This window comes from Variovorax sp. 10N412 (assembly GCF_056394985.1).
Genome location: NZ_JBFTIO010000007.1, coordinates 278,428 through 331,230, shown reverse-complemented (window position 1 = coordinate 331,230; position 52,803 = coordinate 278,428). Strand labels below are relative to the sequence as shown.

Below are 52,803 nucleotides of genomic sequence, written 5' to 3'. Positions count from 1 at the left end.
GCAGCCGGTCTTCCATGCGGCGGCCGATTTCCTCGTGCAGCCAGGGGGAGCCGTCGGCAGGCGCGAGACGACGCCAGCGGGCGGCCGCCGTGGCATCGATGGTCGGCGGTCGTCTTGTGGGGTCGGTGGCCATGGGGCCGTGAGTATATTGAGACATGCGCAGCCATCGGGCCCTGTGGCCTTTATTGCCTTCACGGCCTTTCACCTCCCTGCTTGCCCGGCTGCCCAGCCAGTGCGCGGTCTGCCGCGCCTGGCCTTCGCGGCCGGTCTGCGACGCCTGCGTGGCCCGCTTCGCACCGCCCGCCGCGCGGTGCAGTGGCTGTGCCTTGCCGGTGCCCGAAGGCGTGAACCGCTGCGGCGACTGCGTGAAGCACCCGCCGCCGCTGGACGCCTGCCTTGCCGCCTGCACCTACGCGTGGCCCTGGCCCGATGCCATTGCCAGCTTCAAGTTCCGAGGCGACGCGGGCTGGGCCGGCCCGTTCGCCACCCTGCTGCGCAGCGCGCCGTGGGTCGAGCCGGCGCTGGAACAGTGCGACATCGTGCTGCCCATGCCGCTGGCGCCCGCACGGCTGCGCGAGCGTGGTTTCAACCAGGCGCTCGAACTCGCCCGGCGGCTGTCGCCCGCCAAGACCGACCCCACCCTGCTGCTGCGCACCCGCGACACGCCCGCCCAGAGCGGCCTGCCACGCGCCGAGCGCCTGCGCAACCTGAGCGGTGCCTTCGCGGTCGAACCCCTGCGCGCGGGAAAGGTACGGGGCAAGCGCATCGTGCTGGTCGACGACGTGATGACCAGCGGCGCTTCGCTGTTCGTCGCGGCCGAGGCACTGCGGCTGGCCGGCGCGGCGCACATCACGGCCGTGGTGCTGGCCCGCACCGATCCGCCGCGCTGAACGGCTGGTGCGGCCCGCCGACAATGGGCGCATGTTCCATATCGTCCTGGTCCACCCCGAAATTCCGCCGAACACCGGCAACGTGATCCGCCTGGCGGCCAACACCGGTTGCACACTGCACCTGGTCGAGCCGCTGGGCTTTTCGATGGACGACCGCCTGCTGCGCCGCGCCGGGCTCGATTACCACGAGTACGCCGAAGTGAAGCGCCACGCCGACTGGCACGCCCTGCTCGCCGCCGAGCAGCCCGTGCCCGAGCGCATGTTCGCCCTTACCACGCGCGGCACACGCGCCGTGCACGACGTGCGCTTCCAGCCCGGCGACTGGCTGGTGTTCGGCTCGGAGACCAGCGGCCTGCCGCCCGCGGTGCGCGACGGTTTTGCCGACGCTCAGAAGCTGCGGCTGCCAATGCGCGAGGGCCAGCGCAGCCTGAATCTCTCCAATGCGGTGGCGGTCACCGTGTTCGAAGCCTGGCGGCAAAACGGCTTCGGCTGACACCTGGAAACAAAGTCGCATCCCGTGGGGAGGGTCGCAGCGCATCCGATCGGCGGCGCGCGCCGTATGAACAGACGTGCCGGCCGCAAAGCGAGCCGGCACCTCTGTTCAACGCTTTTCCACAGGAGTCTCACCATGAACGCCAAGTCGATTGCCTCTGCCGCCTTCGCTACGCTCGCCTTCGCCAGCGGCGCCCAGGCCTTCCAGGGAGAACAGAACCCGCTGCCGCCCCAGCCCTTCCAGTCGACGCTGTCGCGCGCGCAGGTTCAGGCCGATGCGCGCCAGCCCTTCAAGGTCAGCAACGGCGGCACCGGCGCGCTGCAGGCCCGGGACGGCAGCACCGATCGCGGCACCGTGCGCCAGAGCGCATTGAGCATCACCCGCCAGGGCGCGGCGACCTACGGTGAAGTGACCGACCGCCGGTTGTAAAACACGAAGACCGCCGCCTCAGCGGTAGCGGCGCGCCACCGACTCGGCCACGCAGGCCGGCTTGGCGGCGCCTTCGAGTTCGATGGTGGTCTCCCAGGTCATCTGGAATCCATCGTCGGCAATCGGCTCCGAGCTGAGCAGCTTCATGCGTGCGCGCAGCCGTTTGCCCACCGGCACCGGCGACATGAAGCGCACCCGGTTCATGCCGTAGTTCACGCCCATGCGCGACTCGACCACCTCGATCGCCACCTCGAACAACTTCGGCAGCAGCGACAGCGTGAGAAAGCCGTGCGCAATCGGCCCGCCGAAGGGTCCGGCCTTGGCACGCTCCACGTCGACGTGGATCCACTGGTGGTCGCCCGTCGCCTCGGCGAACTGGTTCACCTGCTCCTGCGTGATGGTGATCCAGTCGCTCACGGCGACTTCCTGGCCGACGCAGGCGGAGAGGTCCTGAAGGGTCTGGAATGTCTTTTTTGTCATGCGGGGCATTCTGGCGCGTGGCCTGTTCGACCGGCTGTCGGGCTCGCGACACGCCGGCTCAGGGAAAACGGGGGCACCTTCAGGCGTCGAGCCAGTTGCAGACGGGTTGCCACTGCGCCAGGTCGCGCTGCACGCGGCCGGGCGCAATGTCGAACACCGTGAGCCCGCGCGCCGCGAGCTGCACGTAGTTCTGCGTGTCGCGCAGCTCGCCGATCACCGGTACGCCCAGCCCCGCGATGAATTCGTGCAGCCGGTCGGCCGCCAGCGTGCGCGCGTTCACGCGCATGCCGACCAGGCCGATCTTCGTTTTCTCGGCGCGGCGGCTCTCCAGCAGCCGGTCGAGGAAGTCGCGCGTCGCGTAGATGTCGAAGATGCTCGGCTGCAGCGGCACGATCACCCGGTCGGCCAGCACCAGCACCTCCTTGAAGCGCCAGCCGTGCAGGCCGGCCGGCGTGTCGAGCACAGCATGCGTGGTGCCGCGCGGCGGCCGCACCACCGAACTGTCGCCAGAGGCCTCCCAGGTGGCGATGGGCCGGGCCTGCGGCGGACGCAGCCCCAGCCAGAGCCGCGAAGACTGCTGCCGGTCCACGTCGCCCAGCATCACGGCGTGGCCGCGGCTTGCGAAGTAGCCCGCAACGTTCGTTGCGATCGTCGACTTGCCTACGCCACCCTTGGGGTTGGCGACCAGAACCACCGGCATAGCGCTCTCCTCCAGAACTGGGAACGGGCTCCATGGTAGTGGCTGCCCCCCGTTTTGCCCGGCAAGGCCGCCGCGACTGCGCTATGTTCGCGGGATGACTACAACAACATCCATGGGAAACCCTGCCGCGCAAAGCAGCGGCGTCTACGTGCTCGCCGCCCACCCGCACTGGCGCGACTCCCGCGTCAACCGCCGCATGCTGGCCGCCGCCCGTGCCGTGCCGGGTGTGGACGTGAACGACCTGTACGGCAGCTACCCCGACTACGCCATCGACGTCGAGGCCGAGCAGGCCCGGCTGGCCAAGGCCAGCCTGGTGGTGCTGATGCACCCGATCCAGTGGTACTCGATGCCCGCGCTACAGAAGCTCTGGCTCGACGACGTGCTCGCCTACGGCTGGGCCTACGGCCCCGGCGGCAACGCGCTGCAGGGCAAGGACCTCTGGCTGGTCGCCACCACCGGCAGCCCCGAGGCCAGCTACCACCCGCAGAACTACCACCGCTATTTCTTCGACGCCTTCCTGCCGCCCTACGAGCAGACCGCCGCGCTGTGCGGCATGCGCTTCCTGCCGCCGCTCATGTTCCACGGCGCGCGCAGCGCGCCCGAGGCCGAGGTCGCCTCGCACGTCGAAACCTTCGCCCAGCGCCTGGGCAGCTACCCCGCATGGCCCGAGATCGAGGAGATCGACGCCTGCGTGGCCTGCCCCGTGCCCGAGAGCGACCGGCCGGCCGAGCCGGAGCACATCGACAAGATCGTCTCCAACGCCTTTCATGCGGCCATCACCCACGGGCTGGCCAGCGTTTCTGCAAGCAAGGCGGCCTGAATGGAACACGCACCCGCCTGGCTGACCAGCAGCCTGATCTACCTGGGCGCCGCCGTGCTGGTGGTGCCGCTGTCGAAGTTCCTCGGGCTCGGCTCCATCATCGGCTACCTCGTGGCCGGCATCGCCATCGGCCCCTGGGGCCTGGGACTCGTGTCCAGCGTGGAAGACGTGCTGCACTTCGCCGAGTTCGGCGTGGTGCTGATGCTGTTCCTCGTCGGCCTCGAGCTGGAGCCCAAGCGCCTGTGGAACCTGCGCCGGCCCATCTTCGGCTGGGGCGCCGCGCAGGTCTTGAGCTGCGCCGCCGTGCTGTTCGCCGCGGGCTATGCCGTGGGCGCCGAATGGCGCGTGGCGCTGGTGGCGGCGCTGGGCCTGGCGCTGTCGTCCACCGCCATCGCGCTGCAGGTGTTCGGCGAGCGCAACCTGCTGAAGACGCCCAGCGGCCAGGCGGGCTTCTCGATCCTGCTGTTCCAGGACGTGGCCGCGATCCCCATCCTGGCGCTGCTGCCGTTGCTGGCCGGCGCCACCGCGGCCGAGCAGGCCATCACCGGCCTGGACCGCGCGCTGGAGGCGGCCAAGATCGTCGGCGTGATCGGCGGCATCATCCTCGGCGGCCGGCTGCTGCTGCGCCCGGTGCTGCGCTGGATCGCGCGCAGCAACACGCCCGAGATCTTCACCGCCGCCGCCCTGCTGCTGGTGGTGGCCATTGCCGCCCTGATGCAGCTGGTCGGGCTGTCGATGGCGCTGGGCGCCTTCCTCGCCGGCGTGCTGCTGGCCGAAAGCGAGTACCGGCGCGAACTGGAGACCGACATCGAGCCCTTCAAGGGCCTGCTGCTGGGCCTGTTCTTCATTGCCGTGGGCATGTCGATCAACTTCGGCGTGCTCATCGCCAGCCCCTGGATCATGGCCGCGCTGGTGGTCGGCTTCATGGCCATCAAGCTGGTGGTGATCTACGCGCTCGCCAAGGCGATGGGCATCGCCTACCAGGAGCGCCCCGTGTTCACGCTGCTGCTGGCGCAGGGCGGCGAGTTCGCCTTCGTGGTGTTCCAGGCCGCGGGCCCGGACGTGCTGCCGCCCGAAATCACCTCGCTGCTGATCGGCGGGGTGGCGCTGTCGATGCTGCTGTCGCCGCTGCTGCTGGTGCTGCTCGACAAGTTCGTGCTGCCGCGCTACAGCCGCAACAACGGCCCGCAGCTGGAGGAAATCTCGGAGCAGCAGGACGCCAAGGTGCTCATCTGCGGCTTCGGCCGCTACGGCCAGATCGTCGGGCGCATGCTGATGTCGCAGGGCCTGCGCGTGACGGTGCTCGACCACGACGCCGACACCGTCGAAGGCCTGCGCCAGTTCGGCTTTCGCGTGTTCTACGGCGACGCCACGCGGCTCGATTTGCTGCGCACCGCGGGCGCGGGCTCGGCCAAGGCCATCGTGGTGGCGGTGGACGACATCGAGCAGTCGCTGGACATCGTCGACCTGGTGAAAGAGAACTTTCCGCAGGCCCGCATCATTGCGCGTGCGCGCAACGTGACGCACCTGTTCCAGTTGCGCGACCGCGGCGTGACGGATGTGGAGCGCGAGGTGTTCGAGTCGTCGCTGCGCAGCGCCCGCTCGGTGCTCGAGGCGCTGAACTGGCCGGCGCACGAGGCGCGCGAATCGACCATGCGCTTTCGCCTGCGCAACCTGAGGCTCACCGACGAGATCTATCCGCACTACAAGGACCGCGCCAAGCTCATCGCGGCCAACAAGGAAGGCCGCCAGCAGTTCGAGGAACAGATGGCGCGCGAGCGCGAGGAGCGCCAGAAGCGCTCGGGCCGCGACTGGGACCGGCTGGAAGAAGACGAGCCGTCGGCGGAGCAGAGGCCCTGACGGGCGCCGGCGCCTAGACCGCCACCGTCAGGTAGACGCCTTCGCGCCCGACCAGTGCGGCGCGCGTGGGCATGAAGATCGTGCAGTCGTCGCAGGGCGAGCGAATTTCCTGGCCCGCATCGACGGCGATCAGCTCGCCCTTCTGGAAGGTCTCGAAGCCGAGCACGGGCCGGGCGAAGGCAAAGCCCTCGGTCTTGACCATGTGCACTTCGAGCAGCCGGAAGCGGCGCGCGGGTGCCCTTGCCGGTGCGCCCGGCAATGCGTCGACCAAGCCCAGGTGCGCCAGGAAACGCAGCGTCACATCGGTGGCCAGGTCGGCCGCAGACTGGCTGAAATGCTGGCCGCACTCCACCACCAGCGCGCCGCCGTCGACGCCTGCTTCACCATGCCGGCCATACGCCGTCACACCCGTGCCCGGAGCGCCGCCCACGGGCATCACCAGGTGCACCAGCGGGTTGCCGATGGCCAGCGCCAGCCCCGCGTTGCGCTCGAACTCCGGGTACACCCAGAAGGGCTGCACCGGCGCGCGCGTCGAGTGGATGTCCAGGATGTAGTCGGCCGCGTCCAGCACGGGCCGCAGTTCGCGCGCGCGGCGCAGCTCGGGGCTTTGCTGCGCGCCGTCGAGCATGGCGGGCGACCAGATGCGGTTGAGGTTGTGCACCAGCTGCCGGTTCTCGTAGGGCCGCTCGATGTCGAAGGCCTCGTAGGCCTCGACGTTCGCGAAGCTCACGGTGAGCGTGCCTATCTTCGGGCGCACGCCCGCGTCCAGCAGGTACGTGGCCGCGACCATGCCGCAGATCTCGTTGCCGTGCGTCAGCGCGTTCACCAGCACGTGCGGTCCGGGCAAGCCCGATGCGAAGCGGTGCACGTAGTCGATGCCGGTGTTGCCCTGCCGGTAGGCGGAGATGTCGCGCGGCAGCACCTCCAGCGGCGCGGTGTCGGGAGCGAACGATGCGTCGGTCATGGCGTCACTCGCCCCGGATGCCGGCGCGCCGGACCATCTCGCCGTAGACCGCGAGCCGCTCCGACATCATGGCCGTGAACTGCGCGGGCGTCTGCACCTCGGGCGTGAGCGAGCCGCGCGACAGCAAAGCCTCGGCCATGGCCGGCTGGTCGGCCACCGAACGCACCGCCTTGTGCAGCGCGGCGATGACCTCGGGCGGCGTCTTCGCGGGCGCGGCCAGGCCGATCCACGAGGTGGTGTTCAGCACCGGGTAGCCCAGCTCGGCGAAAGTCGGCACGTCGGGCAGCGCCGCGACGCGCGTCGGCGACGCCACCGCCAGCGCGCGCAGCTTGCCGGCCTGGATGTGCGGCAGGAAGGGCGCAAGGTTGTCCAGGCCGAACTGCACTTCGTTCGAGATCAGCGCGGTCACCAGCGGACCGCCGCCGCGGTAGGGCACGTGCGTGGCATTGAGCTGCAGCTGCGACTTCATCAGTTCCACGTTGAGCTGGCCCATGCTGCCCGGCCCCGCGCTGCAGAAGTTGAGTTCGCCCGGGCGCGACTTCACCAGCGCGACGAACTCCTTGAAGCTCTTCGCCGGCACCGCGGGGTTCACCAGCAGCACGTTGATGGAGCGCGCCAGCTGGCTGATGGACGCGAAGTCCTTGATCGGGTCGTAGCCCGTGTTGGCCTGCGTGAGCGGGTTGGCCAGGTGCGAGCTTTGCGAGGACACCACCAGCGTGTAGCCGTCGGGCTTGGCGCGCGCCACCTGCGCGCTGGCAATGGAGCCACCCGCGCCGCCCCGGTTGTCGATGACCACCGGCGTGCCGAGCGCCTTCGACAGCGGATCGGCGTACAGCCGCGCGATCAGGTCCACCGAGCCGCCCGCCGGGAACGGCACCACCAGCGTGACGGGGCGCGACGGCCAGGCCTCGGCCCGCGCCGCCAGCGGCAGCAGGGCGGCAAGACCGGCGCCGAGCATCGTGCGGCGGCGCAGGGCGGGAACGGTGAAGGTGGAATTCATGAGGCGTCCTGATGCGGTGGGTCCGGTTTAAAAGTGCGCGCATTGTTGCAAGACGATTTCATTTTTGCAATAGATACTGCAAAATTGGGACTGGCCTCCCTTGGCATGCAGAATGCCCGCGACCATGAATCTGAACCAACGCATCTCGGGCTACGGCAAGAAGCTCACGAAAAGCGAGCGGCTCCTGATCGCGGAGCTGCAGGCGCAGCATCCGCAGGGCCTGCTCGAATCTGCAACGAGCCTTGCAAGAAAGGTCGGCACCAGCGCCTCCACCGTGGTGCGGCTGCTCGCCAAGCTGGGTTACGAGAGCTATGCGCAGGCGCAGATGGAAGCCCGCCTGGAAGTCACCGCGCTGCTGGCCTCGCCCGCCGCGCGCGCCGGCGCCGGCATCGAGGGGGACGCCTCCGTTCGCACCTGCCTGGACAACGCGCTGCTGCACGACCAGCACAACCTGGCCGCCACTTTCGCCGCGCTCGACGTGGGTGCGTTCGAAGGCGCGGTGCGGCTGCTCACGCAGCGCAAGGTGCGTGTGCACGTGCTCGGGCAGCGGCACGGCGCGCAGCTGGCCAACCATCTGGCCCTGCACCTGAACATGTGCCTGCCCGACGTGCGCTCGATGACCTCGGCGAGCCCGCTGCTGCTCGAAGACCAGCTGCTGTGGGTCGACGAACACGACGTGCTGCTCACGCCCACCTTCAGGCGCCACTCGCTGGCCATCGCGCGCACGGCCAAGTACTTTCGCGAGAAGGGCGCGAAGGTGATCGTGATGACCGACGGGCCGACGGCGCCGGCCGCCGCATCGGCCGACCACCTGCTGCTGGTGCGCACGTCGAGCGCATCGCCGTTCGACTCCTACACGGCGGCGCTCTCGGTCTGCAATGCGCTGATCACCGCGGTGGCGCAGCGCCGCAAGAAGGAGCTGGGCGTCTCGCTCCAACGCTACGAGGCCCTGACCGAACACCACTGGAACGACGCCGCCGACCCGGCGCGCCCCGCGGGTTCAGGGCGCTGAAGCCACGGGGGCAGCCGGTGCCGCCGGCTTGTCCAGCCCCAGCAGGCGCACCGCGTTGCCCTTCAGGATGCCCGGCATCACCTCGGGCTTGAAGCCCGCCACCTCGAAGTCGCGCATCCAGCGGTCGGGCGTGATCAGCGGGTAGTCGCTGCCGAACAGGATGCGGTCCTTCAGCAGCGTGTTGGCGTACTGCACCAGCTGCTTCGGAAAGTACTTGGGGCTCCAGCCCGACAGGTCGATCCACACGTTGGGCTTGTGCGTGGCCACGCTCAGCGCCTCGTCCTGCCAGGGAAAGCTGGGGTGGGCCATGACGATCTGCATGTCCGGGAAGTCGATGGCCACGTCGTCCAGGTGCATCGGGTTGCTGTACTCCAGCCGCAGGCCGCCGCCGCAGCGCATGCCCGAGCCGATGCCGCTGTGGCCGGTGTGGAAGATGGCCGGCAGGCCGTACTCGGCGATCACCTCGTAGATCGGCCAGGCCATCTTGTCGTAGGGGTGGTAGCCCTGCACCGTCGGGTGGAACTTGAAGCCCTTCACGCCGTGCTGCTCGATCAGCCGGCGCGCCTCGCGCGCGCCCATCTTTCCCTTGTGCGGATCGATGCTGGCGAAGGCGATCATCATGTCGCTGTTCTTCTGCGCGTGCTCCGCGATCTCCTCGTTCGGGATGCGCCGCCGTCCCATGTTCGACTCCGCGTCGACCATGAACATCACCAGCCCGATCTTTCTTTCACGGTAGTACGCCACGCTCTCCGCAATGGTGGGCCGGCCGCTGGAGCCGAAGTACTTGTCGGCGGCGCGGTCGTACTCCTCGCCGTAGTTGTCGAACGGGTTCCAGCAGCTCACTTCGGCGTGGGTGTGGATGTCGATCGCGATCAGGTTCTGATGGTCCATGTCGTTGTCTCCGGTACGGGTAAGTCCCTAGGGAATGGGGGCCTCAAGTGCCTTGAATTGATTATTTCTCATAACCATAATCCAACGCAACCCCGAACACCATCATGACCAATCCAGACCTTCACATCGAGATCAGCGACGAAGTCGCCATTGTTCGCCTCACACGCGGTGCCAAGCGCAACGCACTGTCCGACGGCCTGATCCTCGCGCTGCGCAACACCTTCGAGACGCTGCCGTCCACCGTGCGTGCCGCGGTGCTCGACGGCGAAGGCCCGCACTTCTGCGCCGGCCTCGACCTGAGCGAACTGAAGGAGCGCGACGCCGGCCAGGGCCTGCAGCACTCGCGCATGTGGCATGCCGCGCTCGACCTGATCCAGCACGGGCCGGTGCCGGTGGTGGCCGCGCTGCATGGCGCGGTGGTGGGCGGCGGGCTGGAGCTGGCCAGCGCGTGCCACATCCGCGTGGCCGACCGGAGCACCTTCTATGCGCTGCCCGAAGGCTCGCGCGGCATCTTCGTGGGCGGCGGCGGCTCGGTGCGCATTCCCAAGCTCGTCGGCGTGGCGCGCATGACCGACATGATGATGACCGGCCGCGTCTACAACGCCGAGGACGGCGAGCGCGCCAACTTCGCGCAGTACCTGGTGGACGAAGGCACCGCCTTCGACAAGGCCCTGGAACTCGCCAGGCGCATCGCCACCAACGCACCGCTGACCAACTACGCGCTCATGCACGCGCTGCCGCGCATCGCCGAGCAGTCGGCCGACCACGGCTTCTTCACCGAGGCGCTCATCTCCGGCATCGTGCAGGCCGCGCCCGAAGCCAAGGAGCGCGTGCGCGACTTCCTCGAAGGCCGCGGCGCGAAGGTGAGCAAGGGATGACCGCCGCTCACGTGGGTGAGGCCGCCCCGGCCGTCCGCTACCGCCCGCTGGCCTTCGGCGTGACGCGCGCCACGTTGCGCGACGGCGCACCGGGCACGCGGTACCTGAAGGCCGAGACCCCGCTCGAACCCTACCGCGACCGCATGACCGACCGGCTGCAGCACTGGGCCGACGTCGAGCCAGAGCGCACCTTCATCGCCCGTCGCGAACGGCTGGCCGACGGCAGCACCGGCGACTGGGTCCGCGTGAGCTACGCGCAGGCACTGCACAAGGCGCGCGGCATCGGACAGGCCCTGCTGGACCGGGGCCTGAACGCCGAGCGCCCCGTGGCCATCCTGAGCGAGAACGGCATCGACCACGCGCTGCTCGCGCTCGGCTGCCTCTACGCCGGCGTGCCCTACTGCCCCGTCTCGCCGCCCTACTCGCTCGTGAGCCAGGACTTCGAGAAGCTGCGCCACGTCTTCGACACGCTGACACCCGGCCTGGTGTTCGCCACCGACGCCGCGCGCTACGGCCGCGCCATCGCCGCCGTGGTTCCCGCCGGCACCGAGGTCGTGATCGCCGAAGGCACGCTCGAGGGCCGCGCCGTCACCTCGTTCGACGCGCTGGCCTCGACGCCTGCCACGCCCGCCATCGACGAAGCGATGCGCGCCACCGGCCCCGACACCATCACCAAGTTCCTCTTCACCTCGGGCTCGACCAAGATGCCCAAGGCCGTGATCAACACGCACCGCATGTGGTGCGCCAACCAGCAGCAGCTGCGCCAGTCGATTCCCGCGCTGGGCGACGAGCCGCCGGTGCTGGTCGACTGGCTGCCCTGGAACCACACCTTCGGCGGCAACCACAACGTGGGCATCGTGCTGGACAACGGCGGCACACTCTACGTGGACGACGGCAAGCCCACGCCCGGCGGCATGGCCGAGACGCTGCGCAACCTGCGCGAGATCGCGCCCACCATCTACTTCAACGTGCCCACCGGCTTCGAGGCCATTGCACAGGCGATGGAAACCGACGCCGTGCTGCGCCGCAACCTGCTGTCGCGCGTGAAGATGTTCTTCTACTCGGGCGCCGCGCTGTCGCAGCCCGTGTGGGACAGCCTGCACAAGACGCAGGAGTCCGAAGTGGGCGAGCGCATCGTCATGGGCACCGGCCTGGGCATGACCGAGTCAGGCCCGTTCGCGCTGTACGTGACCGGCCCCGACGTGAAGTCGGGCGACGTGGGCCTTCCCGCGCCGGGCATCGAGCTCAAGCTGATCGACGTCGACGGCAAGACCGAGGTGCGCTACCGCGGCCCCAACATCACGCCCGGCTACTGGCGCGCGCCCGAGGCCACGGCCGAGGCCTTCGACGACGAAGGCTTCTTCTCCACCGGCGACGCCGTGAAGTGGATCGCCGACGACGACATCCACCGTGGCCTGCGCTTCGACGGCCGCATCGCCGAAGACTTCAAGCTCGCCACCGGCACCTTCGTGAGCGTGGGCCCGCTGCGCGCGAAGATCATCGCGGCCGGCGCGCCCTACGTGCAGGACGCGGTGCTCACCGGCATCAACCTGAAGGAAGTCGGCGCGCTGATCTTCCCGACGCAGAAGGTGCGGCAACTGGCAGGCCTCGGTACCGATGCCCCGATGCAGCAGGTGCTCGAGAGCGCGCCCGTGCAAGCGCACTTCCAGCAGGTCGCCAACGACCTGGCGGCCATGGGCACCGGCAGCGCCAACCGCATCGCGCGGCTGCACCTGATGGCCGAGCCGCCGTCCATCGACAAGGGCGAGGTGACCGACAAGGGCTCCATCAACCAGCGCGCCGTGCTCAAGCACCGCGCCGCGCTGGCCGATGCGATGCATGCGGGCACGCTGCCTTTCACCCTCACACCGCGCTAGACATTCCAGGAGACCACACACCATGAAGATCGAAGGACAAGCCGCTCTCGTCACCGGCGGCGCATCGGGCCTGGGCGAAGCCACCGCACGCGAGCTCGCGCGCCTGGGCGCCAAGGTCGCCGTGCTGGACCGCAACGCCGCGCTCGCAGAGAAAGTGGCTGCCGACATCGGCGGCGTCGCCTGCGTCTGCGACATCACCGACACCGACAGCGTGAACGCCGCGCTCGACAAGGCCGAGGCCGCGCACGGCCCCGCGCGCATCCTGATGAACGTGGCCGGCATCGGCAGCGCCAAGCGCATCGTCGGCAAGGACGGCAACCCCGCGCCGCTCGACGACTTCGTGCGCGTGGTCAACATCAACCTGATCGGCGGCTACAACATGGCGCGCCTGTTCGCGGCGCGTTGCGCCAAGCTCGCCGCGCTCGACAACGGTGAAAAAGGCGTGATGCTCTTCACCGCATCGGTGGCAGCCTTCGACGGCCAGGTGGGCCAGCAGGCCTACAGCGCCTCCAAGGGCGGCCTGGTCGGCATGACGCTGCCGATGGCGCGCGACCTCGCGCAGCACGCCATCCGCGTGTGCACCGTGGCGCCGGGCCTGTTCGCCACGCCGCTGCTGCTGGAGCTGCCCGAGGCGGTGCAGCACTCGCTGGCCGCGTCCATTCCCTTCCCGCCGCGCCTGGGCAAGCCTTCGGAATTCGCCGAGCTGGCCTGCCACGTCGTCACCAACGGCCACCTCAACGGCGAGGTGATCCGCCTCGACGGCGCCCTGCGCATGGCGCCGCGCTGAGCCTTCTTTCTTCCCGCTTCCACCTCAGGAGACAACGATGACCTTCAAGAAGACCACCCTGGCCGCCGTGCTGGCGCTCATTGCCATGGGCGCCGCCCATGCCGACATCACCATCGGCGTGGTGCAGCCGCTCACCGGCCCGGCCTCGGGCCTGGGCATTCCGGTGAAGAACGGCATCGCCATCTGGCCCAAGACCATCGCCGGCGAAACGCTCAAGGTGGTGGTGCTCGACGACGCCACCGACCCGACCACGGGCGTGAAGGACGCGAAGCGCCTGGTGACCGAAGACAAGGTCGACGTGATCGTCGGCTCCAGCGCCACGCCCGTCGCCATTCCGATGGCCGACGTGACGGCCGAAGCCGGCACGCCGCAGCTGTCGACCGCGCCGGCCGGCCTGCCGCCGGGCAAGGACAAGTGGTTCTTCCGCCTGCCACAGTCGAACGACGTGATGGCCTACGCCGTGGTCGCGCACATGAAGAAGCAGAACGTGAAGACGGTCGGCTTCCTCGGCTACACCGATGCCTACGGCGAGCTGTGGCTCAAGGCACTCACCGCCGAAGCCGCCAAGAACGGCATCAAGATCGTCGCCACCGAGCGCTTCGCGCGCGCCGACACCAGCGTGACGGGCCAGGTGCTCAAGCTCACGTCGGCCAACCCGGACGCGATCCTGATCGTGGCCTCGGGCAGCGGCGCCGGCATGCCGCAGAAGGCGGTGATGGAGCGCGGCTTCAAGGGCAAGGTCTACCAGACGCACGCCGCCGCCACGCAAGACCTGATGCGCACCGCGGGCAAGGACGCCGAGGGCACCTTCGTGGTGTCGGGCCCCGCCACGGTGGCCGAACAGCTGCCCGACAGCCACCCGTCGAAGGCCGCCGCCGTGGCCTTCGTGCAGGGCTACGAGAAGGTGTACGGCCCCGGCTCGCGCAACCAGTTCGCGGGCCACTCGGCCGACGCGCTCACGGTGCTCGAGAAGGCCGTGCCGGTCGCGCTGAAGAAGGCCAAGCCCGGCACGCCGGAGTTCCGCGCCGCGCTGCGCGACGCTCTCGAAGGCATGGGCCGCACGGTGCTCGCGCACGGCGTGCTCAACTGGACCGCGCAAGACCATTGGGGCTACACGACCGAGACCGGCGTGATGCTCAAGGTGGTGAACGGCGCGTTCAAGGTCGAGCAGTAATCCACTTCGGCAGCCTTCAACGCATCAGCCTGTACCCCACGCCATGGACTTCTCGATCGCCAGCATCCTGACGCTGGACGGACTCACCAACGGCGCGATCTATGCCCTGCTGGGCATGGGCATCGTGCTCGTCTTCACGGTGACCCGCGTCATCTTCATCCCGCAGGGCGAATTCGTGGCGTACGGCGCGCTGACGCTGGCGATCTTCCAGACCGGCAAGACGCCGGGCACGGTGTGGCTGCTGCTGATCCTGGCCGGCGTCGCCGCGCTGATGGACCTGGCGACCACCTGGCGCCACAGCGGCAGCGCGGCCAGCGGGCTGAAGGCCGCGTTGCGCACCTTCGCGCTGCCGGCCGTCATCTGTGCGGTGTCGGCCTGGGCCGGACCGCGCAACCTGCCCATCGGGGTGCAGGCGCTGCTCACGGTGTTCATCGTCACGGCCTTCGGGCCGCTGGTGTACCGCGTGGCCTACCAGTCGCTGGCGGGCGCGAGCTCGCTGGTGCTGCTGATCGTCTCGGTCGGCGTGCACTTCGCGATGACGGGCCTGGGCCTGCTGTTCTTCGGCGCGGAAGGTTTTCGCAACCCGCCGTTCTGGGACGAGCGCATGGCGCTCGGCCCGCTCAACGTGAGCGGTCAGGCGCTGATCATCTTCGCGATGTCGGCCGCGCTGATCGTGCTGCTGTGGCTGTTCTTCGAGCGCAGCCTGTACGGCAAGGCGTTGCGCGCGACGGCGGTCAACCGCTTGGGCGCCCGGCTCATGGGCATCTCGACGCAGGCTGCGGGGCAACTGACCTTTGCGATGGCGGCGCTGATCGGCGCGCTGTCGGGGCTGCTGATCGGACCGACGACCACGGTGTTCTACGACTCGGGTTTTCTCATCGGCCTGAAAGGCTTCGTCGCCGGCGTGATCGGCGGGCTCGCCAGCTATCCGGGCGCGCTGCTCGGTGCCTTGGCCGTGGGCGTCATCGAGGCGTTCGGCTCGTTCTGGGCCAGCTCGTTCAAGGAAGTGATCGTGTTCACCATCATCCTGCCGGTCTTGCTGTGGCGCTCGCTGACCAGCGGCCATTCGGACGAGGAGCATTGACATGGAAGCGCTCCTGAACCCTTCGTCGGCCCGCGTGCCCGACAAGAGCGCGCTGCGCACCTGGGGCCCGCTCGCGCTGATCGTGGTGCTGATCGCCCTGCCCTTTCTGCCGCTGCCCGACTTCTGGATCATCCAGCTCAACTACATCGGCATCTACACGCTGCCGGTGCTCGGCCTGGTGCTGCTCACCGGCGTGGGCGGCCTCACCTCCTTCGGGCAGGCGGCGTTCGTGGGCATCGGGGCGTACACCACCGCCTACCTCACGGTGAACACCGGCCTGTCGCCTTGGGTCACGCTGTTCATCGGGCTCGCGCTCACCGGCCTCAGCGCCGCCTTCATCGGCGCGATCACGCTGCGCATGTCGGGCCACTACCTGCCGCTGGCCACCATCGCGTGGGCGCTGTCGCTGTACTACCTCATGGGCAACCTCGACGCGCTGGGCAAGTACGACGGCATCCTGGGCGTCAAGGGGCTGTCGCTGTTCGGCTTCGAGTTCGGCCAGCAGCGCCTGTTCTACGGCGTGGTGTGGGCGTTCGCGATTCTGGCGGCGTTCGCGGTGATTCGCCTGCTCGACTCCCGCAGCGGCCGCGCCATCCGTTCCCTGGCGGGCGGCTCGCAGATGGCCGAGGCCATGGGCGTGAACACGCTGCGCTTCAAGATCGGGATCTTCGTGCTCGCGGCCATGCTGGCCTCGATCTCGGGTTGGCTGTTCGCGCACTTCCAGCGCACGGTGAACCCCTCGCCCTTCGGCCTGAAGATGGGCATCGAGTACCTCTTCATGGCCGTGCTCGGCGGCGCGGCCCACGTGTGGGGCGCCATTGCCGGCGCGGGCATCGTCAAGCTGCTCGAAGACCAGCTGCAGGTGCTGCTGCCCAAGCTCATCGGCACGGCCGGCAGCTACGAGCTGATCGTGTTCGGCATCATGATCGTGCTGGTGCTCAAGTACCTGCCCGACGGGCTCTGGGCCTTCGTCGACCGGCGCCTGCCGCGACCGCGCCGCAGCGTCGACTGGCAAGGCGCCAAGGACCTGCCCGCGCGCACCAAGCCGGCCCCCGGCGAGGTGGTGCTCGACGTGCAGGCCATCCGCAAGACCTTCGGCGGGCTGGTGGCGGTGAACGACATCAGCTTCCAGACGCGCGCCGGCCAGATCGTCGGCCTCATCGGGCCGAACGGCGCGGGCAAGTCGACCACCTTCAACCTGGTCACCGGCGTGCTGACCCTGTCGGGCGGCGCGGTGCGCTTCCGGGGCGAGGCCATCGGCGGGCTGGGCGCGCGGCAGATCGCGCAGCGCGGTGTGTCGCGCACCTTCCAGCACGTGAAGATGGTGGCCGACATGACGGTGCTGGAAAACGTGGCGCTGGGCGCGCACCTGCGCGGACGCAAGGGCGCCGTGGCCGCCATGCTGCGCATCGACCGCGCCGAAGAGCGCGCGCTGTTCCGCGAGGCCGAGCGCCAGCTGCAGCGCGTGGGCATGGGCGACCACCTGCACGAGCTCGCGGGCAACCTGGCCATGGGCCAGCAGCGCCTGCTGGAAATTGCGCGCGCCCTGTGCGCCGACCCGGCCCTGCTGCTGCTCGACGAGCCCGCGGCCGGCCTGCGCCACAAGGAAAAGGAAGCGCTGGGCCAGGTGCTGCGCCAACTGCGCGGCGAAGGCATGAGCATCCTGCTGGTCGAGCACGACATGGGGCTGGTGATGGACATCTGCGACCACATCGTGGTGATGGAATTCGGCACGCACCTGATGGAGGGCACGCCCGCCGAGGTGCAGCAGAGCGACAAGGTGCGCGCCGCGTACCTGGGCACGGAGCATTAGGATGAAGCACTCCCCCAGGCTTCGCGCACTTCGTGTCGCTTCTCCTTCCCCCTCGCCGGGGGCAACACTGGCGGCCCGGCAAAGCCGGTTCTGCGGTGTTCCTGGCCTTTGCCCCTGCCGGTTTCATGCATCGTGCGTCACACGCAGCGCGTTGGAGCATCCGAGATGAAAACACCCCCCCTGCTCCGCATCCGCGACCTGCACGCCGGCTACGGCCGCGCCGAGGTGCTGCACGGCATCGACCTGCAGGCCGACCAGGGCAGCGTAGTCACCGTGATCGGCCCGAACGGCGCCGGCAAGTCCACGCTGCTCAACGCGCTGATGGGCGTGCTGCCCGCCAAGGGCGTCATCGAGTTCATGGGCCAGCCGATTGCGGCGCTGTCGCTCGAAGAACGCGTGATGCTCGGCATTGCGCTGGTGCCCGAGAAGCGCGAGCTGTTCGCCACCATGCCGGTGGAAGACAACCTGGTGCTCGGGGCGTTCCGCCAGGTGCGGCTGCGCAACAAGCAATGGCGCGACCGCATCGACGAGGTCTACACGCTGTTCCCGCGCCTGAAGGAACGCCGCGCGCAACTGGCCGGCACGCTCTCGGGCGGCGAGCGGCAGATGCTGGCGGTGGGCCGCGCGCTGATGTCGCGCCCCACGCTGCTGATGCTCGACGAGCCCAGCCTGGGCCTGGCGCCGCTGGTGGTGCAGGAAATTTTCCGCACGGTCGACGCACTGCGTGCCACGGGCGTGACCATCCTGCTGGTGGAGCAGAACGCGCGCGCCGCGCTCGAAGTGGCCGACCACGGCTACGTGCTCGAAATGGGCAGCGTGAGCCTCGAAGGCGAAGCGAAGAAGCTGGCCGTCGACTCGCGCGTGATCGACACCTACCTGGGTGCAGCCAAGAAGGCGGCCTGACACAAAGACGCCGCAGCGTTCGCGGCAAGGAGACGACATGACACTGCAGCGCCACCTTCCCCTTGGCCTGTGCGCGACCGCGCTCGGCGTGGCCGCATTGCTCGCGGCGTGTGCCAGCCGTGCGCCGGCGCCGCATGCACCGCTGGCCGCCGCACGCCCCGGCACCCTGCAGGCCTGCACCGACCTGGCCGCCCGCGCCGCGCTGCCGGGCACGGTCTACACCTCGGTCACCGACGTGGCCGCCGGCACCGTCACGGTCGGCGGCGTGGCCATGGCCGCGCCCGCGCACTGCCTGGTGCAGGGCCGCATGAACGAACGCACGAGCCCCGTCGACGGCCAGCGCTACGCCATCGGCTTCGAGATGCGGCTGCCTGCCGCCTGGAACGGGCGCTTCTTCTACCAGGCCAACGGCGGACTCGACGGCGTGGTCGTTCCCGCACTCGGCGGCATCGGCGGCGGCGGCCCGCGCAGCAGCGCGCTGCAGATGGGCTTTGCCGTCATCAGCGCCGACGCGGGTCATGCCGGCGCGATGGGCCCGCGCTTCGGGCTCGACCCGCAGGCGCGGCTGGACTACGGCTACAACGCCGTCGCGCAGCTCACGCCGATGGCCAGGAACCTCATCGCCAAGGCCTACGGCCGCGGCCCCGACCGCTCCTACTTCGGCGGCTGCTCCAATGGCGGGCGGCACGCGATGGTGGCGGCGGTGCGATCGGCCGACCTGTACGACGGCATCCTCGCGGGCGACCCCGGCTTCAACCTGCCGAAGGCGGCGGTGGCGCAGCTCTATGGCGCGCAGCAGTACGCGGCCGTCGCGCGTGCGAAGACACCCGCCGGCGACCCCGACCTGCAGAGCGCCTTCACGCCCGCCGAAATGAAGCTGGTGGCCGACAAGGTGCTGCAGCGCTGCGATGCGCTGGACGGCCTGGCCGACGGCATCGTGTCGAACGTGCAGGCCTGCAGGACGCGCTTCGACATCCAGCGGGACGTTCCCACCTGCGCCGCCGGCGCAGTGGGTGCACGCGACGGCATGTGCCTCGGCGCACCGCAGAAGAATGCGCTCGCCAACGTGTTCAATGGCGCGCGCAACAGCGCGGGCCAGCCGATCTACAGCGGCTTTCCGTTCGACGCGGGCGTGAGCGGCGCCAACTGGCGCGAGTGGAAGTTCGCAAGCCCGCCCACGCGCGACGCGGGCGCCGTGGCCTTCATCTTCAGCACGCCACCGCAGGCCGACCGGCCGCAGGGCCTGCCCTTCGCGCTCGGCTTCGACATGGACCGCGACGCGCCGCGCATCGGGGCCACCGACGGCGTGTTCCGCGAATCGGCGCTGTCGTTCATGACGCCGCCGGATGCAGCCAACATTGGCGCGCTGCGCGACAAGGGCGGCCGCATGATCGTCTACCACGGCACCAGCGACCCGGTGTTCTCGTCGGACGACACCGCCGCCTGGTACGAGCGCGTGCAGGCCGCGAACGGCGGCGATGCGTCTTCGTTCGCGCGCTACTTTCCGGTGCCCGGCATGAACCACTGCGCGGGCGGCCCGGCCACCGACCAGTTCGACATGCTGAGCGCGCTGGTCGACTGGGTCGAGCAGGGCAAGGTGCCCGCCTCGGTCACCGCCTCCGCGCGCGGCGCGGGCACGCCGGTGCCCAATGCCGAAGTGCCGGCCAACTGGTCGGCGCAACGCACGCGGCCGTTGTGCCCCTATCCGCAAGTCGCCACCTATGCCGGCGGCGACACCGAGCGCGCCAGCAGCTTCGTCTGCAAGGCCCCCTAGTTCCCGAACCTGTTCCGAACCCGAGCCCCCGATGGATTACCAGCCCCGCCCCGACGACATCCGCTTCCTGCTGAACGCCGTGCTCGACGCGCCCGCGCGCCTGCGTGCGCTCGCGCCCTTCGCCGAGGTCGACGAGGCGCTGCAGTCGCAGGTGCTCGAGGAGGCCGGCCGCTTCGTCGGCGAAGTGGTGGCGCCGATCAACCGCGGCGGCGATGAAATCGGCTGCCGCTTTGCCAACGGCGAAGTCGTGTCGCCACCCGGCTTTCGCGCGGCCTACCAGGCCTTCGTCGACGGCGGCTGGCCCGCGCTGTCGGCCGCCACGCAAGACGGCGGCCAGGGCCTGCCGGCGGTGCTCGAAGCCGTGCTCTATGAATGGCTGGCCGCCGCCAACCACGGCCTCACGATGGCGCCCGGCCTGCTTCATGGCGCCTATGCCTGCCTGAAGCACCACGGCAGCGACGCGCTGAAGCAGCGCTACCTGTCGAAGATCGCGAGCGGCGAATGGCTCGCCACCATGTGCCTCACCGAGGCGCACGCAGGCAGCGACCTGGGCCAGGTGCGCACGCGCGCCGTGCCGCAAGCCGATGGCAGCCTGCGCGTGAGCGGCGGCAAGATCTTCATCTCGGGCGGCGAGCACGACCTGACGCCGAACATCGTGCACCTGGTGCTGTGCCGCCTGCCCGATGCGCCCGCGGGCCCCAAGGGCCTGTCTCTGGCGCTGGTGCCCAAGCTGCTGCCCGACGGCGCACGCAATGCGGTGCACTGCGAGCGCATCGAAGAGAAGATGGGCCTGCACGGCAGCCCCACCTGCACGATGCGCTTCGACGACGCCACCGGCTGGCTGGTCGGCGAGCCCGGCCGCGGACTGGCGGCGATGTTCGTGATGATGAATTCGGCGCGCCTGCATGTGGCGCTGCAGGGCATCGGCCTGCTCGACGCCGCCTGGCAGAAGGCCGACGCCTATGCCGCCGAGCGCCGCCAGATGCGCGCGCCCGGCCCGGTGCCCGCGAGCCGCGGCGGCGAAAGCGCCGACCTGATCGCCGAGCACCCGGCCGTGCGCCGCATCCTCGACACGCAGCGCGCCTGGATCGACGGCGCGCGCACGCTGGCCTACCGCAGCGCGCTGATGCTCGACGTGGCCGCGCACGACGCCGACCCCAAGGCGCGCGAGCGCGCGCAGCGCTGGTGTTCGTTCGTCACGCCGGTGCTCAAGGCCGCGTGCACGCAGCAGGCCTTCCAGGGCGCGAGCGAATGCCTGCAGGTGTTCGGCGGCCACGGCTACGTGCGCGAATGGGGCATCGAGCAGGTGGTGCGGGACGCGCGCGTGACCATGATCTACGAGGGCACCAACGAGATCCAGGCCATCGACCTGCTGGTGCGCAAGGTGCTGCCCGACGGCGGCGCCGGCATGTCGGGCGTGCTGCTCGAGCTGCGCGACACGCTGGACGCCTCGCGCGAGGCCGATGCCGACGTGCAGCGCCGGCTGGCGCAGCTGCGCTACCTGGGCACTACCGTGGCCATGGCCGCGCATGCCAACCCGGTGCTGCCGTACGAAGTGGCGGACGACTACCTGCGCGTGACGATGCTCACGATGATGGCGTGGGCCTGGGCGCGCATCGAGGCGGTGGCGCCCGAGGACGCGGGCAAGGCTCGCTCGGCGGCCGCCTTCCGGCGCTGGGTGCTGCCCGAGTTCGAGATGCGCCTGGGCATCGTCAAGAAGGCCTGCGAGACGGTGGCGCTCACGCACGCGGCTGCGCCCGCCGGTGCCGCCAAGTAGCGCTGGTGCCCGCTGCCTCGCGTTACGCTCACGCCATGTCGACGCCACGGAAATCCACCCCCGCAAAATCAGTTGCCGCCAGGAGCGAACCGGCGCCGCCCGGCAAGCCGGACCGGCTCGATGCCCGCATGCTCGAAACCCTGGTCGGCTACAACGCGCGGCGCGCATGGCTCATCGTCACCGACCTCTTCTCGGAACGCATGGCGCCCTACGGGCTCAAGCAGATCGACTTTTCCGTGCTCTCGCTGCTGGCGCACAACCCGGGCGCCACGTCGCGCCAGCTGTGCAACACGCTGGAGATCCTGCCGCCCAACCTCGTGAGCCTGGTGGCCACGCTGGACAGCCGCGGCCTCATCGAGCGCCGGCCGCATCCGCACGACGGGCGCGCCGTGGGCCTGCACCTGACGCCGGCCGGCGAGACATTGATCCGCGAGGCCGAGCAGGCCGTGGTGCAGCTGGAAGCCGAAGCCAGCGCCAGGCTCAGCGCACGCGAGCGCGAGACGCTGATCAAGCTGCTGCAGAAGATGTACCTCTAGGCCTTGCAGCGCCCGGCTTCTAGAGCCCGCGTTCGACCATGTCGATGAGGCGCTGGCCCAGCGGCTGGATGACCTCGGCGCCCATGCCGCGCAGCGGCCCGTCGATGATGAGCAGCGCCAGCCCGTGCACGGCCGACCACGCGAGGTACTCGGCATTCGGGCGCCGTGCTGGGTCGAGAACGCCGGCATCCACGAGCCGGTCGATCGCCTTGCCCAACAGCTGGAACGGGTCCATCCCGCTCGCGCCGGCCTTGTCGGGGCCGATTTCGCCGCGGCCTTCGTCGGAAATCACGAACGCGGTGCGAAACAGGCCCGGTTCGGCCTGCGCGAACCCCAGGTAGGCGGTGCCGATGGCGCGCACCTGCGCGCGCGCGAAGTCGGCGGGCGGCTGGTCGCAGGGCAACACGGCCAGTTCCTTTTCCATCGCGCTCGCCGCCGCGGCCAGGGCCGCCCCGCGCACGGCCAGCAGCAGTTCCTGGCGGCTTCCGAAATGCCGGTACGCCGCGTTCGGCACCACGCCCGCGCGCCGCGTGGCTTCGCGCAGCACCACCGCGTCGGGGCCACCGTCGCGCGCCAGCTCGATGCCCGCATCCAGCAAGGCCCGGCGCAGATCCCCGTGGCGGTAGGTGCTGCGGGCGGCAGGCAGGCTTTCAGGGACGTTGTTGAGCTTCATCGAAATTCCATGTGGACACTGTCCATTATCCCTGCTATTCTTTGTGGACGGTGTACACAACTTGTCGTCGATCCTTTCAGATGGTTTGCGGCCATGACACCGGGGCCTGCCGACCCACCCTCATCCTTCCAAAGGAATTGCCATGAAAGTCCAGTCCTACCTCTCGTTCGAAGGCCGCTGCGACGAAGCGCTCGGCTTCTACAAGAAGGCGCTCGGTGCCGAGGTCGTGCAGCTGATGCGCTACAGCGAGGCCCCTCCCGCACCGTCGTCCCCGCCTTCGGACAACGCCGACGCCGGCTGCGGCGGCGCCATGCCCGCCGGCGACAAGGTGATGCACGCGGTGGTGCGCATCGGCGAGACCGAGCTCATGGCCTCCGACGGCCGCTGCTCGGGCCAGGCCGAGTTCAAGGGCGTGATGCTCGCGCTCACCGCCAGCACCGACGCCGAAGCGCGCCAGTGGTTCGACGCGCTGGCCGACGGCGGCCAGGTGCTGCAGCCGCTGATGCCCACCTTCTTCACCTCCAGCTTCGGCATGCTGAACGACCGCTTCGGCCTGGGCTGGCTGCTGGTGGTGCACCAACCCGGCTGATCCATCCCCGCACGCCTTTCACTTTCATACACAGCCTCCAGAGACGCTTTCCATGCTCAAGACCATCGCACTCGCCATCGTCGTCGCAGTCGCCGCGCTGCTGATCTTCGCGGCCACGCGGCCCGGCACCTTCCGCGTCGAACGCACCGCGCGCATCGACGCACCGCCCGAGAAGATCTTTCCGCTGATCGACGACTTCCACCGCTGGGGCACGTGGTCGCCCTACGAGAAGCTCGACCCCGCCATGAAGCGCAGCTTCGGCGGCGCCGCCAGCGGCAAGGGCGCCACCTATGCCTGGGAGAGCGACGGCAAGGCGGGTGCGGGGCGCATGGAGATCGTGGAGTCGACGCCTGCGTCGAAGGTCGGCATCAACCTCGACTTCACCAAGCCCATCGAAGGCCACAACCTCGCGGAGTTCACGCTGCAGCCCCAAGGCAACGCGACCCAGGTCACCTGGTCGATGCAGGGAGAGAGCCCGTACATCGCCAAGCTCATGGGCATCTTCTTCAACATGGACCAGATGATCGGCAAGGACTTTGAAGCAGGCCTCGCCAATCTGAAGGCCGCCACCGAAAAGTAACCGAAGCGACGCTTCGAGGAGCTCCACCTCTCATGACTGCGCAACCCGACAACCGCAAGCGCTGGCTCGCCTTGATGGTGCTGTGCCTGGGCGTTCTGATGATCGTGCTCGACACCACCATCGTGAACGTGGCGCTGCCCTCCATTCGCACCGACCTGGGCTTCAGCGAGACCTCGCTGGTCTGGGTGGTGAACGCCTACATGCTGACCTTCGGCGGCTTCCTGCTGCTGGGCGGGCGCCTGGGCGACCTGTACGGACACCGCCGCGTGTTCCTCGCGGGCCTGGTGCTGTTCACGCTGGCTTCGCTGGCCTGCGGGGTGTCGACCTCGCAGGGCCTGCTGGTGGCGGCGCGCGCGGTGCAGGGGCTGGGCGGCGCGGTGGTGTCGGCCGTGTCGCTCTCGCTCATCATGAATCTCTTCACCGAACCGGCCGACCGCGCCAAGGCCATGGGCGTGTACGGCTTCGTGTGCGCGGGCGGCGGCAGCATCGGCGTGCTGCTGGGCGGGCTGCTCACGAGCACGCTGAGCTGGCACTGGATCTTCCTGGTGAACCTGCCGATCGGCGTGGCCGTGTACGCGCTGTGCGTGGCGCTGCTGCCCGGCGCGCGCGGCCATGCGCACGGCGAAAAGCTGGACGTGGCGGGCGCGGTCACGGTCACGCTGTCGCTGATGCTCGCGGTGTACGGCGTGGTCAACGGCAACGAGGCCGGCTGGGGCTCCGCGCAGACGCTGGGCATGCTCGGCGCCGCCGTGGTGCTGCTGGCCGCGTTCATCGCCATCGAGTCGCGCGTGCGGCATCCGCTGATGCCGCTGGGCCTGTTCCGCCTGCGCAGCGTGTCGGTGGCCAACGTGGTGGGCGTGCTGTGGGCCGCGGCCATGTTCGCGTGGTTCTTCATCTCCGCGCTGTACATGCAGCTGGTGCTGAACTACACGCCGATGCAGATCGGCCTGGCTTTCCTGCCGGCGAACGTGATCATGGCGGTGTTCTCGCTGGGCCTGTCCGCCAGGATCGTGATGCGCTTCGGCATCCGCAAGCCGCTGGCCGCAGGGCTGTGGCTCGCCGCCATCGGCCTGGCACTGTTCGCGCGCGCACCGGTGAACGGCAGCTTCGTGGTCGACGTGCTGCCCGGCATGATGCTGCTCGGCCTGGGCGCGGGCATGGCGTTCAACCCGGTGCTGCTGGCCGCCATGAGCGAGGTGAGCCCCGCCGATTCGGGCTTGGCCTCGGGCGTGGTCAACACCGCCTTCATGATGGGCGGCGCGCTCGGGCTGGCGGTGCTGGCCAGCGCCGCGGCGGCGCGCACCGCGTCGATGGAAGCGGCCGGCGCGCAATTGCCGCTGGCGCTCACCGGCGGCTACAACCTGGCGTTTCTCGTCGGCGCCGTGTTCGCGGCGGCCGCGGGCCTCATCGGGGTCTTGATGCTTCGCTCCGCGATGCCGGGGCCGGCGCCGAACAACGAAGAAGCAGCACCCCGCGGCACGGCGGCCTCATGAGCAGCACGCGATGCAAGTGCCGCTTTTCTTCCTTCAACGTTTCCACCCTTTGTTCAGGAGAAGCACCATGGCCCGCTATGTAGACGGATTCATCGTCGCCGTACCCACCGCCAACGTCGAGGCCTACCGCAAGCTCGCGCGCAAGGCCGGCAAGGTCTGGATGGAATACGGCGCGCTCGCGTACGTGGAGTGCATAGCCGACGACGTGAAGCCCGGCAAGCTCACCTCTTTTCCGCAGAGCGTGAAGCAGAAGGCCGACGAGACGGTCGCCTTCTCCTGGATCACCTACAAGTCGCGCAAGCACCGCGACGCGGTGAACGCCAAGGTCATGGCCGACCCGCGCATCGCGTCGATGGACCCGAAGACCATGCCGTTCGATGCGAAGCGGATGATCTTCGGCGGCTTCAAGTCGATCGTCGAGTACTGAGCTGGCCCCTGGCTGCATCCCGAAGGGGCGTGGCTGCGCCGGCCTCAGGCCAGGAAGCCGTCGTAGACGAGCTTCAGGCCGGTGAGCAGCATGCCCAGGTACACGAAGCGATAGAACCACGTCGCATCGATGCGACGCGCAATGCGAATGCCGACCCACACGCCGAAGGGCGCGATCGGCATCAGCACCAGCGAGGTGGCCAGCGTGCGCAGGTCGATCAGGCCGAGCCACGCATACGGGACCCACTTGCTGAGGTTCACCACGAAGAAGAAGTACGCCATGGTGGCCGTGAACACCACCGGCGTGAGCCGCAGCGGGATCACGTAGGCGTTGATCGGCGGCCCGCCCGCATGCGCGATGAAGCTGGTGAAGCCCGACACCGTGGTCAGCACCGCGCCCACGCCGCGCGAGGGCAGCGGGTCGTCGGGCTTGGGCGGGAACAGCAGGCGCTGCGCCAGGAACAGCAGCGTGAACACGCCCACGATGCCCGCCACCGTGTGCGCCGACAGCATGCGAAACAGCAGCGTGCCGATCACCGTGCCCAGCAGGCCGAACGGAATCAGGAACTTCAGCAGCGAGCGGTCGAAGTCGCGCCGGAACGCCGCCAGGCCCAGCACGTCCATCAGCAGCAACAGCGGCATGAGGATGGCGGCCGCCTGCGGCACCGTGACAGCCAGCGCCATCATCGGCACCGCGAGCGAACCGAAGCCGGCGCCGAAGCCGCTCTTGCTGATGCCGAGCAGCAGCACGGCGGGAATGGCGACCGCATAGAAATGCGGGTCGGTGATCAGGGGAAAGGCCATGGGGAAACGCAACGCATAAAAAAGCCCACCGGGGCGGCGGGCTCGGCGAGCGTAGCAGGATGAGGCCACGCCCGCCTGGCCGGGCGGCGATCGCCTTTCGCGCAGGGACTGCAGAACCTGCAGGGCGATGGCGCCACTCAGGCCGGCTGCTTCAAGGGGTTCAGCACGAAGTCGAAGTCGAGCCGCCAGCGGCCGTCGGCCTGCTGTGTCCACGGCGCCACCAGCGACTGGCGCACCGCGAACACCGCGTCGGAATCGAGCCACTGGTCGCCGTCGCGGAACACGTGGGTGATGAGCGGCTCGTAGCCCGGCGCCTCGATCTTGAAATGCAGGTGCGCGGGCCGCCACGGGTGGCGCTTGGTGGCGCGCAGCAGGTCGCCCACGGGGCCGTCGACCGGAATGGGGTAGGCCTCGGCCAGCACGCTGCGAAAGTGCAGCGAGCCGTCGGGTGCGGTGCGCAGGCGGCCGCGGTTCTCGGAGTGGTCGAGCCCTTCGTGCTGCACGTCGTAGTGGCCGCCCTCGTCGGCCTGCCACACGTCGACCACCGCGCCGGCCACCGGCTCGCCGCCCAGGCCGCGCACCGTGGCATGCACGTCGCAAGGCGCGCCGGCGGCACCGTTGGCCACGTCGGCGCCCTGCTCGTACTCGGGGGCGCCCTCGAAGTAGAAGGGGCCGAACACGGTGGCCTCGGTGCAGCCGGCGGGCTTGTCGTTGTTCATGGCGATGGTGAGCATCGACAGGCCCAGCACGTCCGACAGCAGGATGAACTCCTGACGCTTGTCGTCGCACTTCTGGCCGGTGGCCGTGAGGTACTGGATGCCCTGGAACCACTCTTCCTCGGTGAGCTTCACCTCGCGCGCGAAGGCGTGCAGGTGCTGCACGAGGCTGGTCATGATCTCGTGCAGGCGTGGACTGGGCGTGTCGGCGAAGCGCGCGAGCACGGCCTGCGTGATGTTGTCCTGGTCGAGGTTGCGCATCGTGGTTGTCTCCATGGATCTCGGGGGTACGGCGCACTGTAGGCCCCGGCCGCATCCCCTGAAAGCACCCGGGGCGCAAATGATTTTTCCACCCAGCGGAACGGTCGGCCCCGGCACTGCGCCAAAATCCCCCGGCCCGACAAAAGACAAGGCCGAAAAGCCCGGAGACACACGCCCATGGACCGCTGGACCGAGATCGCCCTGCTCGTGCAGATCGCCGACGCCGGCAGCCTGAGCCGCGCGGCCGAGGCGCTGGGCCTGTCGAATGCCGCGGCCAGCCGTCACCTGAGCGCGCTCGAGGCCCGGCTGGGCGCACGGCTGGTGGAGCGCAACACGCGCCGCCTGTACCTCACCGACACCGGCCGCGAGTTCTGCGGCCGCGCACGGACCATCCTGGCCGACCTGTCGGATGCCGAATCGACGGTGAACGCCACCGCGCTGAACCCGACCGGGGTGCTGCGCGTGACGGCGTCGCTTTCTTTCTCGATCCACCACATCGCGCCGCTGCTGCGCGAGTACACGCAGCGCTACCCGGGCGTGACGGTGCACGTGGAGGCGGCCAACCGCTACTTCGACCTGATCGACAACAACATCGACGTGGCGATCCGCACGCGCGAGTACGAGCCCGACTCGAACGTGACGATCCGCCGGCTGGGCGAGACGCGGCGCATCCTGGCGGCGTCGCCGCGCTACTTTGCGCAGCACGGGTTTCCGAAGACGCTGGACGAGCTCGCGCAGCACAAGCTGCTGATCTACACCCACGCAAACAACCCGAACGAGCTGCGCTTCAGCCGCGCGGGCGAGACCCGCACGGTGTCGGTCACCGGGCTGCTGGAGTCGAACGACGGCCAAGTGCTGCGCGCCGCCGCGCTCGACGGCATGGGCATCCTGGTGCAGCCGACCTACATCGTCTACGACGACATCGTCGCCGGCCGGCTGGTGCCCGCGCTGGACGACTGGGACCTGCCGCACCTGACCATCAACCTGGCCTACCCGAGCCGCAAGCACCTGTCGGCCAAGGTGCGCAGCTTCATCGACTTCATGGCGGCGCATTTCCAGAAGATGGACTACGAGCGCAAATGGACCGGCCACTTCGGCAGCCACTGAGCGCGCCAGGCGGCCTTTGCGCCAGAACATGTGCGTAAACGCACATCCCGCATTGCGGCAGCTGCGCACACTGGAAACGCAACCGCCGCATTCCGTGGCGGACCCTTCCCATTCCAAGGATCTGCCATGAACACCCAGGCTGTAGCCGCCAACACCCCGCGTGCGCCGATCGCATCGTCGCCGTCCGCCCTGTCCCCGACCAGCACCGACGACGCCGGCAAGCTGGTGATCCGCCTGACGGTCGGCTTCCTGGTGCTGCTGCACGGCATCTTCAAGCTGTCGGCCGGCGTGGGCTTCATCGGCGGCATGCTGGCCAAGGCCGGGCTGCCGGGCGGGCTGGCCTACCTGGTGTACGTGGGGGAGATCGTCGCGCCGCTGCTGATGATTGCCGGCGTCTTCACCCGCGCCGCCGCAGCGGTGGTGGTCATCAACATGCTGGTGGCCTTCGGCCTGGTGCACATGGCCGACCTGTTCGCGCTGGGCAAGCAAGGCGGCTGGGCGCTGGAACTGCAGGGCCTGTACCTGTTCGGCGCGCTGACCGTGGTGCTGCTGGGCGCGGGGCGCTTCAGCATCGGCGGGCGCAACGGCCGCTACAACTGAGCGGCCACTGAGCTGCCACTGAGCGCCTTGCGGCTCAGCCGGCGTCACCCCTGACCTGCGAGACCATCAGCTCCAGGCGGGCCACGTCGGCCACCAGCAGGGCCTTGTCGTCCTTGCGCAGCACGCCGCTGCGCACCAGCACGTTGAGCTCGCGGGTCACCTGCTCGCGGTTGGTGCTGATCTGGCTGGCCAGCGCCGCGTGCTTGGGCGCCGGCGCCAGCCGGGCCTGGTTGCCTTCGATGCCCGCAGCACGGGCCAGGCGCAGCAGCTCGGCATGCAGCCGGTTCTGCACGCCCAGGGTGCTCAGGTCGATCACCCGTTCGGACAGCTGGCGCACCAGCGAGGCCAGCCGCTGCATCACCCGCTCGGCCACCAGCGGCTCGTCGCGCAGCAGGGCCATGAAGGCGGCGCGGTCCAGGCTGGCCACCACGCTGGGCTCCAGCGTGACCACGTCGGCGGAGCGCGGGCCGCCGTCGATGGCGGCGATGTCGCCGAAATGCTCGCCGGCCTCGGAGTCGCGGAAGGTCACCTGCCGGCCGTTGGCCGAATAGGTCGTCACCCGGACCCGGCCCGAGACCAGCAGGAACACCTCGCCCTGCTGCTCGGCGCGCAGCAGCAAGGGCTTGCCCGCCTCCACGCTGTGCCACAGGCACTGCTGGGCCAGCAGGTCCAGGCGCCGGTCGGGCAGGCCCTGGAGCAGCGCGACGTGGCGCAGCGCGAGGCTGGAGCGGGGAGCCGCGGAAGAAGAAGAGGGTGCGGATTCGGGTTTGGCCATGCCGGGGGTCGGTGGGGGCGCGCGCATTATGCTCGGGTGCCGTTTCGAACCCGTTCATGGACAGACGTTCCCACCCCTCCCCTTTTTCGCTGAGACCGCCCACACGGCGCAATCTCCGCTGGGTGAGCGGCCTGGTGCTGATGGCGTACATCACGTTCCACCTGCTGAACCATGCGCTGGGCATCTATTCGTTCACGGCGGCCGAGACCGTGCTGCGCGGCGTGCAGAAGTTCTGGCACAGCCTGCCCGGTACCGCGCTGCTGTACGGCGCGGCCGCCACGCACCTGGCGCTGGCCGTCGTCGCGCTGTGGGAGCGCCGCACGTTGCGCATGCCGCCGCTCGAAGGGCTGCGCGTGCTGCTGGGCTTCGCGCTGCCGCTGCTGCTGGCCACCCACCTCACGGCCATGCGCGGCGCCTACCTGGCCTACGGCATCGAAGGCTCCTACGTGCGCGTGGTCTGGGGCCTGTGGGACTGGCAGGGCGCCGCCGCGCAGCTGGGCATGATGCTCGCGGCCTGGGCGCACGGCTGCCTGGGCCTGCACTTCGCGCTGCGGGTGCAACCGGCATACCGGCGCTTCTCGCACCTGCTGCTGGCCGTGGCGGTGGTGTTGCCGCTGGCGGCGGCGATGGGCTTCGTGTCGATGGGGCGCGAGTTCCAGTGGGCCGGCGTGCCGCCGGTCGTGCTGCCGACGCCCGAGCAGGGCCAGGCCCTGAACGCGGCTGAACGCTACATCAAGTGGACCTACGGCCTGGCGCTGCTCGCCCTGCTGGCCGCACGCTGGGGGCGCAACGGGTTTGCACGCTGGACGCGCCAGCCCTCGGTCACGCTGCGCTACCCCGGCCGCACGGTGCAGGTGCCGCGCGGCTGGAGCGTGCTGGAGGCGAGCCGCTCGCACGGCATCGACCATGTGTCGATCTGCGGCGGGCGGGCGCGCTGCTCCACCTGCCGCGTGCGCGTGGCCGGCCCGGCAGCGCACGTCGGCGAGCCGGGCCGCGACGAGCAACGCACGCTGGAGCGCGTGCGCGCACCGGGCGACGTGCGCCTGGCCTGCCAGCTGCGCCCGCGCGGCGACATCGAGGTAACGCCGCTGTTCGCGCCCCGGCCCAACGAAGGCCGGCCCGCGCCGGTGGGCAACTTCGGCCGCGAGCGCGACGTGGCCATACTGTTCGTCGACCTGCGGCGCTGGTCGGGCCTGTCGGAGCGGCAATGGCCCTTCGACCTGGCCTATGTGCTCGACCGCTATTTCGCCACCGTGGGCGCCGCCGTGCGCGAGAGCGGCGGCGTGCCCAACCAGTTCATCGGCGACAGCGTGATGGCGATCTTCGGGCTCGAGGCCGACCTGCCCACGGCCTGCCGGCAGGCGCTGCGCGCCACCGAGTTGATCGGCGAGCGCATGGACGCATGGAGCGAAGGCTTCGAGGCCCAGTTCGGCCAACGGCTGGAGTTCGGCATGGGCCTGCACGCGGGCCGCGCGGCGGTAGGTGAGGTGGGCTACCTCGAAACCACCACCTTCACCGCCATCGGCGAAGTGGTGAACACCGCAAGCCGGCTGCAGGACCACTCCAAGATGGCTGCATCGCGGCTCGTCGTGTCGCTGTTTGCCGCCGAGCAGGCGGGCGCGGCCGGGGCGATGGGCACGCCCGAAATGCTCGCCGTGCGCGGCCGCTCCGAAGCCCTCCCGGTGCTGTACCCACCGCAGGCGGCAGTCCCCCGGTAATCGCCGAAAGCGGTGCGCAAACGCACATCGCCAACCACGATGCGGTTTCACACTGCATGCCGTGGCAACGACGAATGTCCGCCGCCCACAGAGACAGACCAAGGGACTCTCACCATGAACACCAAGCAACTCATCGCCATCTCCGCCGCCGCCCTCGCCATGCTGGGCACCGCCGGTGCCCACGCCGAGACCTACGAAGGCGTGCACGCCCTCACCTCGTACGCCAGCCGCGCCGACGTGCAGGCAGAAGCCGTGGCCGCCGCGCGCGCCGGCAATCCCTATTCGGACAGCGCCGCCGAAGGCACCGTGGCCGTCAACTCCACGCTCGATCGCAGCGCCGTGCGAGAGCAGGCCGTGGCCGCCGCCCACAACCCGCTGCAAAGCCTGGACCGCCGCGCGTTCTACCGCGACCAGGTGCCTTCGGCCTACAACAAGCCCACGGTGTCGTTCACGCGCCAGGCCGGCCTGTAAGACGCCACGCGGCCCTGCCGCGAATCAGGGCCGCACACCCTCCCAGGCGTTCTGCAGCAAGGCACGGATCGCATCGCGCGCCAGAGGGCGCGGGTTGGGGTACTGGTTCTGCAGCGCATGCGCGCAGGCCAGGTCGAGGTCCGATTCCTTCATGCCGATGTCGCGCAGCGCGACCGGCGCGCCGTTGTCGCGTGCCAGGTCGTACACAGCCTGCGCGGCGCTGCTTCCGCCCAGCGCCTTCACGATGCGGGCCATCGCACGCGGCGCCGCCTCGGCGTTGTAGGCCAGCGCGTGCGGCAGCACGATGGTGTGCGTCTCGGCATGCGGCAGGTTGAAGCTGCCGCCCAGCGTATGGCACAGCTTGTGGTGCAGCGCCATGCCCACGTTGCCGAGCACCGTGCCGCACAACCAGGCGCCGTAGAGCGCGTCGCTGCGCGCGCCCAGGTCCTTGGGCGTGGCGCGGATGGCGGGCAGCGCACGGCCCAGCGCAGCAATGCCTTCCTGCGCCATCAGGTCCATGACCGGGTTCGAATCGACCGCGTAGAGCCCTTCGGCCGCGTGCGCGATGGCGTTGATGCCGCTGGTCACGCTCATGCCCACGGGCAGCGTCAACGACAGCTCGGGGTCGTAGATCACGGTGCGCGGCAGCACCTTGACATCTTTTCCCGTCTTCTTCATGCCGGCCTCGGTGATGCCGTAGATCGGCGTCATCTCCGAGCCCGCGTAGGTGGTCGGAATGGCCAGGATCGGCAGGCCCGAGTCGAGCGCAATGGCCTTGCCCAGCCCGGTGGTCGAGCCGCCGCCGATGGCCACGGCACAGTCGGCGCCCAGGCGCTGCGCCACCTCGCGGGCTTCACGCGCGGTCTCGATGGGCACGTGCATCACCGCGCGGTCGAACACGCCGGCCGCGTGCGCGCCCAGCATGTCGGCGATGCGCTCGGCCTGCGGCCGCTGCTCGGGCGTGGACAGCACCAGGGCGCGCCGCGCGCCCAGCGCGTCGATCTCGCGCGCCAGGTGCTGCAGCGACCCGGCACCGAACACCACACGCTGGGCAACGCTGTTGTAGATGAAGGGCTGGAGCGGCATGGTGCTGTCTTTCTGCGGGGGGAGTCGTGCGTCCACGCGAGTGTTCACCCGCGCCGGGTCACGTTCAACCCCAGGGGCGGAAAGGAGTTTTCCGTTCAGCGGGCTAAGCCCGGGCGAACGGGATTGCCTTCAAGCGGCACGACCTGCACCGTGCAAGCCTGGCGGCTTTCGGTGATGGCGAAGCGCACCGGCAGGAAGCGCTCGATCACCGCGCAGTTGGTGCGCGTGTGCTCCGTCACCTCGCTGCAGGTGAAGGCGCAGGCCTTCCGGCCCTGCCACGCGGCCAGCGCCAGCAGCAGCGCCAGCTGGTCCGCGAGGTGCGGACCGACCGCCGCCTCGCTCTTCTGGAATTCGCGCAGCTCCTTCACCAGCCCGTGCGCCACCTGCTCGGCGCTCAGCGACTTCTCGCCGAAGGCCGTGAACACCTCGGTGACATGCTCGTAGGCCAGCGTGGCCAGCAGCGCATTGCCCGGGCCCTCGTTCTGCCTCGCCGTGCCGAAGCGCAGCTGCTCGCCAGACCAGCCCATCGCACCGCCCAGCGTGTCGAGCTCGCGCGTGGGCACGTGGCGCGGCAGGCCGGGGGCCAGGCATTCCGCGTAGCCGGACTGGTGCGCGCCGCGCGCCATCAGGTCGAAGGGCTGCAGCGCGCCGGCCGCCGGGACGATGAGCGCGTCGACCTCGCCGCCGCCCGCCGGATAGAAACCGCAACGGCGCAGCGTGAGCTGCAGATCGGCACCCAGGCGACGCACCAGCGGCGCGAAGGCACGTTCCAGGAAGTGGAACGGCGGCGCCATCGGGTTGTGCGTGCCGCCGCTCAGGTGCACCGTGCTTGGCGTACCGGCCAGCAGCAGAGGCGGCAGCACTGTCTGCAGCACCAGCATGCAGCTGCCCGCGCTGGCGATCGCAAAGCGGTACTCGCCCGCGCGCACCGGGCCGGGCACGAAGCGCAGCGACTGCGAGCCGAGCTCGGCCCCGTCGACCTGCGCACCGCTGATGGCCGCGGCCGCGGTCACGCACGCCAGGTGCTGTCGCATGAGGCCGGGCTTGGCGCGGCCCGCGCGGATCTTCTCGATCGCCAGCGGCTGGCCCGTGGCCACCGACAGCGCGAGGCTGGTGCGCAGGATCTGGCCGCCGCCCTCGCCTTGCGAGCCGTCGAGCTCGATCATGCGTGGCCTCCTTCGCCTGCAACCGTTGCCCTTGCCTCCGCCGCCGCATCGAAGCGCAGCACCGTCTCGCAAAGGAAGGCATCCAGCCCCGAACCGTCGGCCGACGGCAGCGGCGTCACCGGCTCGGCCGCATTGGCCGCCAGCTCGGACTCGATGAACGCATGGATGCCGGGCCAGCGCGGGCTGGTCGCGGCTTCGCCGGCGCGCATCTTCACCTCGAGCAGCGCGTTGATCTCGCCGATCAGCGCGGCGTCGCGCACCGCGTCGAGCGTGCCCTGCGCGAGGTCGGCAAAGCGCATCGGCGGCACGCCAGGCCGTGCGCGGATCCAGCGCGCGGCCAGCAGCGGGCGCAGCACGTAGAGGTACTTCTTGTAGCGCACCTCGTCGGCCTGCAGGTGCTCGCGAAAGTTCTTCTTCGCCATCGAGGTGTAGTGGTGCCAGCCGCGCGCGTTGGAGAACACCGCCTCCGACAGCGCGCGAAAACGCGGCATCGCCGCCGCGTCGTCGCGGTACACGACGGGCGAGCGCAGCCATTCGAGCAGCGTGGGGTTCGACTCGCGCATCAGGCCCAGCGCCTTGCGCAGGTCCCAGCCGTTGATGTCGAGGTCGCCGCTGATCGGCACTTCGATCACGTCGCGGCGCGGCTGCACCGTGAGGTACCACGGCAGGCGGTTGACGTAGATGAAGCGCACGTCGTAGTCGCTGTCGGGCGAGGCGAAGCCCCAGCCGCGGCTGCCGGATTCGCAGGCGAAGAGCACGGTGACGTCGTGCTTCACTTCGATGTCGCGCAGGTTGTCCATGATCTGCGCGCGCATGGCGGGCTCTATCGGGTGGTCGGAGCGCAGGAATTCCTCGGTGTTGTTCATTGGTCTTCTCCCTTCTTCATTTTTTCTTCTTGCGCACGCGCCACGGTCACCGTGCCGGCACTGTCGAGCGCAAATACATCCAGGTCGTCGGCCAGGAACGCACGGCCGCTGTAGTGCGCCTGCGTCTCGGCCATCAGCGCCGCCATGCCTTCGTCGTTCTGGTGGCGCGCGCTGAAATGCGTGAGCACCAGGTTCGGCACGCCGGCGGCCTGCGCGGCTTCGGCCAGCAGGCGCGCCGAGCTGTGCATCGGGCCGGGGCCGACCTTGTCGAGCACGTCCTGCGTGTAGGTGGCCTCGTGCACCAGCAGTTGCGCACCCTGGCAGGCGTCGTGCAGCAGCGCCGGAGCGGCGTTGTCGCCGCCCAGCACGGCGGCCGCGGTGTCGACCTGCATCTCGGCAAAGTCGGCACTGCGCAGCAGCTTGCCGTTGAACGGCACATCCTCCCCGGTCTGCAGCGCGCGCCACGCGGGGCCGGGCGGCAGGCCGGTGGCCTTGAGCGCTTCGGCCTTCAACCGCGCGCGACGGGTCTGCACCTGCACGCGGTAGGCGTGGCTGGGCACGCGGTGGCGCAGCACATGCCGCTCGATGCGCACGCCGGGCGCCTCGTACACCAGCGCCTGGTCTTCGACGTCCACGTGCTCCACCTCGTACGGCAGGTGCAGGTCGGTCAGCGCGCGCGTGGCCTGGAACCACTGCCACACGGGCAGCGGCGCGATCAGCTTCAGCGGGCGGGTGCGCTTGCCCATGCCCGCGCTCGCGAGCAGGCCCGGCAGGCCGTAGCAATGGTCGCCGTGCACATGCGTGATGCAGACGGCGGCCATGTCGTGCAGGGACAGCGGCGTCTGCAGCAGACGGTGCTGCGTGCCTTCGCCGCAATCGACCAGGAACCAGTCGGCGCCGAGCACGGTTTGAACGGCGAGTCCGGACACGTTGCGGTGCCGCGTGGGGGTGCCTGAAGAGGTTCCCAGAAAAGTCAGTTTCATCATCACGTCGATCACTCCCTGCGCATCAGCGCGCTTGCGGCGGCGTCTGCGGCGACGCGCTCCCAACCAAAGTATCGGCGACCGCCTTGCGGGCGGTTCGCCATCAGTGCACGGAGCTTTTCAAGCTGCGCTTCGCCACCCCAGCGCGCCATCGTCTGGATCGCCACCACACGCAGGCTCCACCATTTGCTTTGCAGCGCCGCATCGACTTCGGCCAACGCTTGCGCGCAGGGCTTCATGTCGCCTAGCGCGCGCAGGCGATCGGTCTGCTCGCCCAGAAGGTTCGCGCCCGGTCCCGCATTGCGCAAGCGCGCGCGGCGCGCGCGGCGGCAAGCCAGGCAGCGCACGGCGCGGCTGTCGATGGGGCCGTGCACCGTCTCGTACCACCACTTCTGTTGCTTGGCGGCCCACACTTCTTCGGCGCCGCAATCGCGGCAGGTGAAGGGGCGCGCGAGGTAAGACGCCGGCAGCGGCCCGTAGCTGTTGTTGTACCTCTGCAGCACGGACCGGTCCGCGGGCTCGCTGTTCGATTCATCACCGTGCGACCAGGGCGTCAAGGCGCCTTGCGCACAGCGCCGCGCAATCAGCGTGGCAGCGCGCTGCAGGCGATGCGCCTTGATTTCGGCGCGCCGCTGCTTGTTGCTTTTCATTTTTTTCAACCTCCGTCGACCAGCGCCGCAAAGGCGGCCCCGACGACCTCACCCCTTCGGCAGCGCCTTCACTTTCAAATGGCGGCACCAGGCCGTCATCGTCACCCCTTCACGCACACCACCTGCTTGAGCGTGTAGACCACCTCCACCAGGTCGTGCTGCGCCGCCATCACCGCATCGATGTCCTTGTAGGCCATCGGAATCTCGTCGATCACGTCGGCGTCCTTGCGGCACTCCACGCCTTCGGTCGCGGCGATCTGGTCGGCGATGGTGAAGAGCTTCTTCGCCTTGGTGCGGCTCATCTTTCGACCGGCGCCGTGGCTGCAGCTCATGAAGCTCTCGGGGTTGCCCTTGCCGCGCACGATGTAGCTCTTCGCGCCCATGCTGCCGGGAATGATCCCCAGCTCACCGGCCTTCGCGCTCACCGCGCCCTTGCGGGTGACGAGCACGTCTTGCCCGAAGTGCGTCTCGCGGCTCACGTAGTTGTGGTGGCAGTTCACCGCTTCCACGTGCGCCTCGAAAGGCTTGGTGATGACCTTGCGCGCGGCCGCGACCACGCGCTGCATCATCACTTCGCGGTTGGCGCGCGCGAACTTCTGGGCCCAGCCCACCGCACGCACGTAGTCGCCGAAGTACTTGGCGCCTTCCTCGAAGTACGCCAGGTCCTGGTCGGGCAGGTTGCGCTGGTGCAGTTCGGCGTCCTTCTTCGCGAGCTCGATGAAGTGGGTGCCGATGGCGTTGCCCACGCCGCGCGACCCCGAGTGCAGCATGAACCACACGGCGCCCGCCTCGTCCAGGCACACCTCGATGAAGTGGTTGCCGGTGCCCAGCGTTCCCAGGTGCTTGTGGTTGTTGGTGTTCCTGATGCGCGGGTAGTCCTCGCAGATCAGGTTGAACTCGTCCACGAGCGTGGCCCAGGCCGCATCGGTTTCGTCGGGCGGCGTTTCCCACGCGCCCTTGTCGCGGCCCATGCGCTTGGGGTTGCTTCCGTGCGGCACGGCCTTCTCGATCGCCGAACGCAGCGGGCCCAGGTTGTCGGGCAGGTCGCGGGCGTTGAGCGTGGTCTTGCAGGCCATCATTCCGCACCCGATGTCCACACCCACCGCAGCGGGAATGATCGCCTTGAAGGTCGGGATCACCGAGCCCACGGTCGCACCGATGCCGTAGTGCACGTCGGGCATGGCCGCGATGTGCTTGAACACGATGGGCAGGCGAGCGGCGTTTTCCAGCTGCTTCTGCGCTTCGTCTTCCACGGGCACGCCGTTCGTCCACATCTTCACGGGGACGCCGTTGGGTACTTCGTGCAGTTTGTAGTTCTGTTCCATTTCTTTTTTCTCTCTCTTTTCTGTCTTGTCTTGTTCGATTGCTAGTTATAGAAATCCTGCGGCCGCCTCTTGAATGCCGCGATGAGCACCTCGTAGGCACGAAGCGGAAAGTCGTGCTCCACCCACCGCTCGCGATACGTCTCGGGCCCGCACTCCACGTAGATGCGCTCCAGAATCGCATGGATATTGCGCACCAAGTCCACACGCTGGACGAAGCCGCTTGCCAGCACCTTGTAGTTGTCGGCGGCGGTCATTTCCCAGCTCGCCCAATCGTGGTAGCTGCGCAGCTCGAAGCTCAGGTCGTCCTTGTCGCCCGTCACCACCAGCTGCACCTCACCGGGCTCGTCCATGAATACCGCCGTGGCGCTTTGCGCGCCCTTCGCCAGCTCGACCCCCATGCGCGCGAGGTCGCCCAGCGAATCGTGCAGGTACGACACCGCGAACGCCATCGTTTCGGCGTCGGCACGAAAACTGAACGTGGCCCAGCCGGTGCCGCTCAGCACGTAGCCGATCCGTTCCTGGGTGCGATCTTCTTCCAACATGATCTTCTTTCTATCTGACAACAACGGCGTTCACTGACTTGGTGGACACGGCGGGATTCGAACCCGCATCAATACGGCGACCATGGTTCTTGAGTCCGATGGCCCAGTCGACGATTGGAAACGCGCGCCAGTGACAGACCCGTCATCGGAGCCAGCACCTGCATCCTCAACCGTACTCGTCAACCGACTTTCCCGCCGCATCCGGTGCTACCCGGACTGCGGACATGACAACAACATTTTTCGCAGTGGCGCTCCCTTCGGTGCCTGCGTGCCCAGAACAAAAAAGAGGTGACGAGGAGCGACGGGTCGTGAACTGAGCTATCTGCCGAAACAGACCGGGACTCGGACCCGGGACCTTCATGGCCAGGACCATGACGCTCTTTCCTGTAAACCCGCCTGCATTCACCTCAAAACAAAAAGCAGCGACAAGAATCGACGAAACGTCGTGCTCTGCCACTGAGCTACGGTCTTGCGACCGGCGGGATTCGAACCCGCGACCACGAGATTCATAGTCTGTAGTTCCGCCAGCATTCGCTGCAAAAAACAGTGCGACAAGGATGGCAAGACATGCCCACCGGCGAGCCGGTGTCGGGGTTCGACCCCCGGGCGTCCAGATGTAGTCCTGCCTGCATTCGCACAACAACTTTCATCCCCGTTCGGCGACAAACGATCGATGCGAGGGAGAACATGGTTGGATGTACTCGCATCTGCATTCGCCGAACGACGACCTTCAATTCTTCGGATCGGGCACCGCGGGCCGAGGCCCACGGCACCCTCTCTCTTTTCCTTCAGATCGAAGTCTCTTCGATCACCCCCACCCAGTGGCCGGCGCCCAGACCGCCCGCGGCATACACCGCCAGCAGCTTGAACACTTCGTCGCTGAAGCCGCCGATGTTCAGCACATCGTCACGCTCCGGCGCCTGGGTGGTCGCACAGGGCTGGATGTCGATGCACACCAGCCGCGCCTTCGGGTTGCGCTTCTTGAACGCCTCCCACTCCTGCATGGTCGCGGTGCCGCGGCCACGGGCACGGTCGGCCCACGACTCGTTGTCCGACACCAGCACCACCAGATCGGCTTGCGCCTTCTCCTTGTTCAGCAGCGCCAGCGGCGCGCTGCACGAGGTTCCGCCGCCGCCCACCGCGGCCAGCCTGGCCGCGTTGGTCATCACCGAATCACGCGGATTCAGCTTCAGCGACACCACCTTCGTCTCGAAGGGCAGCACACGCGCATCCGCATTGCGGCGCAGCACGGCGGCAGCCACCAGCGCGGCCACGTCGATGCATCGCACCGCCGACGTCGCCGAACCGCGGTGGCCCGTCACCGGCGAGCTCATCGAGCCCGACACGTCGGGGCACACCACCACGCGGCCCTCGAACACCGGCACGTTGGCCAGCGCGAGCTCCATCGCGTCCTGCAGCGCTTCCTTCACCACGTGCGGCACCTCGGCGCCGGTTGCGGTGTAGGCGGCCATCAGCTGGTACGGCAGCACGCGGGCCTTGGCCACGGCCTGCGGGTCACGCAGCTTGGCGGCCACCGCCTCCGCGAGGCCCGGCAGCTCGAACACACCATGGCGCGCAAAGGTGTTCAGGTTCTGACGCACCATCTGCCACGAACCACGCAATGCGATCTGCGCCCAGGCCTGCGTATCCAGCTCCAGCGCGGTCAGCATCTGGAACGGCACGTCCGGCACTTCCATGGCCCCCACGCTCGGCACTTCGTGTCCTCGCTGCCCCCCGAGGGGGCGCTCGGCGCGGTCCTGCTTGAAGCGTTCGAACGCCTGCGTCACCGGAGGCAGCGCTTCCAGCGCATACGGACGACCGATCAGCCATGCGAACCATGCGGCGCGCCATGCTTCGGCGGGCTTCGGGTGAACCATCTTCACCACGTCGGCCAGCGAAGGCGTGTTGCCCACCGAGGCGTTCAGCAGTTGCGCCTCGGTCGCTTCGAGCAGCCATTGCTGCACGAGCTTCTTCGGACGCGTACCGAGCGACTTGCGGCCCACGGCACCCGAACGCAGCATCTGCACGAAGTTGCGCAGCATCTTGCCGTTGTCCACCACGCGGGGGAACACCTTGGCGAGCAGCGACACGTCGCGCACCGCCAGCGTGGCGGCCAGCAGCGCCGGCATGTCCTTCATGTGGCCGGAGCGACGGGCGTACACGGCCGTCTTGGCGACGAACACCGGGTCGGCTTCGCGGGCCAGGGCCAGCACGGTGTCGAGCTGGTCCTGCGCTTGTGCGTAGAAGGTGTTGTTCAGGCAACCGGTGGCCGCGAGCTGCGCCAGCTGGTGCTTGGGCGACAGCGCGTAGGCGGCGCCGCCGGCTTCGTTGCGCACGTCGGCCGCAGGTTGCAGGGCACCGCGCAGCGTCTGGAAGAGTTGAAGATTGGCCATGTGACTTCTCCGTGTCCGGTTCTTTTTGTTCGGTTGATTTCTTGAATGTGTGATCCTTATTGCAACGTGTGTGCCAGCGTTTTTCCAGACAGGTGCGAAATCGTTCAAACCATTGATTTGATTGAGTTTTTTCCTGATCACGCGAAAAAACGGCCTGAACCCCCAAAAACTTTATCGATATTTCTTATAATTTTGGCTAGTAAATTAGCTAGAAATGAAGAAACCCATCGTCGTCATCGGCTTCCTCGGCACCCAACTGGACGCCGGCCAGGGCGCCGGCCGCTGGAACAAGTGGCGCCCCACCGTTTCGCTCGCCCAGCACGAGGACATGGTCGTCTCGCGCATGGAGTTGCTCTACACGCTGCGCCACAAGGCGCTGGCCGAGGTGGTGAAGGCCGACATCGTCGCGGTGTCGCCCGAGACCGCCGTCAACCTCGTGCCCTTCGACCTGGCCGACCCCTGGGACTTCGGCGAGGTCTACACGCGCCTGTACGACTGGGCGCGTGCCTACCCCTTCGACGCCGAGCGCGAGCAGTACTGGACGCACATCACCACGGGCACGCACGTGGCGCAGATCTGCATGTTCCTGCTGTCGGAATCGCGCCTGGTGCCGGGCGTGCTCGCGCAGACCTCGCCGCCGAAGCGCCAGCGCGAAGGCGAGGCCGGCAAGTGCACGCTGATCGACCTCGACCTGTCGCGCTACGACGTGATCGCGCAGCGCTTCGGCGCGGAGCAACGCGATGCGGTCGCCTTCCTCAAGAGCGGCATCGCCACGCGCAACGTGCGCTTCAACACGCTGATCGACGAAATCGAGCATGTGGCCGTGCGCTCGCGCGCGCCGATATTGCTGGTGGGGCCGACGGGCGCGGGCAAGTCCTTCCTGGCGCGGCGCATGTTCGAGCTGAAGCAGGCGCGCCACCAGATGAGCGGGCCGTTCGTGGAAGTGAACTGCGCCACGCTGCGCGGGGACGGCGCGGCCTCCACCCTGTTCGGCCACAAGAAGGGTTCGTTCACCGGCGCGGCCAGCGACCGGCCCGGGCTGCTGCGCACGGCCCACCAGGGCGCACTGTTCCTCGACGAAATCGGCGAGCTCGGGGCCGACGAGCAGGCGATGCTGCTGAAAGCCATCGAGGAAAAGCGCTTCTTCCCCGTGGGCGCCGACAAGGAAGTGGAAAGCGACTTCCAGCTGATTGCCGGCACCAACCGCGACCTGCGCAGCGACGTGGCGCAAGGGCGCTTTCGCGAAGACCTGTTCGCGCGCATCAACCTCTGGACCTACGACCTGCCCGGCCTCGCGCAGCGGCCCGAGGACATCGAGCCCAACATCGACCACCTGCTGGCCCTGCACGCCACGCAGAACCACCGCGTGGTGCGCTTCAACGCCGAGGCGCGCGCGGCCTACCTGCGCTTTGCGCAGAGCGGCGAGGCGCTGTGGAGCGGCAACTTCCGCGACCTGTCGGCCAGCGTGACGCGGCTGGCCACGCTGGCCGACGGCGGGCGCATTCCGGTGGCGCTGGTGGAGGCGGAGATCACGCGGCTGCGCTGGCTGTGGAAGCGCGAAGGGCCGGCGGCCGCGCAAGGCGGCGATGGCGATGTCGACCTGGACGCCTTGCTCGGCGAGGAGCGCAGCGCCGCGCTCGACCTGTTCGACCGGCTGCAGCTAGCGGCGGTGGTGCGCGTGTGCCGGCAGTCGCGCAGCCTGAGCGATGCGGGCCGCCAGCTCTTCCAGGCTTCGCGCGCACAGCGCAGCGTGGTCAACGATGCGGACCGGCTGCGCAAGTACCTCGTCAAGCACGGGCTCGACTGGAACCAGGTCGGCCGCTGATAGATTCGGCGCTCCATACCGACGAGACAGACATTCAAGGGGAGAGCCGGATCGATGACACGCGTGCGTGAAATGAAGAGAACTTTGGTGTCTGCGTGCGTTTTTGCGCTGACGCTCGCGGCGAGCGCCCAGGCGGCCCCGCTGCGCTCGGGCCTGTACGAAGGCCTGATGCTGGCCGTCGACGAAAGCGGTGCCGTCAGCGGCAGCTTCGCGCAGCAAGGCAGTTGCACCTTCCAGATCGCGGGCCGCGCAAGCTCCAAGGGCACGGCCGTGGTCCGCACGCTCGGCGATACCCCTGACCTGCCTGCCCTGGAAGGCCGGCTGTCCGCCGGCGCCGACAGCGTCAGCCTCGCCCTGCCGGGCGGCCAGCAATTGCCGGGCTGCGGCAACGTGCTGCCGCCGTTGATCGACAAGGGCCTGGCGCTGGACCTCACGCAGAAGGGCACGTGGACCCGGCTGGTGAGCGTGGCTGCGGAGAAGACAGCGCTGCGCAAGACGCCCGCCGACATGGGGCGCGCCTATGTGGTTCGCGGCGATGTGCTGGGCGTCGTCTCCGAGCGGCCGGACCTGCTCGAAGTCGGTTTCGTGAACGGGCAAGGCCGCGTGGTCCGCGGCTGGATCGCCACGAAGGACGCGAAAGCGCTGGGCGCGCCGTAGCGCCGACTGGCTATCCTTCGCCCCATGGCCATCTCCGCATTCGTCGTGAAAGTGCCCTTGGCCGAGCCGCTGGCCGGGGACCTGCGACGCCGCTTCGACGCCACCGTGGCGCTGGGGGTGCCGGCGCACATCACGGTGCTGGTGCCGTTCATGAACCCTTCCCTCATCACCGCCGAGGTGCTCGAGCGCGCCCGGCGCGCCCTGCAACGCACGCCTTCGTTCGCGTTCTCTCTGGGCAGGGTCGGGCGCTTCCCCGAGACCGCGTACCTGGCGCCGGAGCCGGCGCGCCCTTCGTCGCCATGACGCTGGCGCTGGTGACGGCCTTTCCCGGCTTCCTGCCCTATGGCGGCGAACATGACGGCGTGATTCCGCATCTCTCCGTGGCCCATGGCGATGCGCACCATGCGGAGGAAGCGGCTGTCGAACTGCAGGCGCGGCTGCGTGCATCGGGCGCCGTGCACGCGACGTGCACCGAAGTCACGCTCATCGAAAACTCCAGCGGCCGCTGGCAAGACATGCATGTCTTCCAGCTGCCCGCAGCCACTCCCTGACGCATGCGCAACGTTCTCTTCATCTGCAGCCGCAACCAATGGCGCAGCCCCACCGCCGAACAGCTGTGGCGCCGGCATCCGCTGGTCGCGGCCCGCTCGGCGGGCACCAGCCCGAACGCGCGGCACAGGGTGTCGCTCGACGACATCGCGTGGGCCGACGTGATCCTCGTGATGGAAGAAAAACACAAGTCGCGGCTCGTGGCCGAGTTCACGCGAATGCTCGAAGGCAAGCCGATCCATGTGCTCGATATTCCGGACGAGTACCGGTACATGGATGCGGAGCTGGTCGAGGAGCTGCAGCGCTCGGTGCCGTCCGTTCTTGGAATCGACTGAAGCCATGCCAGAGATCTACATCAGCACCGACGTCGAATCCGACGGCCCCATTCCCGGCCCGCACTCGATGCTCAGCTTCGGCTCGGCCGCCTACACCGCCGACAAGCGACTGGTCTCCACCTTCAGCGCCAACCTGCACACCCTGCCCGGCGCCGAGGCCGACCCCAAGACCGCCGCGTGGTGGCAGACCCAGCCCGAGGCCTGGGCCGCTTGCCGCACCGACCTGCAAGACCCCGCGCACGCCATGAAGGCCTACGTGGCCTGGCTCAAGGGCCTGCCCGCGGCACCCGACGCGCCCAAGCCGCGGCCGGTGTTCGTGGCGTATCCGGCGGGCTTCGACTTCCTGTTCGTCTACTGGTATTTGATGCGCTTCGCGGGCGAGAGCCCGTTCAGCCATTCGGCGCTGGACGTGAAGTCCTTCGCCATGGCCATGCTCAGGCTCGACTACCGCGACAGCACCAAGCGCGCGATGCCGCGCCGCTGGTTCGACAAGATGCCGCACACGCACGTGGCGCTGGACGACGCCATCGAGCAAGGGGCGCTCTTTTGCAACATGCTCGCAGAGAACCGCGCAACCGCCGCGGGCACGAAGCCATGACGGGCGGCACGGTGCGCCGCTGGTGCGGCAAGCTCGCGCTGTGCACGCTGCCGCTGCTGCTGGCGGGCTGCGTGCAGTCGATGTTCTATTACCCCGACGACGTGCGCTACGAAACGCCCGATGCGCTCGGCGTGCGCTACGAGAGCGTGCAGTTCGACAGCGCCGACGGCACGCGCCTGAGCGGCTGGTTCCTGCCCGCGGAGGGCCGCACGAACCCGAAGGAGGCCAGGGGTACCGTCGTGCACTTCCACGGCAATGCGCAGAACATGAGCACGCACTGGCGCTTCGTGGCCTGGCTGCCGAAACAGGACTACAACGTGCTGGTGTTCGACTACCGCGGCTACGGCCAGTCCGAAGGCAAGCCCGAGCCCAAGGGCGTGTTCGAGGACGCCAACGCTGCGCTGAACTACGTGCGCACGCGCAGCGACGTCGACCCCGACCGGCTCTTCGTCTTCGGCCAGAGCCTGGGCGGCACCAACGCGATTGCGGTGGTGGGCTCGGGCAACCGCGCGGGCGTGAAGGCGGCGGCCATCGAGTCGACCTTCTATTCGTACTCGTCGATCGCCAACGAAAAGTTCAAGGGCGCCGGCCTGCTCGTGAGCGACACCTACGCGGCGTCGAGGTACGTGGCGGCCGTGTCGCCCATTCCGCTGCTGTTCATCCACGGCACGGCGGACCAGGTGATTCCCGTCGAGCATTCGCGGCGCCTGCTGGCCGATGCGCGCGAGCCCAAGCGGCTGATCGAAGTGCCGGGCGCCGGCCACCTGGAGCCGATGACGGGGCAGCGCTTCGGCCATGCCTACCGCAAGGCGCTGACCGAGTTCTTCGACGCGGCCCTGCACCCCCTGCAGCAATGACGATGAAACACTTCGACGAAGCCGCCACCCGCGCCCCGCTGGGCTTCGAGCGGCTGGTGCCCGCCCTGCGCGCGGCCTTCGCGGGCACGGCCCAGGTGCCGCCGCGCCACGTGCACGGCATCGAGACGGCCACGCCAGACGGCACCAGCAAGGGCACCGTGCTCATCATGCCGGCGTGGAGCGACGCGGGCTTCCTGGGCATCAAGACCATCAACATCTTTCCCGGCAACAGCGCGCGCGGCCTGCCCGGCCTGCATGCGACCTACGTGCTTTACGACGCGCACACCGGCGTGCCGCTGGCGATGATGGACGGCAACGAGATCACCGCGCGCCGCACGGCGGCCGCGTCGGCGCTGGGCGCATCGTTTCTCGCGCGGCCGGATGCACGCCGCCTGCTGGTGCTGGGCACCGGCCGCATCGCTCGCATGCTGCCGGCCGCGCATGCGAGCGTGCGGCCCATCGACGAGGTGGGGGTGTGGAACCACCGCCCCGAAGGCGCCGAGACGCTGGCGGCGCAGTGGCGCGCCGAGGGCTGGAACGCACGGGCGGTTGCCGGGCCCGACCTGGAAGCGGCCGTGCGCCAGGCCGACATCGTGAGCTGCGCCACGCTCGCCACCGCGCCGCTGGTGCGCGGCGAATGGCTGGCGCCGGGCTCGCACCTGGACCTGATCGGCAGCTTCACGCCCGCCATGCGCGAGGCCGACGCGCAGTGCTTTGCCGGGGCGCGCACCTTCGTCGACACCGACGAGGCGCTGCAGAAATCCGGCGACCTGCTCGACGCGATGGCGGCCGGCACGCTGCGCGCGCAAGAGGTCCAGGGCACGCTGGCCAGCCTGTGCCGGGGCGAGCGCATGGGCCGCGCCAACGACACCGAACGCACCGTGTTCAAGGCCGTCGGCAGCGCGCTGGAAGACCTGGCCGCCGCCACCCTGGTGTGGCAGGCGTGCGACACGGCCTAATCCTTATGGCTTAGCGCCGGGGCGCAAATGCGCCCGCGGAGGGGTTTTTGCCTACATCCAGATACGTCATGTAGCCAATGGCGCGGGCCACGCGGCGTGGCTATCGTTGCCTGCAACATCGACAGGAGCCGCCGCATGCTCAGCACCGAACACAAAGCCAACATCCTTCGCAAGGCAGGGTACGCCGTGCCGTCGGTGCCCGGAAGCGCGGACAGCATCTATCAGACGCCGCAGTGCTGGGGCAAGGCGATCGACACGCTGTATGTGTCTTATGCCGCCAGCCGTGCCGCGAAGAGTCTGCGCGACGCCGAAGAAGCGCGAATGCTCGCGATGCTGCAAATGCGCTCGGCCAAGGCCTACGCGTGAGCCACCTGCGCGATTGACCGGCGCCCTGGCCGTGCGGCTCAGGGCTTTTTCTGCTTCTCGGGTGCGTCGCCGCTGCCGCCGCGCGACATCTGGCCCGCCTTCATGGCCTCGCGGTTCGCTGCGCGGCGCTTGGCCGACGCGGCACGCCGCTGTTCCCGGGTCATCTTCGGCCCGGTGGTCGCGCGAACTTCGCCCTCCTGCATCTGCGGTCCGCGTGCGGCCGCGGCGCCTTCGACGCGGCGTTCCTTGCGCGCCTCGGTGCGCTCCGCGCGCGTGGTGGGCGGCGACGGCATGGCTTTTCCCTGGGACGGATCCGCTTCGCCGGAAGACTGCGCGGACGCCACCGACACGACCATCATCTGAGCCAGGGCCAGACAGACGGGCACGAGCATTTTTTTCATCGCGACGACCTTTCAGGGAGGGAGTGGCAACGGCGCCGGCGGCATTGTGTTCACTGTCGGCGCGTTCTGTCTACCGCCCCGCGGCGCGGCTCAACGGCTGGCTGCGACCAGCAACATCATCGGCCGCTCGCGCTCCTCGGCCAGCGACGGCACCGCGGCGACCTGCTCGTCGCTCGGCCCCCACTCCTGCACATGCTCGATGCGAAAGCCCGTCTTCACCAGCGTGTTCAGCAGGGTGCCCAGCGTGCGGTGCTGCTTGACCACGCCATCGGCCAGCCAGTTCGTCACACGCGGGCCTTCCATCTGGTAGCTGTCGACCGGCCATGACTTGCGCCCTTGCGCGTCGACATGCCAGCCCGGCGCTTGCGGCGCCATGAAGACCGGATGCTCGATGGAAAACACCAACCGGCCCGCGGGCACCAGCGCGTCGTGCACCGTGCCCAGCAGGCGCGCGAGCTCTTCGATGTAATGGAACGCGAGCGAGCTGTAGGCGAAGTCGAGCGACTGCGGCGGCAGCGCCAAGGTGTCGAGGTCCGCGCGCACGTACGAGATGGCACCGTCCGCCCCGAAGGCCTCCGCCTTGGCGAGCATCAACTGCGACACGTCGAGGCCCAGCACCGACTGCGCCCCCTGCGTGCGCGCCCAGCGGCAGAACCAGCCGAGGCCGCAGCCCAGGTCCGCCACGCGCAGGCCCTGCAGCGGCGGCACCAGCGCGCGCAGGGCCGGCCACTCGGGCGCGCCGCCGAGGCCGTGCACCGAGCGCGGCAGTTGCTGGTAGCCCTCGAAGAAAGCGGGCGTGTCGTAGATGTTCTGGGCCATCGATGGGGTCCTTGCCTGTTGGCGGAACCCCATTATTTCAACGACCCATTCAGCGCGCCCTTACTTGCTTTGTGCGGACTGCAGCACGGGGTTCTGCATGGTCGAGATGACCTTGCTGTTCACGCGCGAGCCGCCGGTCACGTTCTGGTCGGGTGCCGCGGCCGTGGCCATGGCTTCCTGGTAGACCTGGGCCGGGTCGCGTTGCGACGTGAACGGGTCGGCGCCACGCGAGCCGCGCGTCACGTTCTGGTTGGGCGCGTGGGCCGTGTCGACAGCTTGCTTGTACACAGCTTCCGGGTCGGCCGTGGACGTGAACGGGTCGGCACCGCGCGAGCCGCGCGTCACGTTCTGGTTCGGCGCATGCGCGGCGGCGATGGCTTCGGCTTCGACGGCTTCGCGGGTGCGTTGCTGGGCGTTGACGGAAGCGACGGCGAGCAAGGCAACGGCGGCGGCGAGGGCGAGTTGGGTGGTCTTCATGGTTCGTCTTTTCGGTGAGTTGTCTGACTGTTTGGATGGCGTCGGCCCGGCGATGCGGGAAAACCCTGAGCAAGGCTAGTCAAGGCAAAAGGCAGATCCGTGACGACCCGAGGCGCGAACGGGCTCTTGCACGCGCACTGCAACGCAGGCGAATTTCTGATAGCCGCCGTGCGCTGGCGCATTTAGTCTTTTGCGCCTCTGTCCACTCGATTCACCAGGAAGGAACTCAAGACCATGGGACTGTTCGATTTCTTGAAGAAGAAGCCCGCCATGCCGGAGACGATCGAAGACGGCATGGCCTCGCAGGCCAACGACTTCATCGGCGCGTTCTCGCAAGCGGGCGCGCCCATCGACGGCGCGAAGCTGGACTACACGGCCGCCTCGCTGCCCCTGGTCGATCGCGTGCTCGACGATTTCTTCAAGCAGCAGGCGCCCCTGCCGGACGACCTTCACTTTCTGGCGTCGGCCTATGTCTTCGAGGTGGCGCGCCGCGAGTTCGGCGGGCGCTACCTGCGCGGCGACGAAGACAACCCCTTCGTGCTCGTCATCGGCCAGGGCGATGCGCAGATCGGCGTGTGCGTGATGGGCAAGGTGCGCGGCCGCGCCACCAAAGGCCCCGAGGACGACCTGAGTTTTTTCTATGCCGGCATCGCGCCCCTGGTGGCGCGCGGCGTGGGCGCCACGCTCATCTGAGGCCGGCGTTGCAAGGTCACAGCCGGCTGCTACCCGCTGTGCCCTGCTCCTTCGAATAATGCGGCGACGGCCCGCGCACCAGCGCCGGGCCGCATTCCAACCTCGTTCGAAGGAGACAAGACCAATGGCTCGCAAGATCCTCATGCTCTGCGGCGACTACGCCGAAGACTACGAAACCATGGTGCCGTTCCAGACCCTGCTCGCCGTGGGCCACACGGTGCACGCGGTGGCGCCCGACAAGAAGGCCGGCGACTGGGTGCACACCGCCATCCACGACTTCGAGGGCGCACAAACCTACAGCGAGAAACCGGGACACCGCTTCACGCTGAACGCCAACTTCGCCGACGTGAAGCCCGAGGCCTACGACGCCCTCGTCATCCCCGGCGGGCGCGCGCCCGAGTACCTGCGCATGCACAGCCGCGTGGTCGAGATCGCCAAGCACTTCCTGGCGACCGACAAGCCCGTGGCGTCGGTCTGCCATGGCGCGCAACTGCTCGCGGCCACGGGCCTGCTCAAGGGCCGCAAGGTGTCGGCGTACCCGGCCTGCCAGGTCGAGGTGGAGCTGGCCGGTGCCGAGTACATGGGCATTCCGGTCGACCAGGCCGTGACCGACCGCAACCTGGTCACCGCGCCCGCGTGGCCGGCGCACCCGGCGTGGCTCGCACAGTTCCTGCTGGTGCTCGGTACGCGCATCGCGCATTGAAGGCCCAGGGGCGGCGCTACAGTGCGTGCGTCGCCCACCATCCCACACAGGAGGCCGCATGTGCGAAGTCTTCATCAGTGCCGACCCGCAGAGCTACGACGCGCGCACGCGCTCGGTGCGGCTGCACGGCGTGGTCACCAGCATCCGGCTCGAGAACCTGTTCTGGCAGGTGCTCGAGGAAATTGCGCAGCGCGACGGCATGGTCGTGGTGCAGCTCATCGAGCGGCTGTACGACGAACTGGTTGCGGCGCGCGGCGAGGTCGGCAACTTCGCGTCGTTCCTGCGCGTGTGCGCGTTGCGCTACGAGGCGATGCTGGCGCAGGGGCGCATTCCGGCAGACACCTCGGTGGCCATCGGCTCGCTCGATGCCAAGGCCGTGCTGCATGAACTGCCACAGGGATGGGGACGCTCGCAGCAGCAGTCCTGCGAGGCGGACATTCGTCCCTTTCGCGCCGCGGCGCGGCGGCAGGCCTGAGGCTGGATCACGGCCGCCTATGACGCCAGCTGTGCGCGCGCCAGTCGACCCAGGCGACGCACGCCGGCATCCATGCGATCGTTCCATGCGTGTCCGGCGCTCAGGCGCAGGCAGTTGCGGTAGCGGCGGCTTGCCGAGAACACATCGCCTGGCGCAAAGCAGATGCCCTGTTCGAGCGCTTCCTCGAACAACGCGCGCGAGTCGAAATGCTTGGGCAGCTCGAGCCAGAGCATGAAGCCGCCGGTGGGGCGACTCACCTTCGTTTCAGCGGGAAAGCTGGCTTCGATGGCCCGGACCATCCGCGTCAGGTTCTCCTCGAGCACACGCCGAACCCGGCGCAGATGCACGTCGTAGGCGTTGCCTTCCAGGAACTGCGCAATCGCCATTTGAGGCAGCACCGGGCTGCTCAGGCTGAATGCCAGCTTGCGCTCCATCACACGCTGTGCGTAGGCGCCGGGGGCGATCCAGCCGACCCGGTATCCGGGCGCAAGGCTCTTCGAGAAGGAGCTGCAGTAGATGATCTTGTTCTCGCCCCGGTCCAGCGCCATGAAGGGCTTGGGGCGCTCGCGGCCGAAGTGGATGTCGCCATACACATCGTCTTCGATCAGGGGTACGGCGTGCTTCGCAAGAACGGCGAGGAGCGAGCGCTTGTCGCTCTCGGCCATCACGTATCCCAGGGGATTGCTGAAGCCGGACGAGAGCACGCAGGCCGCTATCGGCTCTTTGTCGAGCAGGCGTGCCAGCGCAGCGACGTCGACGCCGCGCACCGGGTCGGTCGCAAGCTCCAGTGCCTTCAGTCCAAGGACCTCCAGCGTGTGCAGCAGGCCGAAGTAAGTGGGGGACTCGACGGCGATCGTGTCGCCGGGCTTGGCCACTGCGCCCAGCGCCAGCGTGAGGGCTTCGGTGCAGCCGCCGGTGATGAGGATGTCGTCGGGCGACAAGGCGTGGCCCGTCTGCATCGACCGCTTTGCGATCTCGCGGCGCAGGGCCGCTTCGCCTCGCGGCGGACTGTAGACGTTGTGACGCGCGCCGTGCTGACGCGCCACGCGTGCGAGCGTCAGATCGAGCCGCTTCGATTGCAGCACGCCTGCATCGGGCACGGCACACCCCAGCGGGACGAGCGACAGGTTCGACGCGTGCTCGAGCAGCACGGCAACGGCGCCGCTGATCGACACGGTCGATGCCCTGGTGCGTGCGCGGGAGGTGGAAGGCAGCGCAAACGTCTTTTGGTGAGCGCTCGATACATAGAAGCCCGACTGCGGCCTGGCCACGAGGATGCCGCGATCCTCGAGCATGCGGTAGGCCTGCAGCGCTGTCGCAATGCTGATCTGGTGCTGCTCGCTGACGGTACGCACGGACGGCACGCGCATGCCCGGGGACAACGCGCCTTTGTCGATCATGCCGACGATGAGGTCGGCCAGCTGTTCGTATCGGTAGGGTGCGTGCGCTTCCATGATGGCGCTCATTTTCTGCCATGCGGGTGCGCCTCCACAAGCCAACTGTGCTGGTCGAAAAAGAGAAAAACTGTGGCTGTTGCGGTCTGCGCCTGCTCGCTACGATTCCTCCGCACCCGACCACAGGTTCGAAGCCGAATGATGAAAACCACCCCGGAAAGTCTTGTCCAGCGCAGAGACCGCGACGTTCGCGAGCCGGCCTCGCCGCCATGGCGCGGAAGGTTTCCCTACAACGAGATCATTTCGCTTCTCGATGTGAACCGGCCGTT

General features: G+C 68.8%; 59 protein-coding genes (2 of these 59 cut by a window edge). 37 read left to right on the top strand and 22 right to left on the bottom strand.

Features of this window, described 5'->3' with window-relative positions; translation table 11 throughout:
* A protein-coding gene (locus AC1DJH_RS19220) for a class I SAM-dependent methyltransferase (protein WP_478186775.1) crosses the window boundary here: on the bottom strand, positions 1-133 show its beginning. The gene continues 782 nt to the left of window position 1, outside the view; the window shows 133 of its 915 coding nt (coding positions 1-133); it begins with the start codon at positions 131-133; its stop codon lies beyond the left edge, outside the window.
* Between the two features lie 22 nt (positions 134-155).
* Between AC1DJH_RS19220 and AC1DJH_RS19215 the strand changes: the two genes are divergently transcribed.
* The 3 genes from AC1DJH_RS19215 (at position 156) to AC1DJH_RS19205 (ending at position 1,812) form a co-directional block, all read left to right on the top strand.
* Entirely contained in the window at positions 156-890 is a 735-nt protein-coding gene (locus tag AC1DJH_RS19215; protein ID WP_478186774.1) for a phosphoribosyltransferase family protein, read from the top strand.
* 31 nt (positions 891-921) lie between these two features.
* Entirely contained in the window at positions 922-1,383 is a 462-nt protein-coding gene (trmL, locus tag AC1DJH_RS19210; RefSeq protein WP_478186773.1) for a tRNA (uridine(34)/cytosine(34)/5-carboxymethylaminomethyluridine(34)-2'-O)-methyltransferase TrmL, read from the top strand.
* 135 nt (positions 1,384-1,518) lie between these two features.
* Positions 1,519-1,812, top strand: a complete 294-nt coding sequence (locus AC1DJH_RS19205) for a DUF4148 domain-containing protein (RefSeq protein WP_472124174.1) — start codon at positions 1,519-1,521, stop codon at positions 1,810-1,812.
* An 18-nt stretch (positions 1,813-1,830) separates the two neighbouring features.
* Here AC1DJH_RS19205 and AC1DJH_RS19200 read toward each other — a convergent pair whose 3' ends face one another.
* Both AC1DJH_RS19200 and AC1DJH_RS19195 read right to left on the bottom strand, forming a co-directional pair.
* Positions 1,831-2,301: a MaoC family dehydratase gene (locus AC1DJH_RS19200; RefSeq protein WP_478186772.1), complete on the bottom strand. Its 471-nt coding sequence runs from the start codon at positions 2,299-2,301 to the stop codon at positions 1,831-1,833.
* Between the two features lie 70 nt (positions 2,302-2,371).
* The gene (locus tag AC1DJH_RS19195; protein WP_478186771.1) at positions 2,372-2,992 is read right to left on the bottom strand and encodes a nucleotide-binding protein; all 621 of its coding nucleotides are present in this window, start codon (positions 2,990-2,992) and stop codon (positions 2,372-2,374) included.
* Positions 2,993-3,086: 94 nt separating this feature from the next.
* Here AC1DJH_RS19195 and kefF point away from each other — a divergent pair, with 94 nt between their 5' ends.
* Positions 3,087-3,812, top strand: a complete 726-nt coding sequence (gene kefF / locus AC1DJH_RS19190; RefSeq protein WP_472124179.1) for a glutathione-regulated potassium-efflux system oxidoreductase KefF — start codon at positions 3,087-3,089, stop codon at positions 3,810-3,812.
* Entirely contained in the window at positions 3,813-5,672 is a 1,860-nt protein-coding gene (kefC, locus tag AC1DJH_RS19185; protein WP_478186770.1) for a glutathione-regulated potassium-efflux system protein KefC, read from the top strand. It begins immediately after the preceding gene.
* A 13-nt stretch (positions 5,673-5,685) separates the two neighbouring features.
* Here kefC and AC1DJH_RS19180 read toward each other — a convergent pair whose 3' ends face one another.
* Both AC1DJH_RS19180 and AC1DJH_RS19175 read right to left on the bottom strand, forming a co-directional pair.
* Positions 5,686-6,636: a M14 family metallopeptidase gene (locus AC1DJH_RS19180; RefSeq protein ID WP_478186769.1), complete on the bottom strand. Its 951-nt coding sequence runs from the start codon at positions 6,634-6,636 to the stop codon at positions 5,686-5,688.
* A gap of 4 nt (positions 6,637-6,640) precedes the next feature.
* Entirely contained in the window at positions 6,641-7,636 is a 996-nt protein-coding gene (locus AC1DJH_RS19175; RefSeq protein ID WP_478186768.1) for a Bug family tripartite tricarboxylate transporter substrate binding protein, read from the bottom strand.
* Positions 7,637-7,760: 124 nt separating this feature from the next.
* Between AC1DJH_RS19175 and AC1DJH_RS19170 the strand changes: the two genes are divergently transcribed.
* Positions 7,761-8,648, top strand: a complete 888-nt coding sequence (locus tag AC1DJH_RS19170) for a MurR/RpiR family transcriptional regulator (RefSeq protein ID WP_478186767.1) — start codon at positions 7,761-7,763, stop codon at positions 8,646-8,648.
* On the opposite strand, the gene AC1DJH_RS19165 is transcribed toward AC1DJH_RS19170, so the two are convergent.
* Positions 8,637-9,539 carry an amidohydrolase family protein gene (locus AC1DJH_RS19165; RefSeq protein WP_472124194.1) on the bottom strand — a complete coding sequence of 301 codons (903 nt, stop codon included), beginning with the start codon at positions 9,537-9,539 and terminating at the stop codon, positions 8,637-8,639. The genes AC1DJH_RS19170 and AC1DJH_RS19165 overlap by 12 nt on opposite strands.
* A 104-nt stretch (positions 9,540-9,643) precedes the next feature.
* On the opposite strand from AC1DJH_RS19165, the gene AC1DJH_RS19160 reads away from it, so the two are divergent.
* From AC1DJH_RS19160 to AC1DJH_RS19115, 10 genes are all read left to right on the top strand, one after another.
* Complete coding sequence (locus tag AC1DJH_RS19160; protein ID WP_472124197.1) at positions 9,644-10,417, top strand: crotonase/enoyl-CoA hydratase family protein; 774 nt, start codon at positions 9,644-9,646, stop codon at positions 10,415-10,417.
* Positions 10,414-12,294 carry a feruloyl-CoA synthase gene (locus AC1DJH_RS19155; protein WP_478186766.1) on the top strand — a complete coding sequence of 627 codons (1,881 nt, stop codon included), beginning with the start codon at positions 10,414-10,416 and terminating at the stop codon, positions 12,292-12,294. The genes AC1DJH_RS19160 and AC1DJH_RS19155 overlap by 4 nt, the downstream gene beginning before the upstream one ends.
* Positions 12,295-12,316: 22 nt before the next feature.
* Positions 12,317-13,081, top strand: coding sequence for an SDR family NAD(P)-dependent oxidoreductase (locus AC1DJH_RS19150; RefSeq protein WP_435485050.1), 765 nt, complete (start codon positions 12,317-12,319; stop codon positions 13,079-13,081).
* Positions 13,082-13,118: 37 nt separating this feature from the next.
* A complete protein-coding gene (locus AC1DJH_RS19145) occupies positions 13,119-14,255 on the top strand; it encodes an ABC transporter substrate-binding protein (RefSeq protein ID WP_478186765.1) in 1,137 nt (378 codons plus the stop codon).
* Positions 14,256-14,298: 43 nt separating this feature from the next.
* A complete protein-coding gene (locus AC1DJH_RS19140) occupies positions 14,299-15,339 on the top strand; it encodes a branched-chain amino acid ABC transporter permease (protein ID WP_478186764.1) in 1,041 nt (346 codons plus the stop codon).
* Position 15,340: 1 nt separating this feature from the next.
* On the top strand, positions 15,341-17,152 hold the full coding sequence (locus tag AC1DJH_RS19135) for a branched-chain amino acid ABC transporter ATP-binding protein/permease (protein WP_478186763.1): 1,812 nt from the start codon (positions 15,341-15,343) through the stop codon (positions 17,150-17,152).
* A gap of 165 nt (positions 17,153-17,317) precedes the next feature.
* Positions 17,318-18,055 (top strand): ABC transporter ATP-binding protein, encoded by a 738-nt coding sequence (locus AC1DJH_RS19130; RefSeq protein ID WP_478186762.1) that lies wholly within the window; start codon positions 17,318-17,320, stop codon positions 18,053-18,055.
* Positions 18,056-18,092: 37 nt separating this feature from the next.
* Positions 18,093-19,829: a tannase/feruloyl esterase family alpha/beta hydrolase gene (locus AC1DJH_RS19125; protein WP_478186761.1), complete on the top strand. Its 1,737-nt coding sequence runs from the start codon at positions 18,093-18,095 to the stop codon at positions 19,827-19,829.
* 31 nt (positions 19,830-19,860) lie between these two features.
* Positions 19,861-21,606, top strand: a complete 1,746-nt coding sequence (locus AC1DJH_RS19120; protein WP_478186760.1) for an acyl-CoA dehydrogenase family protein — start codon at positions 19,861-19,863, stop codon at positions 21,604-21,606.
* 35 nt (positions 21,607-21,641) lie between these two features.
* Positions 21,642-22,142 carry a MarR family winged helix-turn-helix transcriptional regulator gene (locus tag AC1DJH_RS19115; protein WP_478186759.1) on the top strand — a complete coding sequence of 167 codons (501 nt, stop codon included), beginning with the start codon at positions 21,642-21,644 and terminating at the stop codon, positions 22,140-22,142.
* 19 nt (positions 22,143-22,161) lie between these two features.
* Here the strand turns inward: AC1DJH_RS19115 and AC1DJH_RS19110 are convergent, their stop codons facing one another.
* The gene (locus AC1DJH_RS19110; RefSeq protein WP_478186758.1) at positions 22,162-22,815 is read right to left on the bottom strand and encodes a TetR/AcrR family transcriptional regulator; all 654 of its coding nucleotides are present in this window, start codon (positions 22,813-22,815) and stop codon (positions 22,162-22,164) included.
* Positions 22,816-22,957: 142 nt separating this feature from the next.
* On the opposite strand from AC1DJH_RS19110, the gene AC1DJH_RS19105 reads away from it, so the two are divergent.
* From AC1DJH_RS19105 to AC1DJH_RS19090, 4 genes are all read left to right on the top strand, one after another.
* Complete coding sequence (locus AC1DJH_RS19105; protein ID WP_472124227.1) at positions 22,958-23,404, top strand: VOC family protein; 447 nt, start codon at positions 22,958-22,960, stop codon at positions 23,402-23,404.
* Positions 23,405-23,456: 52 nt separating this feature from the next.
* The gene (locus tag AC1DJH_RS19100) at positions 23,457-23,984 is read left to right on the top strand and encodes an SRPBCC family protein (protein ID WP_478186757.1); all 528 of its coding nucleotides are present in this window, start codon (positions 23,457-23,459) and stop codon (positions 23,982-23,984) included.
* A gap of 32 nt (positions 23,985-24,016) precedes the next feature.
* Positions 24,017-25,477, top strand: a complete 1,461-nt coding sequence (locus AC1DJH_RS19095) for a DHA2 family efflux MFS transporter permease subunit (RefSeq protein WP_472124233.1) — start codon at positions 24,017-24,019, stop codon at positions 25,475-25,477.
* Between the two features lie 67 nt (positions 25,478-25,544).
* Positions 25,545-25,904 carry a DUF1428 domain-containing protein gene (locus AC1DJH_RS19090; RefSeq protein ID WP_478186756.1) on the top strand — a complete coding sequence of 120 codons (360 nt, stop codon included), beginning with the start codon at positions 25,545-25,547 and terminating at the stop codon, positions 25,902-25,904.
* Positions 25,905-25,948: 44 nt separating this feature from the next.
* Here AC1DJH_RS19090 and AC1DJH_RS19085 read toward each other — a convergent pair whose 3' ends face one another.
* Positions 25,949-26,707 carry a sulfite exporter TauE/SafE family protein gene (locus tag AC1DJH_RS19085; protein WP_435485038.1) on the bottom strand — a complete coding sequence of 253 codons (759 nt, stop codon included), beginning with the start codon at positions 26,705-26,707 and terminating at the stop codon, positions 25,949-25,951.
* A gap of 137 nt (positions 26,708-26,844) precedes the next feature.
* The gene (locus tag AC1DJH_RS19080; RefSeq protein WP_478186755.1) at positions 26,845-27,684 is read right to left on the bottom strand and encodes an intradiol ring-cleavage dioxygenase; all 840 of its coding nucleotides are present in this window, start codon (positions 27,682-27,684) and stop codon (positions 26,845-26,847) included.
* Positions 27,685-27,861: 177 nt separating this feature from the next.
* Here AC1DJH_RS19080 and AC1DJH_RS19075 point away from each other — a divergent pair, with 177 nt between their 5' ends.
* Both AC1DJH_RS19075 and AC1DJH_RS19070 read left to right on the top strand, forming a co-directional pair.
* Positions 27,862-28,791 (top strand): LysR family transcriptional regulator, encoded by a 930-nt coding sequence (locus AC1DJH_RS19075; protein WP_478186754.1) that lies wholly within the window; start codon positions 27,862-27,864, stop codon positions 28,789-28,791.
* Positions 28,792-28,917: 126 nt separating this feature from the next.
* Positions 28,918-29,391: a DoxX family protein gene (locus AC1DJH_RS19070; RefSeq protein WP_472124245.1), complete on the top strand. Its 474-nt coding sequence runs from the start codon at positions 28,918-28,920 to the stop codon at positions 29,389-29,391.
* 34 nt (positions 29,392-29,425) lie between these two features.
* Here the strand turns inward: AC1DJH_RS19070 and AC1DJH_RS19065 are convergent, their stop codons facing one another.
* A complete protein-coding gene (locus AC1DJH_RS19065; protein ID WP_478186753.1) occupies positions 29,426-30,166 on the bottom strand; it encodes a Crp/Fnr family transcriptional regulator in 741 nt (246 codons plus the stop codon).
* Between the two features lie 56 nt (positions 30,167-30,222).
* On the opposite strand from AC1DJH_RS19065, the gene AC1DJH_RS19060 reads away from it, so the two are divergent.
* The gene (locus AC1DJH_RS19060) at positions 30,223-31,884 is read left to right on the top strand and encodes an adenylate/guanylate cyclase domain-containing protein (protein WP_478186752.1); all 1,662 of its coding nucleotides are present in this window, start codon (positions 30,223-30,225) and stop codon (positions 31,882-31,884) included.
* 114 nt (positions 31,885-31,998) lie between these two features.
* Positions 31,999-32,355, top strand: a complete 357-nt coding sequence (locus AC1DJH_RS19055; RefSeq protein ID WP_478186751.1) for an alpha/beta hydrolase — start codon at positions 31,999-32,001, stop codon at positions 32,353-32,355.
* Positions 32,356-32,379: 24 nt separating this feature from the next.
* Here AC1DJH_RS19055 and AC1DJH_RS19050 read toward each other — a convergent pair whose 3' ends face one another.
* The 8 genes from AC1DJH_RS19050 to AC1DJH_RS19015 form a co-directional block, all read right to left on the bottom strand.
* Positions 32,380-33,441, bottom strand: a complete 1,062-nt coding sequence (locus AC1DJH_RS19050; protein ID WP_478186750.1) for a maleylacetate reductase — start codon at positions 33,439-33,441, stop codon at positions 32,380-32,382.
* A 95-nt stretch (positions 33,442-33,536) separates the two neighbouring features.
* Positions 33,537-34,607, bottom strand: coding sequence for an RNA 3'-terminal phosphate cyclase (rtcA, locus tag AC1DJH_RS19045; RefSeq protein ID WP_478186749.1), 1,071 nt, complete (start codon positions 34,605-34,607; stop codon positions 33,537-33,539).
* On the bottom strand, positions 34,604-35,473 hold the full coding sequence (locus AC1DJH_RS19040) for a nucleotidyltransferase domain-containing protein (RefSeq protein ID WP_478186748.1): 870 nt from the start codon (positions 35,471-35,473) through the stop codon (positions 34,604-34,606). The genes rtcA and AC1DJH_RS19040 overlap by 4 nt, the downstream gene beginning before the upstream one ends.
* Positions 35,470-36,456, bottom strand: coding sequence for a ribonuclease Z (locus AC1DJH_RS19035; protein ID WP_478186747.1), 987 nt, complete (start codon positions 36,454-36,456; stop codon positions 35,470-35,472). Before AC1DJH_RS19035 ends, AC1DJH_RS19040 begins: the two co-directional genes overlap by 4 nt.
* 11 nt (positions 36,457-36,467) lie before the next feature.
* The gene (locus AC1DJH_RS19030; RefSeq protein WP_478186746.1) at positions 36,468-37,013 is read right to left on the bottom strand and encodes a zinc-ribbon domain containing protein; all 546 of its coding nucleotides are present in this window, start codon (positions 37,011-37,013) and stop codon (positions 36,468-36,470) included.
* A gap of 194 nt (positions 37,014-37,207) precedes the next feature.
* Positions 37,208-38,431 carry an RtcB family protein gene (locus tag AC1DJH_RS19025; protein ID WP_478186745.1) on the bottom strand — a complete coding sequence of 408 codons (1,224 nt, stop codon included), beginning with the start codon at positions 38,429-38,431 and terminating at the stop codon, positions 37,208-37,210.
* A 41-nt stretch (positions 38,432-38,472) separates the two neighbouring features.
* Entirely contained in the window at positions 38,473-38,973 is a 501-nt protein-coding gene (locus tag AC1DJH_RS19020) for a hypothetical protein (protein WP_478186744.1), read from the bottom strand.
* 788 nt (positions 38,974-39,761) lie between these two features.
* The gene (locus tag AC1DJH_RS19015) at positions 39,762-41,366 is read right to left on the bottom strand and encodes a vWA domain-containing protein (protein ID WP_478186743.1); all 1,605 of its coding nucleotides are present in this window, start codon (positions 41,364-41,366) and stop codon (positions 39,762-39,764) included.
* A gap of 214 nt (positions 41,367-41,580) precedes the next feature.
* On the opposite strand from AC1DJH_RS19015, the gene rtcR reads away from it, so the two are divergent.
* The 9 genes from rtcR to AC1DJH_RS18970 all read left to right on the top strand — a co-directional run bounded on the left by rtcR (position 41,581) and on the right by AC1DJH_RS18970 (position 47,512).
* Positions 41,581-43,191, top strand: a complete 1,611-nt coding sequence (gene rtcR / locus AC1DJH_RS19010) for an RNA repair transcriptional activator RtcR (protein ID WP_478186742.1) — start codon at positions 41,581-41,583, stop codon at positions 43,189-43,191.
* Between the two features lie 87 nt (positions 43,192-43,278).
* On the top strand, positions 43,279-43,848 hold the full coding sequence (locus AC1DJH_RS19005) for a hypothetical protein (RefSeq protein ID WP_478186741.1): 570 nt from the start codon (positions 43,279-43,281) through the stop codon (positions 43,846-43,848).
* Between the two features lie 24 nt (positions 43,849-43,872).
* On the top strand, positions 43,873-44,151 hold the full coding sequence (locus tag AC1DJH_RS19000) for a 2'-5' RNA ligase family protein (RefSeq protein WP_478186740.1): 279 nt from the start codon (positions 43,873-43,875) through the stop codon (positions 44,149-44,151).
* Positions 44,148-44,399: a hypothetical protein gene (locus AC1DJH_RS18995; RefSeq protein WP_478186739.1), complete on the top strand. Its 252-nt coding sequence runs from the start codon at positions 44,148-44,150 to the stop codon at positions 44,397-44,399. The genes AC1DJH_RS19000 and AC1DJH_RS18995 overlap by 4 nt, the downstream gene beginning before the upstream one ends.
* A 3-nt stretch (positions 44,400-44,402) precedes the next feature.
* Positions 44,403-44,732, top strand: coding sequence for a low molecular weight protein tyrosine phosphatase family protein (locus tag AC1DJH_RS18990; protein ID WP_435436955.1), 330 nt, complete (start codon positions 44,403-44,405; stop codon positions 44,730-44,732).
* Positions 44,733-44,736: 4 nt separating this feature from the next.
* The gene (locus AC1DJH_RS18985; RefSeq protein WP_478186738.1) at positions 44,737-45,330 is read left to right on the top strand and encodes a 3'-5' exonuclease family protein; all 594 of its coding nucleotides are present in this window, start codon (positions 44,737-44,739) and stop codon (positions 45,328-45,330) included.
* Positions 45,327-46,187: an alpha/beta hydrolase gene (locus AC1DJH_RS18980; protein ID WP_478186737.1), complete on the top strand. Its 861-nt coding sequence runs from the start codon at positions 45,327-45,329 to the stop codon at positions 46,185-46,187. Before AC1DJH_RS18985 ends, AC1DJH_RS18980 begins: the two co-directional genes overlap by 4 nt.
* A 2-nt stretch (positions 46,188-46,189) precedes the next feature.
* Positions 46,190-47,146: a bifunctional Delta(1)-pyrroline-2-carboxylate/Delta(1)-piperideine-2-carboxylate reductase gene (gene lhpI / locus AC1DJH_RS18975; RefSeq protein WP_478186812.1), complete on the top strand. Its 957-nt coding sequence runs from the start codon at positions 46,190-46,192 to the stop codon at positions 47,144-47,146.
* Positions 47,147-47,281: 135 nt separating this feature from the next.
* The gene (locus AC1DJH_RS18970) at positions 47,282-47,512 is read left to right on the top strand and encodes a hypothetical protein (protein ID WP_472124295.1); all 231 of its coding nucleotides are present in this window, start codon (positions 47,282-47,284) and stop codon (positions 47,510-47,512) included.
* Positions 47,513-47,550: 38 nt separating this feature from the next.
* Here AC1DJH_RS18970 and AC1DJH_RS18965 read toward each other — a convergent pair whose 3' ends face one another.
* From AC1DJH_RS18965 to AC1DJH_RS18955, 3 genes are all read right to left on the bottom strand, one after another.
* A complete protein-coding gene (locus AC1DJH_RS18965) occupies positions 47,551-47,913 on the bottom strand; it encodes a hypothetical protein (RefSeq protein ID WP_478186736.1) in 363 nt (120 codons plus the stop codon).
* A 90-nt stretch (positions 47,914-48,003) separates the two neighbouring features.
* Positions 48,004-48,732, bottom strand: coding sequence for a class I SAM-dependent methyltransferase (locus AC1DJH_RS18960; RefSeq protein WP_478186735.1), 729 nt, complete (start codon positions 48,730-48,732; stop codon positions 48,004-48,006).
* A 60-nt stretch (positions 48,733-48,792) separates the two neighbouring features.
* Positions 48,793-49,209, bottom strand: coding sequence for a hypothetical protein (locus AC1DJH_RS18955; protein ID WP_472124303.1), 417 nt, complete (start codon positions 49,207-49,209; stop codon positions 48,793-48,795).
* 234 nt (positions 49,210-49,443) lie between these two features.
* Between AC1DJH_RS18955 and AC1DJH_RS18950 the strand changes: the two genes are divergently transcribed.
* The 3 genes from AC1DJH_RS18950 (at position 49,444) to AC1DJH_RS18940 (ending at position 51,080) form a co-directional block, all read left to right on the top strand.
* Complete coding sequence (locus AC1DJH_RS18950) at positions 49,444-49,902, top strand: hypothetical protein (RefSeq protein WP_478186734.1); 459 nt, start codon at positions 49,444-49,446, stop codon at positions 49,900-49,902.
* Between the two features lie 124 nt (positions 49,903-50,026).
* Positions 50,027-50,605 carry a DJ-1/PfpI family protein gene (locus AC1DJH_RS18945; protein WP_478186733.1) on the top strand — a complete coding sequence of 193 codons (579 nt, stop codon included), beginning with the start codon at positions 50,027-50,029 and terminating at the stop codon, positions 50,603-50,605.
* Positions 50,606-50,663: 58 nt separating this feature from the next.
* Positions 50,664-51,080, top strand: a complete 417-nt coding sequence (locus tag AC1DJH_RS18940) for a ribbon-helix-helix domain-containing protein (RefSeq protein WP_478186732.1) — start codon at positions 50,664-50,666, stop codon at positions 51,078-51,080.
* Between the two features lie 17 nt (positions 51,081-51,097).
* Here the strand turns inward: AC1DJH_RS18940 and AC1DJH_RS18935 are convergent, their stop codons facing one another.
* Positions 51,098-52,546, bottom strand: a complete 1,449-nt coding sequence (locus tag AC1DJH_RS18935; RefSeq protein ID WP_435485013.1) for an aminotransferase-like domain-containing protein — start codon at positions 52,544-52,546, stop codon at positions 51,098-51,100.
* Positions 52,547-52,672: 126 nt separating this feature from the next.
* Here AC1DJH_RS18935 and AC1DJH_RS18930 point away from each other — a divergent pair, with 126 nt between their 5' ends.
* Positions 52,673-52,803, top strand: partial view of a pyridoxal phosphate-dependent aminotransferase gene (locus AC1DJH_RS18930; RefSeq protein ID WP_478186731.1) — the start only. 1,072 nt of this gene lie beyond the right edge of the window; 131 of the gene's 1,203 nt are visible here — the first part of the coding sequence; its start codon is at positions 52,673-52,675; its stop codon lies off the right edge, out of view.

What these genes read in the sequence shown, in the direction of transcription:
- AC1DJH_RS19055 (WP_478186751.1), top strand. Translation starts at nt 31,999, where the DNA reads ATGAACACCAAGCAACTCATCGCCATCTCCGCCGCCGCCCTCGCCATG.
- AC1DJH_RS19115 (WP_478186759.1), top strand. Translation starts at nt 21,642, where the DNA reads ATGTCGACGCCACGGAAATCCACCCCCGCAAAATCAGTTGCCGCCAGG.
- AC1DJH_RS19150 (WP_435485050.1), top strand. Translation starts at nt 12,317, where the DNA reads ATGAAGATCGAAGGACAAGCCGCTCTCGTCACCGGCGGCGCATCGGGC.
- AC1DJH_RS19135 (WP_478186763.1), top strand. Translation starts at nt 15,341, where the DNA reads ATGGAAGCGCTCCTGAACCCTTCGTCGGCCCGCGTGCCCGACAAGAGC.
- AC1DJH_RS19090 (WP_478186756.1), top strand. Translation starts at nt 25,545, where the DNA reads ATGGCCCGCTATGTAGACGGATTCATCGTCGCCGTACCCACCGCCAAC.
- AC1DJH_RS19165 (WP_472124194.1), bottom strand. Translation starts at nt 9,539, where the DNA reads ATGGACCATCAGAACCTGATCGCGATCGACATCCACACCCACGCCGAA.
- AC1DJH_RS19155 (WP_478186766.1), top strand. Translation starts at nt 10,414, where the DNA reads ATGACCGCCGCTCACGTGGGTGAGGCCGCCCCGGCCGTCCGCTACCGC.
- AC1DJH_RS18935 (WP_435485013.1), bottom strand. Translation starts at nt 52,546, where the DNA reads ATGAGCGCCATCATGGAAGCGCACGCACCCTACCGATACGAACAGCTG.
- AC1DJH_RS19080 (WP_478186755.1), bottom strand. Translation starts at nt 27,684, where the DNA reads ATGCGCAACCTCGACCAGGACAACATCACGCAGGCCGTGCTCGCGCGC.
- AC1DJH_RS18990 (WP_435436955.1), top strand. Translation starts at nt 44,403, where the DNA reads ATGCGCAACGTTCTCTTCATCTGCAGCCGCAACCAATGGCGCAGCCCC.
- trmL (WP_478186773.1), top strand. Translation starts at nt 922, where the DNA reads ATGTTCCATATCGTCCTGGTCCACCCCGAAATTCCGCCGAACACCGGC.
- AC1DJH_RS18970 (WP_472124295.1), top strand. Translation starts at nt 47,282, where the DNA reads ATGCTCAGCACCGAACACAAAGCCAACATCCTTCGCAAGGCAGGGTAC.
- AC1DJH_RS19120 (WP_478186760.1), top strand. Translation starts at nt 19,861, where the DNA reads ATGGATTACCAGCCCCGCCCCGACGACATCCGCTTCCTGCTGAACGCC.
- AC1DJH_RS19075 (WP_478186754.1), top strand. Translation starts at nt 27,862, where the DNA reads ATGGACCGCTGGACCGAGATCGCCCTGCTCGTGCAGATCGCCGACGCC.
- AC1DJH_RS19215 (WP_478186774.1), top strand. Translation starts at nt 156, where the DNA reads ATGCGCAGCCATCGGGCCCTGTGGCCTTTATTGCCTTCACGGCCTTTC.
- AC1DJH_RS19025 (WP_478186745.1), bottom strand. Translation starts at nt 38,431, where the DNA reads ATGGAACAGAACTACAAACTGCACGAAGTACCCAACGGCGTCCCCGTG.
- AC1DJH_RS19170 (WP_478186767.1), top strand. Translation starts at nt 7,761, where the DNA reads ATGAATCTGAACCAACGCATCTCGGGCTACGGCAAGAAGCTCACGAAA.
- AC1DJH_RS18940 (WP_478186732.1), top strand. Translation starts at nt 50,664, where the DNA reads ATGTGCGAAGTCTTCATCAGTGCCGACCCGCAGAGCTACGACGCGCGC.
- AC1DJH_RS19110 (WP_478186758.1), bottom strand. Translation starts at nt 22,815, where the DNA reads ATGAAGCTCAACAACGTCCCTGAAAGCCTGCCTGCCGCCCGCAGCACC.
- AC1DJH_RS19205 (WP_472124174.1), top strand. Translation starts at nt 1,519, where the DNA reads ATGAACGCCAAGTCGATTGCCTCTGCCGCCTTCGCTACGCTCGCCTTC.
- AC1DJH_RS19050 (WP_478186750.1), bottom strand. Translation starts at nt 33,441, where the DNA reads ATGCCGCTCCAGCCCTTCATCTACAACAGCGTTGCCCAGCGTGTGGTG.
- AC1DJH_RS18960 (WP_478186735.1), bottom strand. Translation starts at nt 48,732, where the DNA reads ATGGCCCAGAACATCTACGACACGCCCGCTTTCTTCGAGGGCTACCAG.
- AC1DJH_RS19070 (WP_472124245.1), top strand. Translation starts at nt 28,918, where the DNA reads ATGAACACCCAGGCTGTAGCCGCCAACACCCCGCGTGCGCCGATCGCA.
- AC1DJH_RS19085 (WP_435485038.1), bottom strand. Translation starts at nt 26,707, where the DNA reads ATGGCCTTTCCCCTGATCACCGACCCGCATTTCTATGCGGTCGCCATT.
- AC1DJH_RS19200 (WP_478186772.1), bottom strand. Translation starts at nt 2,301, where the DNA reads ATGCCCCGCATGACAAAAAAGACATTCCAGACCCTTCAGGACCTCTCC.
- AC1DJH_RS19100 (WP_478186757.1), top strand. Translation starts at nt 23,457, where the DNA reads ATGCTCAAGACCATCGCACTCGCCATCGTCGTCGCAGTCGCCGCGCTG.
- AC1DJH_RS19180 (WP_478186769.1), bottom strand. Translation starts at nt 6,636, where the DNA reads ATGACCGACGCATCGTTCGCTCCCGACACCGCGCCGCTGGAGGTGCTG.
- AC1DJH_RS19175 (WP_478186768.1), bottom strand. Translation starts at nt 7,636, where the DNA reads ATGAATTCCACCTTCACCGTTCCCGCCCTGCGCCGCCGCACGATGCTC.
- AC1DJH_RS18955 (WP_472124303.1), bottom strand. Translation starts at nt 49,209, where the DNA reads ATGAAGACCACCCAACTCGCCCTCGCCGCCGCCGTTGCCTTGCTCGCC.
- lhpI (WP_478186812.1), top strand. Translation starts at nt 46,190, where the DNA reads ATGAAACACTTCGACGAAGCCGCCACCCGCGCCCCGCTGGGCTTCGAG.
- AC1DJH_RS19095 (WP_472124233.1), top strand. Translation starts at nt 24,017, where the DNA reads ATGACTGCGCAACCCGACAACCGCAAGCGCTGGCTCGCCTTGATGGTG.
- AC1DJH_RS19195 (WP_478186771.1), bottom strand. Translation starts at nt 2,992, where the DNA reads ATGCCGGTGGTTCTGGTCGCCAACCCCAAGGGTGGCGTAGGCAAGTCG.
- rtcR (WP_478186742.1), top strand. Translation starts at nt 41,581, where the DNA reads ATGAAGAAACCCATCGTCGTCATCGGCTTCCTCGGCACCCAACTGGAC.
- AC1DJH_RS19105 (WP_472124227.1), top strand. Translation starts at nt 22,958, where the DNA reads ATGAAAGTCCAGTCCTACCTCTCGTTCGAAGGCCGCTGCGACGAAGCG.
- AC1DJH_RS19015 (WP_478186743.1), bottom strand. Translation starts at nt 41,366, where the DNA reads ATGGCCAATCTTCAACTCTTCCAGACGCTGCGCGGTGCCCTGCAACCT.
- AC1DJH_RS19000 (WP_478186740.1), top strand. Translation starts at nt 43,873, where the DNA reads ATGGCCATCTCCGCATTCGTCGTGAAAGTGCCCTTGGCCGAGCCGCTG.
- AC1DJH_RS19035 (WP_478186747.1), bottom strand. Translation starts at nt 36,456, where the DNA reads ATGAAACTGACTTTTCTGGGAACCTCTTCAGGCACCCCCACGCGGCAC.
- AC1DJH_RS19040 (WP_478186748.1), bottom strand. Translation starts at nt 35,473, where the DNA reads ATGAACAACACCGAGGAATTCCTGCGCTCCGACCACCCGATAGAGCCC.
- kefF (WP_472124179.1), top strand. Translation starts at nt 3,087, where the DNA reads ATGACTACAACAACATCCATGGGAAACCCTGCCGCGCAAAGCAGCGGC.
- AC1DJH_RS19020 (WP_478186744.1), bottom strand. Translation starts at nt 38,973, where the DNA reads ATGTTGGAAGAAGATCGCACCCAGGAACGGATCGGCTACGTGCTGAGC.
- AC1DJH_RS18995 (WP_478186739.1), top strand. Translation starts at nt 44,148, where the DNA reads ATGACGCTGGCGCTGGTGACGGCCTTTCCCGGCTTCCTGCCCTATGGC.
- AC1DJH_RS18985 (WP_478186738.1), top strand. Translation starts at nt 44,737, where the DNA reads ATGCCAGAGATCTACATCAGCACCGACGTCGAATCCGACGGCCCCATT.
- AC1DJH_RS19125 (WP_478186761.1), top strand. Translation starts at nt 18,093, where the DNA reads ATGACACTGCAGCGCCACCTTCCCCTTGGCCTGTGCGCGACCGCGCTC.
- rtcA (WP_478186749.1), bottom strand. Translation starts at nt 34,607, where the DNA reads ATGATCGAGCTCGACGGCTCGCAAGGCGAGGGCGGCGGCCAGATCCTG.
- AC1DJH_RS18965 (WP_478186736.1), bottom strand. Translation starts at nt 47,913, where the DNA reads ATGAAAAAAATGCTCGTGCCCGTCTGTCTGGCCCTGGCTCAGATGATG.
- AC1DJH_RS19160 (WP_472124197.1), top strand. Translation starts at nt 9,644, where the DNA reads ATGACCAATCCAGACCTTCACATCGAGATCAGCGACGAAGTCGCCATT.
- AC1DJH_RS19145 (WP_478186765.1), top strand. Translation starts at nt 13,119, where the DNA reads ATGACCTTCAAGAAGACCACCCTGGCCGCCGTGCTGGCGCTCATTGCC.
- AC1DJH_RS18980 (WP_478186737.1), top strand. Translation starts at nt 45,327, where the DNA reads ATGACGGGCGGCACGGTGCGCCGCTGGTGCGGCAAGCTCGCGCTGTGC.
- AC1DJH_RS18950 (WP_478186734.1), top strand. Translation starts at nt 49,444, where the DNA reads ATGGGACTGTTCGATTTCTTGAAGAAGAAGCCCGCCATGCCGGAGACG.
- AC1DJH_RS19140 (WP_478186764.1), top strand. Translation starts at nt 14,299, where the DNA reads ATGGACTTCTCGATCGCCAGCATCCTGACGCTGGACGGACTCACCAAC.
- AC1DJH_RS19130 (WP_478186762.1), top strand. Translation starts at nt 17,318, where the DNA reads ATGAAAACACCCCCCCTGCTCCGCATCCGCGACCTGCACGCCGGCTAC.
- AC1DJH_RS19065 (WP_478186753.1), bottom strand. Translation starts at nt 30,166, where the DNA reads ATGGCCAAACCCGAATCCGCACCCTCTTCTTCTTCCGCGGCTCCCCGC.
- AC1DJH_RS19060 (WP_478186752.1), top strand. Translation starts at nt 30,223, where the DNA reads ATGGACAGACGTTCCCACCCCTCCCCTTTTTCGCTGAGACCGCCCACA.
- AC1DJH_RS18945 (WP_478186733.1), top strand. Translation starts at nt 50,027, where the DNA reads ATGGCTCGCAAGATCCTCATGCTCTGCGGCGACTACGCCGAAGACTAC.
- kefC (WP_478186770.1), top strand. Translation starts at nt 3,813, where the DNA reads ATGGAACACGCACCCGCCTGGCTGACCAGCAGCCTGATCTACCTGGGC.